Annotated in this window: 46 protein-coding genes (1 of these 46 running past the window's edge); 25 read left to right on the forward strand and 21 right to left on the reverse strand. The window is 37.7% G+C overall.

The genetic code is table 11. The annotated features are described in order from the left end of the window. Positions 1-235, reverse strand: a protein-coding gene (gene prfB, locus MUB18_RS05420; RefSeq protein WP_248755182.1) for a peptide chain release factor 2 whose coding sequence is annotated in 2 segments (ribosomal slippage) — positions 1-174 and positions 176-235 — 1083 coding nt in all (it extends 849 nt beyond the left edge of the window). Because the reading frame shifts where the segments join, the coding sequence is not laid out codon by codon here. 197 nt (positions 236-432) lie between these two features. On the opposite strand from prfB, the gene pgi reads away from it, so the two are divergent. After that, positions 433-2085, forward strand: a complete 1653-nt coding sequence (gene pgi / locus MUB18_RS05425; RefSeq protein ID WP_248755183.1) for a glucose-6-phosphate isomerase — start codon at positions 433-435, stop codon at positions 2083-2085. Positions 2086-2174: 89 nt separating this feature from the next. Here pgi and pfkA read toward each other — a convergent pair whose 3' ends face one another. The 4 genes from pfkA to MUB18_RS05445 form a co-directional block, all read right to left on the reverse strand. Then, a complete protein-coding gene (gene pfkA / locus MUB18_RS05430) occupies positions 2175-3149 on the reverse strand; it encodes a 6-phosphofructokinase (RefSeq protein WP_045755144.1) in 975 nt (324 codons plus the stop codon). Positions 3150-3314: 165 nt separating this feature from the next. Continuing rightward, entirely contained in the window at positions 3315-5009 is a 1695-nt protein-coding gene (locus MUB18_RS05435; protein ID WP_248755184.1) for a protein-disulfide reductase DsbD family protein, read from the reverse strand. A gap of 296 nt (positions 5010-5305) precedes the next feature. Continuing rightward, positions 5306-5755 (reverse strand): protein-disulfide reductase DsbD N-terminal domain-containing protein, encoded by a 450-nt coding sequence (locus MUB18_RS05440; protein ID WP_045755146.1) that lies wholly within the window; start codon positions 5753-5755, stop codon positions 5306-5308. A gap of 222 nt (positions 5756-5977) precedes the next feature. After that, on the reverse strand, positions 5978-6748 hold the full coding sequence (locus MUB18_RS05445; RefSeq protein ID WP_248755185.1) for a biotin--[acetyl-CoA-carboxylase] ligase: 771 nt from the start codon (positions 6746-6748) through the stop codon (positions 5978-5980). Positions 6749-6797: 49 nt separating this feature from the next. Between MUB18_RS05445 and rsfS the strand changes: the two genes are divergently transcribed. The 4 genes from rsfS to MUB18_RS05465 are packed head-to-tail and all read left to right on the forward strand — an operon-like array spanning position 6798 to position 10623. After that, a complete protein-coding gene (rsfS, locus tag MUB18_RS05450) occupies positions 6798-7172 on the forward strand; it encodes a ribosome silencing factor (RefSeq protein WP_045755147.1) in 375 nt (124 codons plus the stop codon). Positions 7173-7214: 42 nt separating this feature from the next. Beyond that, on the forward strand, positions 7215-9287 hold the full coding sequence (gene ftsH / locus MUB18_RS05455) for an ATP-dependent zinc metalloprotease FtsH (RefSeq protein ID WP_248755186.1): 2073 nt from the start codon (positions 7215-7217) through the stop codon (positions 9285-9287). Between the two features lie 60 nt (positions 9288-9347). After that, a complete protein-coding gene (locus MUB18_RS05460) occupies positions 9348-9995 on the forward strand; it encodes a lactate utilization protein C (protein ID WP_045755149.1) in 648 nt (215 codons plus the stop codon). A gap of 4 nt (positions 9996-9999) precedes the next feature. Then, a complete protein-coding gene (locus MUB18_RS05465; RefSeq protein WP_248755187.1) occupies positions 10000-10623 on the forward strand; it encodes a rhomboid family intramembrane serine protease in 624 nt (207 codons plus the stop codon). A gap of 1 nt (position 10624) precedes the next feature. Here MUB18_RS05465 and MUB18_RS05470 read toward each other — a convergent pair whose 3' ends face one another. Beyond that, entirely contained in the window at positions 10625-12163 is a 1539-nt protein-coding gene (locus tag MUB18_RS05470; protein WP_248755188.1) for a YifB family Mg chelatase-like AAA ATPase, read from the reverse strand. Between the two features lie 236 nt (positions 12164-12399). Between MUB18_RS05470 and MUB18_RS05475 the strand changes: the two genes are divergently transcribed. The 7 genes from MUB18_RS05475 (at position 12400) to MUB18_RS05505 (ending at position 21120) form a co-directional block, all read left to right on the forward strand. Further along, complete coding sequence (locus tag MUB18_RS05475; protein ID WP_094771691.1) at positions 12400-12669, forward strand: YtxH domain-containing protein; 270 nt, start codon at positions 12400-12402, stop codon at positions 12667-12669. A gap of 81 nt (positions 12670-12750) precedes the next feature. Further along, positions 12751-13170: a hypothetical protein gene (locus MUB18_RS05480; RefSeq protein ID WP_045755153.1), complete on the forward strand. Its 420-nt coding sequence runs from the start codon at positions 12751-12753 to the stop codon at positions 13168-13170. Further along, entirely contained in the window at positions 13145-13654 is a 510-nt protein-coding gene (locus tag MUB18_RS05485; RefSeq protein ID WP_094771689.1) for a hypothetical protein, read from the forward strand. Before MUB18_RS05480 ends, MUB18_RS05485 begins: the two co-directional genes overlap by 26 nt. A 286-nt stretch (positions 13655-13940) precedes the next feature. Continuing rightward, on the forward strand, positions 13941-14597 hold the full coding sequence (gene trmB, locus MUB18_RS05490; protein WP_248755189.1) for a tRNA (guanosine(46)-N7)-methyltransferase TrmB: 657 nt from the start codon (positions 13941-13943) through the stop codon (positions 14595-14597). 186 nt (positions 14598-14783) lie between these two features. After that, a complete protein-coding gene (locus MUB18_RS05495; protein ID WP_248755190.1) occupies positions 14784-18032 on the forward strand; it encodes a SusC/RagA family TonB-linked outer membrane protein in 3249 nt (1082 codons plus the stop codon). 11 nt (positions 18033-18043) lie between these two features. After that, positions 18044-19576, forward strand: coding sequence for a SusD/RagB family nutrient-binding outer membrane lipoprotein (locus MUB18_RS05500; RefSeq protein WP_248755191.1), 1533 nt, complete (start codon positions 18044-18046; stop codon positions 19574-19576). Positions 19577-19596: 20 nt separating this feature from the next. Beyond that, positions 19597-21120 carry a DUF5689 domain-containing protein gene (locus tag MUB18_RS05505; protein WP_248755192.1) on the forward strand — a complete coding sequence of 508 codons (1524 nt, stop codon included), beginning with the start codon at positions 19597-19599 and terminating at the stop codon, positions 21118-21120. A 59-nt stretch (positions 21121-21179) separates the two neighbouring features. On the opposite strand, the gene MUB18_RS05510 is transcribed toward MUB18_RS05505, so the two are convergent. The 10 genes from MUB18_RS05510 to MUB18_RS05555 form a co-directional block, all read right to left on the reverse strand. Next, on the reverse strand, positions 21180-22172 hold the full coding sequence (locus MUB18_RS05510; protein WP_248755193.1) for a rhodanese-related sulfurtransferase: 993 nt from the start codon (positions 22170-22172) through the stop codon (positions 21180-21182). Positions 22173-22336: 164 nt separating this feature from the next. Continuing rightward, positions 22337-22552 carry a DUF3820 family protein gene (locus MUB18_RS05515; RefSeq protein WP_045755159.1) on the reverse strand — a complete coding sequence of 72 codons (216 nt, stop codon included), beginning with the start codon at positions 22550-22552 and terminating at the stop codon, positions 22337-22339. Continuing rightward, on the reverse strand, positions 22552-23307 hold the full coding sequence (locus MUB18_RS05520; protein WP_248755194.1) for a glycosyltransferase family 2 protein: 756 nt from the start codon (positions 23305-23307) through the stop codon (positions 22552-22554). The genes MUB18_RS05515 and MUB18_RS05520 overlap by 1 nt, the downstream gene beginning before the upstream one ends. Position 23308: 1 nt before the next feature. Continuing rightward, on the reverse strand, positions 23309-24220 hold the full coding sequence (locus MUB18_RS05525; protein WP_248755195.1) for a glycosyltransferase family 2 protein: 912 nt from the start codon (positions 24218-24220) through the stop codon (positions 23309-23311). Between the two features lie 2 nt (positions 24221-24222). Continuing rightward, positions 24223-24864, reverse strand: coding sequence for an FkbM family methyltransferase (locus MUB18_RS05530; protein WP_045755162.1), 642 nt, complete (start codon positions 24862-24864; stop codon positions 24223-24225). Positions 24865-24891: 27 nt separating this feature from the next. Continuing rightward, a complete protein-coding gene (locus tag MUB18_RS05535; RefSeq protein ID WP_045755163.1) occupies positions 24892-26247 on the reverse strand; it encodes a flippase in 1356 nt (451 codons plus the stop codon). A gap of 59 nt (positions 26248-26306) precedes the next feature. Further along, entirely contained in the window at positions 26307-27050 is a 744-nt protein-coding gene (locus tag MUB18_RS05540; protein ID WP_045755164.1) for a DeoR/GlpR family DNA-binding transcription regulator, read from the reverse strand. 75 nt (positions 27051-27125) lie between these two features. After that, positions 27126-28613 carry a hypothetical protein gene (locus tag MUB18_RS05545; protein WP_248755196.1) on the reverse strand — a complete coding sequence of 496 codons (1488 nt, stop codon included), beginning with the start codon at positions 28611-28613 and terminating at the stop codon, positions 27126-27128. A gap of 132 nt (positions 28614-28745) precedes the next feature. Next, entirely contained in the window at positions 28746-29471 is a 726-nt protein-coding gene (locus MUB18_RS05550; RefSeq protein WP_045755492.1) for a YebC/PmpR family DNA-binding transcriptional regulator, read from the reverse strand. Position 29472: 1 nt separating this feature from the next. Then, positions 29473-30423 carry an NAD-dependent epimerase/dehydratase family protein gene (locus MUB18_RS05555; RefSeq protein ID WP_045754060.1) on the reverse strand — a complete coding sequence of 317 codons (951 nt, stop codon included), beginning with the start codon at positions 30421-30423 and terminating at the stop codon, positions 29473-29475. Positions 30424-31110: 687 nt separating this feature from the next. On the opposite strand from MUB18_RS05555, the gene MUB18_RS05560 reads away from it, so the two are divergent. Continuing rightward, the gene (locus MUB18_RS05560; protein ID WP_094772760.1) at positions 31111-32103 is read left to right on the forward strand and encodes an aspartate-semialdehyde dehydrogenase; all 993 of its coding nucleotides are present in this window, start codon (positions 31111-31113) and stop codon (positions 32101-32103) included. Positions 32104-33047: 944 nt separating this feature from the next. Here the strand turns inward: MUB18_RS05560 and MUB18_RS05565 are convergent. Together MUB18_RS05565 and MUB18_RS05570 are read right to left on the reverse strand one after the other, a co-directional pair. Then, positions 33048-34052, reverse strand: a complete 1005-nt coding sequence (locus tag MUB18_RS05565) for a Kelch repeat-containing protein (protein WP_248755197.1) — start codon at positions 34050-34052, stop codon at positions 33048-33050. 6 nt (positions 34053-34058) lie between these two features. Beyond that, positions 34059-35426, reverse strand: a complete 1368-nt coding sequence (locus MUB18_RS05570) for a DUF4270 family protein (protein WP_248755198.1) — start codon at positions 35424-35426, stop codon at positions 34059-34061. Between the two features lie 121 nt (positions 35427-35547). On the opposite strand from MUB18_RS05570, the gene MUB18_RS05575 reads away from it, so the two are divergent. From MUB18_RS05575 to MUB18_RS05590, 4 genes are all read left to right on the forward strand, one after another. Continuing rightward, a complete protein-coding gene (locus MUB18_RS05575) occupies positions 35548-36966 on the forward strand; it encodes a sensor histidine kinase (protein ID WP_248755199.1) in 1419 nt (472 codons plus the stop codon). Between the two features lie 7 nt (positions 36967-36973). Then, positions 36974-37648: a response regulator transcription factor gene (locus tag MUB18_RS05580; RefSeq protein ID WP_248755200.1), complete on the forward strand. Its 675-nt coding sequence runs from the start codon at positions 36974-36976 to the stop codon at positions 37646-37648. Between the two features lie 133 nt (positions 37649-37781). After that, positions 37782-38324 (forward strand): TetR/AcrR family transcriptional regulator, encoded by a 543-nt coding sequence (locus MUB18_RS05585; RefSeq protein WP_045754054.1) that lies wholly within the window; start codon positions 37782-37784, stop codon positions 38322-38324. A 126-nt stretch (positions 38325-38450) separates the two neighbouring features. After that, positions 38451-40157 (forward strand): glycoside hydrolase family 3 protein, encoded by a 1707-nt coding sequence (locus tag MUB18_RS05590; RefSeq protein WP_248755201.1) that lies wholly within the window; start codon positions 38451-38453, stop codon positions 40155-40157. 78 nt (positions 40158-40235) lie between these two features. Here the strand turns inward: MUB18_RS05590 and MUB18_RS05595 are convergent, their stop codons facing one another. Then, the gene (locus MUB18_RS05595) at positions 40236-42356 is read right to left on the reverse strand and encodes a carboxy terminal-processing peptidase (protein WP_094772755.1); all 2121 of its coding nucleotides are present in this window, start codon (positions 42354-42356) and stop codon (positions 40236-40238) included. A 475-nt stretch (positions 42357-42831) separates the two neighbouring features. Here MUB18_RS05595 and MUB18_RS05600 point away from each other — a divergent pair, with 475 nt between their 5' ends. Then, on the forward strand, positions 42832-43569 hold the full coding sequence (locus MUB18_RS05600) for a dienelactone hydrolase family protein (RefSeq protein ID WP_248755202.1): 738 nt from the start codon (positions 42832-42834) through the stop codon (positions 43567-43569). A 26-nt stretch (positions 43570-43595) separates the two neighbouring features. Here MUB18_RS05600 and MUB18_RS05605 read toward each other — a convergent pair whose 3' ends face one another. Beyond that, positions 43596-44714 (reverse strand): tetratricopeptide repeat protein, encoded by a 1119-nt coding sequence (locus MUB18_RS05605; protein WP_248755203.1) that lies wholly within the window; start codon positions 44712-44714, stop codon positions 43596-43598. 209 nt (positions 44715-44923) lie between these two features. On the opposite strand from MUB18_RS05605, the gene MUB18_RS05610 reads away from it, so the two are divergent. The 5 genes from MUB18_RS05610 to MUB18_RS05630 all read left to right on the forward strand — a co-directional run bounded on the left by MUB18_RS05610 (position 44924) and on the right by MUB18_RS05630 (position 53809). Further along, complete coding sequence (locus MUB18_RS05610; RefSeq protein WP_248755204.1) at positions 44924-45499, forward strand: sigma-70 family RNA polymerase sigma factor; 576 nt, start codon at positions 44924-44926, stop codon at positions 45497-45499. A 73-nt stretch (positions 45500-45572) separates the two neighbouring features. Continuing rightward, positions 45573-46670 carry a FecR family protein gene (locus MUB18_RS05615; RefSeq protein ID WP_248755205.1) on the forward strand — a complete coding sequence of 366 codons (1098 nt, stop codon included), beginning with the start codon at positions 45573-45575 and terminating at the stop codon, positions 46668-46670. 150 nt (positions 46671-46820) lie between these two features. Beyond that, complete coding sequence (locus tag MUB18_RS05620; protein WP_052627592.1) at positions 46821-50282, forward strand: SusC/RagA family TonB-linked outer membrane protein; 3462 nt, start codon at positions 46821-46823, stop codon at positions 50280-50282. A gap of 30 nt (positions 50283-50312) precedes the next feature. After that, positions 50313-52094 (forward strand): RagB/SusD family nutrient uptake outer membrane protein, encoded by a 1782-nt coding sequence (locus tag MUB18_RS05625; protein ID WP_248755206.1) that lies wholly within the window; start codon positions 50313-50315, stop codon positions 52092-52094. 293 nt (positions 52095-52387) lie between these two features. Next, positions 52388-53809: an arylsulfatase gene (locus tag MUB18_RS05630; RefSeq protein ID WP_248755207.1), complete on the forward strand. Its 1422-nt coding sequence runs from the start codon at positions 52388-52390 to the stop codon at positions 53807-53809. A gap of 85 nt (positions 53810-53894) precedes the next feature. Here MUB18_RS05630 and MUB18_RS05635 read toward each other — a convergent pair whose 3' ends face one another. Beyond that, complete coding sequence (locus MUB18_RS05635; RefSeq protein WP_248755208.1) at positions 53895-55472, reverse strand: DUF3843 family protein; 1578 nt, start codon at positions 55470-55472, stop codon at positions 53895-53897. A gap of 241 nt (positions 55473-55713) precedes the next feature. On the opposite strand from MUB18_RS05635, the gene MUB18_RS05640 reads away from it, so the two are divergent. Then, the gene (locus MUB18_RS05640) at positions 55714-57021 is read left to right on the forward strand and encodes a replication-associated recombination protein A (protein ID WP_248755209.1); all 1308 of its coding nucleotides are present in this window, start codon (positions 55714-55716) and stop codon (positions 57019-57021) included. A gap of 55 nt (positions 57022-57076) precedes the next feature. Then, positions 57077-57613, forward strand: coding sequence for a 3'-5' exonuclease (locus tag MUB18_RS05645; RefSeq protein ID WP_045754045.1), 537 nt, complete (start codon positions 57077-57079; stop codon positions 57611-57613). Positions 57614-57671: the final 58 nt, after the last annotated feature.

Raw genomic sequence — 57671 nt, forward strand, 5'->3', positions numbered from 1 at the left:
CAATACTCCCGTATCATCGACAGAGGCGGCGACTGCATCGAAATGATCTGTCCATACCTTCTGTACTTTGATCGATTGCAATATTTTTTCTGCTGCTTTTGAATCGTTCCAAAAATCAGGTTCTAAAGTAATTGCTTGGTCTTTTTCTAATGCTTCTTTTTTGACATCAATGTCAAAGATGCCTCCTCAGGGAAGTTACACGATCCCTCAAATCTTGAATTTGTTCTTTGGTCATAATAACAAAGATACAGCTTTCTGCACTAAATGCCCAAAACCTCCTTGATCAAGTGTGATGATCGTGATCAATTTTTATATTTCCTCTAATCGTATAGTTAGATAGCAGGGAAGAAATCATCAAATTTCTTTTATATATGCTACAATTAACATGGTAAATAAAACAAATTTATCTAAGTTTGATTAAAATAGAAATATATGTTACCAAAAATAGATTTTACACAGACTGCTGCTTACCGTTATTTAGCAGATCATTACATCAGTATCAATGCGCATAGCTTAAAAGATTTGTTTCAAGAGGATTCATTTCGATTTGAAAAATACAGTATTGAATTTAATGATCTGCTGTTAGATTATTCAAAGAATAGAGTGAACGATGAGACTTTAGCGTTGTTACGTCAATTGGCTAAAGAATGTCATCTAAGTGAAGCTATTGATGCGATGTTTGCCGGAGAGAAGATCAATGAAACAGAAGGAAGACAGGTGTTACATACGGCTTTACGTAATCAATCCGGAAAAGCAGTCTTAGTTGATGGTAAAGATATCATGGAAGACATCAATGCGGTGTTGGCGCAGATGGAGTCCTTTACGCAGCGTATACTTTCTGGAGAATGGAAAGGCTACACCGGTAAAACGATTACTGATGTGGTCAATATTGGTATCGGAGGGTCGGATTTAGGTCCTGTGATGGTGACTGAAGCTTTAAAAGCTTACCGTACACATCTCCATATGCATTTTGTATCAAATGTAGATGGAACGCATATTGCAGAAGCGATTAAAGGTCTTGATCCCGAAACTACTTTATTTTTAATCGCTTCAAAGACTTTTACAACTCAGGAGACAATGGCTAATGCCAACACAGCTAGGGATTGGTTTATAAAAAGTGGTGCCAATAAAGCTGATGTTGCGAAGCACTTTGCCGCTTTAAGTACGAATACGGCTGCGGTTGCTGAATTTGGTATTGATACAAAAAATATGTTCCAATTTTGGGATTGGGTTGGCGGTCGTTACTCTTTGTGGTCAGCGATCGGTCTATCGATCAGTTTGGCTATCGGTTTTGATCATTTTAAAGAGTTACTAACAGGAGCTTACGAGGCAGATGAGCACTTTAGAACTGCGCCATTTGAACAGAATATTCCGGTTACGTTAGGTTTATTAGGAATCTGGTATAATAATTTTTTCGAAGCAGAGAGCCATGCCATCTTACCTTACGATCAATATTTACATCGTTTTGCTGCTTATTTTCAGCAAGGTGATATGGAAAGTAATGGTAAGAGCGTAGATCGCAACGGTAATGCGATTGATTATCAGACAGGACCCATTATTTGGGGAGAGCCAGGTACAAATGGCCAACATGCCTTCTATCAATTGATACATCAAGGAACCAAATTGATTCCTTGTGATTTCATTGCACCTGCGATTAGTTTAAATCCGATTGGCAAACACCATCAGATGTTATTGTCCAATTTCTTTGCGCAGACAGAAGCATTGATGAACGGTAAATCTGAAGAAGTCGTTGTTGCAGAATTAAAAGCATCTGGTAAATCAGAAGAAGAAATTGAACGGTTGAAAAACTTTAAAGTATTTGAAGGAAATAGACCGAGCAACTCCTTTTTACTTAAAAAAGTAACACCACGTTCTTTAGGATCTCTAATAGCATTATATGAGCATAAAATTTTTGTGCAAGGAATCATCTGGAATGTATTTAGTTTTGATCAGTGGGGAGTTGAATTAGGAAAACAACTCGCTGGACAGATTCTTCCTGAATTGGAGTCCGAAGATATTATTACGACACATGATTCATCAACCAATGGATTGATCAATCAGTATAAAGCTTGGCGATCAGCATAGCTAGACAAAAAAAGCGAGGTTAAGTGTACTTAACCTCGCTTTTTTATACGTTATTTATTATAAAAACTTATCGATATATCGCTTTCTTTTTATAAAGAAAGAATCTCCACGATTCTCAATAAATTTTGATTGATCGAGTCTATATGTTTAATTGCTTTTTTGAAAGATATGAATTCAACCTCACCATGGACTAATCCAGCCATTTCACCTTTGCGACCTTCTAATAAAGCCTCTACAGCAGCAACTCCCAATCGACTAGCCAACACCCTATCCATACAAGTAGGGCTTCCACCACGCTGTATATGGCCTAGTATAGAAAGGCGAACATCATATTTAGGGAAGTTTGCTTTAATTTTTTCAGAAACCACCATTCCTCCTTCAGCATCGCCTTCGGCAACGATGACAATGCGAGATGCTTTGCTTTTACGCGTTTTATCTAAGCGTTTCATAATGGCATCATAATCGACGTTAAATTCGGGTATCAATACCGCTTCAGCACCCGTACTGATGCCAGATCTGAGTGCAATCAATCCCGAATCTCTGCCCATCACTTCTATGACAAAAAGTCGATCGTGTGATTCTGCTGTATCTCTAATTTTATCAACAGCTTGTACAACCGTATTAATCGCTGTATCGTATCCTATCGTAAAATCCGTCCCTGCAAGGTCGTTATCAATTGTTCCTGGGAGACCAATAATTGGAATATCAAACTCTTCAAGAAATTTAGAGGCACCAGTGAACGTTCCATCACCACCAATGACAACTAGGGCATCGATCTGATGTTGCTTGATGTTTTCATAAGCTTTTTGGCGGCCTTCTACCGTTCTAAATTCGTCGCTTCTCGCTGTTTTTAAGATCGTGCCACCGCGCTGAATGATATTAGCGACAGATTTTACATCCATGGCAAACATATCGCCATTGACCAAACCATCATAGCCTCTCCTTACCCCAAAAACATTCAAATCATTATATATACCTGCTCTAACTACCGCGCGAATGGCAGCATTCATCCCCGGAGCATCTCCTCCAGATGTTAATACTGCTATATTTTTAATATTACTCATATTTCAAACTTAAATAAATTGTCTCTTATATGCAATATAAATCAGTTGAATATAAAAAACAATAGTGGTGATATGATTTGTTGTAGGTGTAGTTGAGTACATATCCATGCTCTACTACATTTTTTCTTTTCCTAATTACAGACCTATTCTGTTCTTAAGAATAGCTTATTTTTTAGCGTTGAAGGCATCAATGCCACTTTGTAAATACTTAGCATATTCAACAGGATCATAGTTTGCTCCTGAAGGTGGGACTAAAACATTTCCTTCCGTATCAACGATAACATAGAGTGGTTGCGAATTGCTATTGAATTTAGAAGCTTGGAAATCGGAGTTTTTATTTCCGATATTTTTTATCTTTTTACCAGAATAAGCAGATATAATCTGTTCTTCAACGGGCAATTCCGTACGATCATCTACAAAAAGTTCCGCCATTACAAAACCTTCTTTTAATAATTTCGCGACATTTGGATCTGTCCAAACGTTTGCTTCCATCTTTCTACAATTAACACAGTTCCAGCCTGTAAAATCAATTAAGACAGGTTTTTTTAATTCTTTGGCTGTTTCTAAAGCTTGGTCATAATCATAGTAAGGATCAAATCCTTTAGGTGTGCCACGCTCGTGAAATATCTCGGCATATTTTTTTACCTTACCATCTGAGTGTGCTGGTGAAGCATTTGCTATTCCTGCCGATAAATCAAAATCTTGAGTGGCGGATGGTGGTAGGAAAGCGGAGATTGACTTTAATGGTGCTCCCCATAATCCGGGAATCATGTACATCACAAATGAAAAAACGACAATTGCTAAAAATGTACGAGGAACCGATAAAAATTTTAAATCACTGTCATGTGAAAACTTAATTTTCCCAATTAAATAAAGACCCATTAAACCGAATATGACGATCCAAAGCGATAGAAAAACTTCACGATCTAACCAGTTCCAATGATAAGCTAGATCCACATTGGATAAGAATTTTAGTGCTAGTGCTAACTCTAGAAATCCTAATACAACCTTTACACTATTTAACCAACCACCAGATTTTGGAAGAGATTTTAAAAGAGAAGGAAACATGGCAAATAAACCAAAAGGGATAGCGAGTGCAATTGAAAAACCAAGCATACCGATTGCTGGTCCTAATCGTTCACCCTTTGATGCGGCTTCTACCAATAAAGTTCCTATAATAGGTCCAGTACAGGAGAATGAAACTAGGGAAAGACTAAAAGCCATAAAGAAAAGACCTACTAAACCACCTTTATCCGATTTGGCATCCATTTTATTAACAAATGAACTTGGGAGTGTAATTTCGAAAGCCCCAAAGAAAGACGCTGCGAAAGCCACCAATAATAGGAAGAATATAAAATTGAACACCCCATTTGTTGACAAAGCATTGAGCGCATCCGAACCAAAAAGAATCGTGATGATCATTCCTAAAGCTACATAGATGATAATGATAAAAAGACCATATAATAAAGCTTTACTGATACCATTGGCTCTCGATCCAGACTGTTTTGTGAAAAAACTAACCGTTAGCGGCAACATCGGGAAGATACAAGGCATTAATAGCGCTGCAAAACCCCCGATCAGGCCCGCAAGAAAGATTCCCCATAGTGATTTTTTTACTTCAGGAGTTGCTGTAATGGCTATATTTTGTGTGTTTTTAGCCGTATCTTGAGTTATTGTGTCGGGACTTTCAGAAAAAACCAAATCTGTAGGCACTTCTGATAGTGTTGAGGTATCGGCAGATTCGGAAAATTCGATTCCTTCTACACTAAGCAATGAGTCTTGCGTCGATGCGAAAGAGAAAACAGGAATGAATAAACTGAAAATAACGAAGTAGAGTAAAAATAGTTTCTTTTTAGCCATTTTTTGTAGAGTTCATATGTAATTTGTAAAATTAGAAAAAGGTGATGAGAATCCTCTTATCTTTTAGTAGTTGTAAAGTCAATTTTACTTCATGAAGACCAATTTCTGGACTCTTCTTATTTGAAAGCTATCTTATTAGGGGCTATTTTTATAAAATTAACATCTTATTAAAAATCAAAGTGATCTTAAACAAAATAGTCGACGATCTCAACCGAACCTTGGTCAAAAGAAAAACGCTATTTAGATCGTTTTTTACATGATCTAAATAGCGTTATATGTGTTGTAATTAGTTTTTACTATTTAATAGTAACTGTAAATGCATAATCGGTTGGAGGCAGACATTGTGTTTTATCACATGCTTGGTATTCAACAGAACCCTTTACCGTTGTAGTTCCCTTATTCAGTTTTACTTTTTGTTGGAAAACAACTTCCTTATTAAAATAACCTACATTCATTTTAAATACTTCTTCATACTTCATTGCTGGTTTTGGTTCCGCAGTTTTACCGTTTAAAGTATAATCTTTAGAAGCTGTATATGTAAATGAAGTTGGAATAGGACCATTTTCACCTATGTTCTGAGAATAGATATGCCAACCATCCTGAATGGTAGCTTTAATAAAAATAACAGCTTCCTTACTGTTTAATTTTTTCGAAGCAACAGTCCATTTCACTGGATTATGGATCTGAGCTACGGCACCTGAAATAGCAAAAAATAATACTGCTATTATTAATGTTAATTTTTTCATGGGTATATATTTGTTTTTTAATTTATAAAGCTATCATAAGCATCTGTTTCACTGTTTGTTATTGCTTATGATGGTTTCATCAGAATAATTTGTTATTATAGTTATTTAAATCGTTATACTGTTTTAGTATGACATCAAAACATAGCTAAAGTTTAATTTAGTTTAGCAAATTTAGTGCTTTGATGAGATATATTTATCTGAGGATCGTAAATATTTTTTTACTTACAACACATACTTGATCTCATGAAGATTGAACGTCATTATTTCCCGATCTATTTCTGCTTGTAATTGACCATTAGGCAATACGTGAATGATTTTTCCCTCAATTTCTACATCAGCAATTTTATAGGTCTTTATTTCATTTTTTCTAAAAAGATATTGATTGAACTCTTGCAGTTGCTGCACTTGATTTCCTTGTTTCAAGCGTTTATACTCCTGGTCTAAAAATAAATATAGTTCATTTGCTAAACTGGCTATATCATAATCCTCGTGGCTATCATTAATAGATTTTAGTGATGTAATATGTGGATTGTCTATAAATGTGGTCTGATTTATATTGACACCTATTCCGATAATACTCGTTCCAATCAAATCTCCTTTGATGCTGTTTTCAATTAGTAGCCCAGATATCTTTTTTTGGTTTACATAAATGTCATTCGGCCATTTAATTTGCACGACCTCCTTCGTATTGGTCTTTAACCATTTCATTATTCCAAGACAGATTGCACATGATAAGGCAAATTGCTGATCGATTTTTAGAAAATGGGGGTATAGTAAAATTGATGTAATAATATTTTTACCCGGTTCTGTGATCCACATATTGCCCCTTTGACCTTTACCAGCATATTGTTCAACTGCTAAAATGGCAGAACCCTCATCCTGTGGCGTGAATTTTGACAAGTTATCCTTGAAATAATCATTTGTGGAAGACACTCGGTCGATAGTAATTACATTTTGACCAATGATAAGTCCTGAAAATGTGTTATTTTGCAAAGTGAAAAAAATTTAATTGTATATAATAGCAAAACTATAATATTTTTTAATGGATAAAAATAAAAGTTCGGAATTGTCAACGCGTCTGTCAGAGGTTGTTGTTTATGGTATGCAAGAGAAGAAAGCAAGTGAAATAGTGCGATTGGATTTGAGAAATATTAACAGTTCTGTTTCTGATTATTTTGTCATTTGCCATGCCGACTCACATATTCAAGCCAATGCAATAGCAAAAAGTGTGGAGGATGAAGTTTACAAAACATTTGGTCAAGATCCTCAATATAAAGAGGGTCATAGTATCGGAGAGTGGTTGATATTAGATTTTGTAGATGTGGTCGTTCATATTTTCAAAAAGGAAAAAAGAGCCCTTTATGCGATAGAAGATTTATGGGGTGATGCTCAAATTCAAAATTTTCAAAGTGCTTAGATTAGTAGAAAAATAGATTTAAAACGATATAAATAAGATAGAATGAAGAAAATACCAACTGGTAAAATAACCCCAAAACCGCCCAAGTTTAATATCTTGTGGTTAAGTTTTGCTTTGATAGTGGTCTTTTTTGCCTTACAATACGTTTTTAGCGATACAACGGCTAAAAAGATTACTTACAGTGAGTTTGAATCTACAATCTTACCAACAGGAGATGTAGAGCGGTTAGAAGGAACTAAGAAAAATGACCTCGTACAGATTGACGTTTATATTAAGAAAGATCGTTTAAAAGATGAAAAATATAAAGATGTTGCTCCTGGACCTAATGCGTTAGCTTTAACGCCAGTTACGGGACCACAATACTTTTTCACAGAAGCTTCTGCAGAGATTTTAGCTGCTAATTTAAAGGCCGCACAAGAAAATCTGCCTGCAGGTACACCTCGATTAAGTGTCAGTTATGAAGATCGTTCCAATCCTTGGGCTAATTATTTTGTAACCTTTATTTTACCATTAGTCGTGATGGTATTATTGTGGTTATTCTTAATGCGTCGCATGAATGGTGGTGGTGCTGGAGGTGGTGGCCAAATATTTAATATTGGTAAATCTAAAGCGCAACTTTTTGACAAAGAATCATCCATTAATATTACATTCAATGATGTCGCTGGTCTAGAAGAAGCAAAACAAGAAGTCATGGAGATTGTGGATTTCTTGAAAAATCCGCGTAAGTATACCAATTTAGGTGGTAAGATTCCGAAGGGAGCTCTGTTAGTCGGCCCTCCAGGGACAGGAAAGACATTACTTGCCAAAGCAGTTGCTGGTGAAGCGCAAGTTCCTTTTTTCTCTTTATCAGGTTCTGATTTCGTTGAAATGTTTGTCGGTGTAGGTGCTTCTCGTGTACGTGATTTATTTAAACAAGCGAAAGAAAAGGCACCATGTATTATTTTTATTGATGAAATTGATGCTATTGGTCGTGCTCGTGGTAAAAACTCGATGATGGGTGGTAACGATGAACGTGAGAATACTTTAAACCAATTATTGGTGGAGATGGATGGTTTCGGTACAGATTCAGGTGTTATCATCTTGGCCGCAACAAACCGTATTGATGTATTGGATAGTGCTTTACTTCGTCCAGGACGTTTTGATAGACAAATTTCGATAGATAAGCCAGATTTAATTGGACGTGAGCATATTTTTAAAGTACACTTAAAGCCTTTAAAATTGTCTCAGGAAGTTGATGCTAAAAAATTATCGGCACAAACTCCTGGATTTGCAGGCGCTGAAATTGCCAACGTTTGTAATGAGGCTGCTTTAATCGCTGCACGTAAAAATAAGACAGAAATCGATATGCAAGATTTCCAAGATGCAGTAGATCGTGTCATTGGAGGGTTGGAAAAGAAAAATAAAATTATCTCTCCAGAAGAGAAAAAGATTGTTGCTTATCATGAAGCAGGCCATGCTATTGCTGGTTGGTTTTTAGAGCATGCTGATCCATTGGTCAAGGTGTCTATCGTACCGCGTGGTGTTGCGGCATTGGGTTATGCCCAATACTTACCGCGTGAGCAGTTCTTATATACAACAGAGCAGTTAGTCGATAGTTTGTGTATGACTATGGGTGGCCGTGTTGCCGAAGATATTACTTTCGGACGTATATCAACTGGAGCTCAAAATGATTTGGAACGTATCACAAAATTGGCATATGCTATGGTTGCGATCTATGGTATGAATGAAAAAGTAGGAAATGTTTCTTTCCGTGATGGATCCGAACAATTTCACAAACCTTATTCTGACAAAACGGCAGAGTTGATTGATTCTGAAGTTCGTAACTTGATCACTGATGTTTATACGAGAACAAAACAATTGTTACTTGAAAAACAAGATGGCTTAATCGCTATCGCAGAGAAATTATTAGAAAAGGAAATCTTGTTCCAAAGCGATTTAGAAGAAATATTAGGAAAACGTCCATTTGATACGAAGACCACTTATGATGAATTTGTGAATAGTGGAGATGGAGGTGGTGTTCCACAAACGGATTTACCTTTAGATGTTTTACCAGAAGAAGCTAGTGTCGCAGACCCTAAAATTGGGATCAAAGAAGAAGATAATCCAAACACATAAATTTAATTATACAGCGCTTCTTTTATAAAGAGGCGCTGTATTTTTTATTTCCTCCGCCACATGAATGTTAAAAATAGCAGTAGCAAAGAGCAGATGTTAGGCAAGATCAGACAGGCTCTAATTCAAAAAAGTGAAAATCCACATCCTAAATTCAAGAAATCTCCTTTATATCAGAATGAAGATGAGCTAGTTGATGTTACGTTTGCGCGAGAACTGACAGCTGTTGGAGGAAAGTTTTTGTATTGTGATGGTGAGATCAATCTCATCGAAAATTTGATTCATTTGACCGAAGAAAATAATATTAAAAAAATATTTACATGGGAAAAAGGTGTTCAAGATCTTTTAAATCCTTACGGGTTTCCTATACACACCAATGAAATTGAATTCGATGCTGCAGATGCTGGTATTACGTCTTGTGAAGTTCTGATTGCACGCAATGGAAGTGTTATGGTCAGCAATGCGAATGCTTCTGGACGTAGACTGGGGATTTATCCGCCTATTCATATTGTAATTGCAAAAGCTTCCCAAATGGTTTGGGATATAAAAGATGCTTTATCTTATATGCAGCGTCGCTATGGTAGTCAGATGCCCACGATGGTTTCTACCGTCACGGGACCATCACGCACAGCAGATATCGAAAAACGCTTAGTTTTGGGAGCGCACGGTCCAAAAGAATTATATGTTTTATTATTAGAGGATCGTTTTTAATTATATGATACAAGAATATCTGTTTTTAACTCCCGTAGCGAGTATTATTTTTGCTTTAACCATAGCTTCAAGTATTTATAGTTTTTCAAATCCTCAAGTACTGAGTGAAATGATGTTGCACCCTTATAGTATCTATCGAAAGAAAAGAGTCTATACGATCTTAACGAGTGGGCTGATTCATAAAGATTGGGGTCACCTTTTATTCAATATGATCACGTTTTATTATTTTGGATTTGGTCTAGAAAAGATACTCATTCAAATTAGTGATTGGGGTCATTTGCAATTTGCCATTATCTATGTATCAAGTTTGATTCTGAGTGATATTCCCACCATTTTTCAGCATAAAAATAATTCTGGTTATTACAGTTTAGGAGCCTCAGGAGCTATCTGTGCCGTATTGTTTAGTTATATTATGTTTGATCCAAAAATGATGCTCGGCATCTTCATGATTATTCCTATGCCTGCGTATATATTTGCAGTGCTCTTTTTAGGTTATTGTGTGTGGGCATCTAGAAATTCAAGAGACGGTATCAACCATGATGCACATCTATTTGGGGCATTATCTGGTGTGATTCTCACGTTGATACTTTACCCCTGGATTTTTAAACATTTTCTAAGCAAGTTTTAATTTATCCTGTCCAACTTTGGCGGTCAAGGCTTCTAAATTGGATAGCCTCCGCTAAATGATGGTTTTTAATATTCGCTTCTTTTTCCATATCGGCGATTGTTCTAGCGACCTTTAAGATACGATCATAGGCCCGCGCAGACAAGCCTAATTTTTCCATGGCAGTTTTAAGTAATTTCCTTCCCTCGGCATCAATTTGACATCTTTCCCGAACTTGTGTACTGCTCATTTGAGCATTATTATGGATATGTTGAAGGGTCTTAAAGCGTTCATTTTGGATTTTTCTGGCAGCCATCACCCGTTCTCTGATGTGCATGCTTTTTTCGGATTTTTGATCAGATGCTAGTTCTTTAAAAGCTACTGGGGTGACCTCTACATGCAGATCGATACGGTCTAGTAGAGGGCCCGATATCTTACTTAAGTAGCGTTGCACGGTACTCGTGCCACAGGTACAATCTTTTTCGGGATGATTATAATAGCCACATGGACAGGGATTCATAGCTGCTATAAGCATAAAACTAGCGGGATAATCAACCGAAAATTTAGCTCTTGATATGGTAATACTACGTGATTCCAAAGGTTGTCTCATCACTTCTAATACCGTTCTTTTAAATTCAGGGAGCTCATCCAAAAATAATACACCATTGTGGGATAAGGAAATTTCGCCTGGCTGAGGGCTGGTGCCGCCACCAACCAGTGCCACGTCCGAAATGGTATGGTGTGGAGCTCGAAAAGGTCTTCTCGTCATTAGGGAATCTTTTGCCGATAATTGACCTGCCACAGAGTGTATTTTAGTTGTTTCCAAAGATTCCTCTATGGTTAGTGGTGGCAATATCGTGGGCATGCGTTTGGCAAGCATTGTTTTGCCCGCGCCCGGAGGTCCTATCAAAATCACATTATGACCGCCAGCGGCTGCTATTTCCAAGGCTCGTTTAATATTTTCTTGTCCTTTGACATCTCCGAAATCGTCTTCATTTTGATCGGTCTGATTTGTAAATTCATCCTCAATAGCAACAGTTGTAGCTTTTAAATTAGTCTTGTCATTAAAAAAATGAATCACTTGCAATAAATTATCCACACCTAAGACAGTTAAGTTTGAAACTATAGCTGCTTCTCTGGCATTTGCCTCAGGTAGGATAATACCCTTAAATTTGTCTTTTACAGCTTGAATAGCTATCGGTAAAATTCCCTTTATAGGTTGAATACGGCCATCTAATGATAGCTCTCCAAGGATCAGGTAATCTGCTAGCCGATCCGCTTCAATTTGATTTGAAGAAGCTAATATGGCAGTTGCAATCGCCAGATCATATGCGGAACCTTCTTTTCGAATATCTGCAGGGGCAAGATTGATGACTATTTTTTGCCTTGGCATACGATATCCACAAGACACAATGGCACTTTCTATTCTTTGTAGACTTTCTTTAATTGCATTATCTGGCAAACCAACTATATAGTACCGCGTCCCTGCAGTTATATTTACCTCTACAGCTACAGAGGTTGCCTCAATACCATATACAGCACTACTATAGGTTTTTGTTAACATAAAAATGGTCTAAATGGTATTTAAAGTTAATAAAATTTATTTAATAATTCTGAGAATTATTTTTTTACCTTGAAAAATAACTCCAATTGTATTTTTTGTTCAAATTTGTTATATTGTAGCTGATGGTATTTATCATATATCAAAAAATATTGGCTTTTGGCAAACGATTTGCTTAGCTAATTGTATTATTACTGAATAAAACAATTACAAAGGATTAACATTTAAAGTTTAATAATATGAACGATAATAGTAAAGTAGTATTGGCATTATTAGCAGGTTTGGCAGCAGGAACCGCTTTAGGAATTTTATTCGCACCTGATAAAGGAACAGAGACAAGAGACAAGCTTAATGAATCCTTAGCTGATTTGGGAGATGCTATTCGTGAGCGTGCCGAAGAGCAATTTGATCAATTAAACGATTTTAAAGAAAAAGTTGTTGCTACTCTCAAAACAAAAATCAATAAAGGAGAAGAAATTTTCGAAGATGAAATTACAGAGCATGCTTAGATCGCAGTAATTTTTACCTAAAGAAATTATTATCAATACTATAATCAGAGGCCTAGCCTCTGATTCTTAAAATAGAAATAAATGGAAGAAGAAAAATTCTCGCTAAGTGGTACATTCCAAAAGACAAAGGAATATTTAGATTCGCAATTAAATTTAATTCGGCTAAAGACAGTGGAGCGATCTTCTCGTTTAATTGCAAGTTTGATTGTTGATGGTGCAAAAATAATTTTAAGTTTATTTATTGTATTCTTTCTATGTCTTGCTTTGGGATTTTATTTAGGAGAAGTATTAGGAAGCAATTCTTTAGGTTTTTTAGCTACGGCAGTTATATTTTTGCTTATACTCGTTTTGATTCGGGTATTTGAGCCGACGTTGGAGTCTAGATTTATGGATTTGTCAATTCGTCGATTTTCTGCCAAATGGACAGATGAATTAGAGGAAGAAGAAAATAGTGTGAAACAAGAAAATGTAGAAGATGACGAAACAAAGCAAAATTCATAACCTCGCAGAGCTTAAGGCGGAAATCACTCGTCTTAAAGTTTTAAAAAGTGAACAAGAAGCGTATTTGAAGTCGCAGATGACCTTGTTAAATCATAAAATTGAAACTCCCATGCGTATTTTTAATGTCGTGAAAGCCAATGTTCCGGGATTAAATTTGATTACGGGACTTTTCTCTCCAGCTAAAAATAGTGGAGGTACAGATTCTGATTGGTTAACCAAAGTATTGCGCATTGGTGTTCCTTTTGTCATGAATCGATTTTTCTTTAAAAAAGCTGGTGTTTTGAAAAAAGCACTGTTGTTATTAGCTTCAGAAAAAGCTCTTGGTCAAGTCAATCAGGATAGTATTTCTGGTATTATAGGAAAAGTTACCAATTTTATCAAACCTAAAAAAAATAAGAAAAGAAAAGGTACCATTCAGAATCCTCCTGTCATTGAAGATCAGGTCAATGAATATGGTATTCCATCTTATAGTGAAACCTATTAGACTATATGTTTTTCTTAACTTGAGATCATTTTGGCCTTTTATTCTTAAAATTGAATCTATTTACATTCGATGATTTTGATCTGGTTAGTAGAGTAACGCCAGATCAATCAATAGATGATCGCAATTTCTATTCAAGTACAACTTGTCATTTTTGTTAAAAGTTACCAATGCTTGAAAATACCAATCACATCGATTGAAGTCAGTAATACGGGTATCAACTAAAATTACCACATAAACTATTGATTAGTGCAATAATAAGGTTATTTTTGCAGGATATTTTATTGTAATGGGTAAAGACAAACTTAGAAAATTTGCGGAGATTGGTACTTTTGACAATGTGGTAGAACTGGATGCAGGTAAAGCACTTAAAGGTCAGTGGGCAAAATCTCACTTTAAAAATGATCATCCAATCGTTGTAGAATTGGCTTGTGGAAAGGGTGAATATACGGTCAATCTGGCAAAGCTTTTTCCCGAGAAAAACTTTATTGGTGTGGACTATAAAGGAAATCGTATCTGGAGAGGTGCTAAAACAGCTATTGAAGAAGGGATTCATAATGTTGGTTTTCTGCGGATTCAGATCGAGACTATATTGGAGCACTTTGATGAAAATGAGATTTCTGAAATTTGGATTACATTTCCAGACCCGCAACCACAAGAAAGCCGTGAGAAAAAACGTTTAACAAACCCTACCTTCTTAGGTCGTTATAAGTTTGTATTAAAAGAAGGTGGATTGATGAATCTTAAAACGGACAATGATGGATTCTACAATTATACTTTGGAACAGATTGAAATTTTGGGATTGCATAAACACGCAGAAACTGCTGATTTATATCATTCTGATTTAGTCAATGAAGTATTATCGATTAAGACATATTATGAAAAAAAATATTTGGCCGTCGATAAGAACATAAATTATGTAAAATGGTCTTTTGATCAGATTTAATTCATAAAGATTATGATATAAGAGGAGTAAATTTTAAGTTTACTCCTTTTTTTGTGCATTTTAATTAACATCATCTTTATATAGCCCATCATTTAGTAAAATAATGTTAACATAAAACTAGGGCTATCTTAATATAGTGATTGCATTTTTGTGCGGAAGTAAAACCCGTTGACAAAACAATTTTGCATGAATCATTATTACCTATCACATTTAAAAAATGCACTGCTTGTATGTAGTATACTCAAATGCAGTTCTCATTCTCTTTTTGCGTCAGATCTCGCGTTCAACACTCAAGTATTACCAACAATTTTGGAACAAGAAAGTGTTTCCTTTCAAGGAAAAGTAGTGGGTGGAAATGGGCGACCACTTGTTGATGTTTCTATTCTAAATGGCAATAAGAGCGTTGGAAAGACGGATAAAGATGGGGCATTTTCATTGCATGTTGCTAAGGGAACTGTTTTGACTTTTAAGTCATTGGGGCACCGGAGTCATGAGGAACATGTGATTAAACCATCTTCCCATATTGAGATCAAATTACACACCACCGAGCGCGCATTAGAAGAAGTGGTTGTCACGGCATTAGGTATCAAGCGTGAAGAAAAGTCTCTCGGTTATTCAGTTAGTACTGTAAAAGGTGAGGAGCTTACCAATGCCGTTTCGAGTAACTGGATGGATGCGCTCTCTGGTAAAGTTGCTGGACTCAATCTGATGCGTTCAGGAGCAGGACCAGTTGGATCAACTAAGATTATCTTACGTGGAGAGAATAATCTAACTGGAGAAAACCAAGCATTGATTGTTGTTGATGGTGTGATTATCAATAGTGGGTCAGGCAGACGATCAGGTAATGTTTCGGATGCTATTTATGGCACTGGAGGTGATAATATGCCCGCAGATTATGGTTCAGGGATGGATGACTTAAATCCGGAAGATATCGAAAGTGTTTCGGTATTAAAGGGACCGGGAGCAGCAGCTCTTTATGGACAAAAAGCAGCCAATGGTGCAGTGATCATCACGACTAAATCAGGTGCTAAAAGAAATGGAAAGTCATTAGGGATAACATTAAATTCAAATACTTCATTTGAAAGCGTCAATCGTTGGCCAGATCTGCAATATGAGTATGGCCAGGGTACAGGAGGCTCAGATTATTACTCATATGGAACTTCGATTGATGGAGGGAGTACAAGTGGTACTAGTTCTGCTTATGGTCCTAAGTTTGATGGTCAGTACTTTTTTCAGTATGATCCCAATCTTCAAGCAGTAGGAACAGAGCGGACACTTTGGAAACCTTATAAAAATATCAATAGTTTTTTTGACGTTGGCAAAACGTATATGAATACCATTTCGATCGATGGTGGAACAGAAAAAACCAATGCACGTTTCTCTGCAACGAATGTTCGTAATACATGGATTGTTCCCAATACAGGTTATGATCGCAATACCGTCGCTTTATCGGTCAATTCTAGAGTTAGTGATAAATTGAGTATCACTTCTAAGGTCAGTTATAATAACCGTCATAGTGATAATCTTCCTGGAGCAGGTTATGGTAATCAATCGTTGATGTATTGGTATATCTTTTGGCAACCTAGTGCGGATGTGAACTGGTTACAAGATTATTGGGTAAAAGGCAAAGAGGACCGGAAAATCATGTATCCATTCAGCAGTTACCCTGAAAATCCGTATGCGATCTCTTATGAATTTATCAACCGTAATAACCGTAATACATTTACCGGAAATGCACAAGCCTCTTATCAGTTTTCAAAAGAATTTAGTGCACAGATCAGAGCATCTATAGATTTTTCCAGTGAAGACCGAGGACAGTTAAGACCTTATGATGCTGGTTCTAAATTGGCCGAAGGAAGTTATCGTACACAAGAAATCTTTTCTAAAGAAACCAATCTCGATTTCTTATTGAAATATGATAAAAAAATACATGAAGATTGGCAAATAACTGCTACAGGAGGTGGTGGTACACTGCGTAATAATTACCGAATGACATCCCTGGCCTCGGATGGCTTGACTTTTCCAGGAGTATATAACCATACCAATAATAAGTACGGTATCAAAAGTGTTCAGGATATTAGAAATTTTGAAATTAATAGTTTTTATGGTTTAATTACCGCAGGGTTCAAAGATTATTTATTTTTTGATGCAACGGGGCGTATGGACTGGTCAAGTACCTTAGCAACATCCATCGTTCCTGATAAAAATGTTGGGTTCTTCTATAATTCTTTCAATAGTAGTTTGGTACTATCAGAAGTATTTTCATTACCCAAAACTATTAATTTCGCAAAATTGCGTGCCTCTGTTGCTTGGGTAGGGTCGGGTGTTGATGCTCCCTATATGACACAATTTGGATATGTCGGTGGTAACCCACTGATTGGAGGCTCCTTGCAGAACCCATCTACACTCGTCAATCCGTATATCGAACCGCTTTCAACACGATCAATAGAATTTGGAACAGATGTTCGCATGTTTAAGAATCGTTTAAATATTGATGTCGCAGTTTATCAGGGGAATACAAGTAAACAACATCTTTACCGTACAATAGATCCATCATCAGGTTACTCCAGATACCTGATGAATATGGGAGAAGTTCGTAATAGAGGATTGGAAATCGCTGTCAATACCAATCAGTTAGTCAATAAACACGGATTTAATTGGTCATCGAGTATCACCTATAGTGCTAATACCAATAAAATTATGTCCATTCCCGACTCTTCGATTGTGCTTCAGTATCGCTCAGTTGGAAGTGGTCAAATTGTAGGCTTACAAGAGGGAAGTATGGGTGATATGTACGGTATAGGATATCAACGTGCTCCAGATGGCCAGGTGATATACGATGAAAAAACAGGTGTAGCGTTATTAACAGAGCAAGTTGTCTATTTAGGTAACACAATTCCTACAGGTAAATTAAGCTTAGGAAATACATTTAGTTACAAAAATTTTAGATTAAATGTCTTATTCGACACGCAGTGGGGAGCAGTTGGTCATTCTTTGACACATTATAAACTCGCTGAACAAGGAAAAACAAAAAATACACTTCCAGGTCGTTATAATGGTATTATTGGAAATGGAGTTGTTTCCAATGGTGATGGTACATATCGCAAAAATGATGTAGTAGCAACCAATATTGACGAATATTATCGTTCACATTATGGTCAAGACAATGCCGAAGGAAGTACATTCCCAACCGATTTTATCAAATTTCGAGAAGCAAGATTAGATTATTCTTTCAAAAAAGATGTTTTAAAACGATGGGGTCTAGATAGGGCGACAATCGGTCTTTATGGAAGAAACCTATTTATTTGGTCTAAATGGCCAGCCTTTGATCCTGAGTTTGGAACATTAGATGGTGGAGATATTGTGAAAGGTTTTGAAATCGCTCAATTTCCTTCAACACGCACAATAGGGTTTAATTTAGTCTTGGGTTTTTAAGCTGAAATACAATGAATAATACGATAAAAAAAATATCTTTTGCTTTCTTGGCATTATCGATCAGTCTTCAGGCCTGTGATAAGGGTTTCATAGACTTAAATACAGATCCTGTAAAAACAACACATGCTTACCCTTCGCAATTTATGGCCAATGCATTTTTAAATGCAATCACAGCCAATATGAGTCGAAATAGAAGTTTTACCAATGAATTGATGCAAGTAACGGTTTCTATTGGTGAAGGAGATGGTAAAGTGTTTCGTTATGACTTTAGACCAAGTTGGTCAAGCTATCTGTGGGATCAACATTACAAGCAGCTTATGAACTTTAACGACATGTATCTGGCAGCCTCAGAAGGAATAGGTCTTAATAGATCCTATCAAGGAGTTGCACTACTTGGTCAATCATGGTTATTCTCCATATTGACAGATACCTACGGTGATGTCCCGTATTCAAAGGCATTAATCGGGAGAGATTCCCTTATTTTGGAACCACAGTTTGATAAACAACGGGATATCTACACCGGTATGTTTGAAAAATTTGAAGAGGCAAATCAATTATTCAAAGCAGGTGATGCTCTTGAAGCATCTAGTGATCCCATTTTTTCAGGAGATGTTCTGAAATGGCGCAAATTTTCAAATTCCATGTACCTGCGGTTATTGCTTCGTATTGCACACAAAACAGAGGTCGGTCCCAATGCAATTAATAAGATAAAAGAGATTCTAGAAGATAATCCAAATGAGTATCCGATCATGAGCAGTAATGCTGATGTTGCCGTTTTAAGATGGACTGGGCAAGGAGCTTATGTATCACCATTTATGGGAACTAGGGCACAGGATTTCCGTGCTACTTCTCTTGCATCTTTCTTTATTGATCATCTACGAGATTGGAACGATCCACGTCTCAACATTCCGGAATATGGGATTAGTAGTGTCAACAGATTGGGTATTGCACCTGTATCTGGAAACTATATTGGCGTAGAGAGCGGCTATGCTGCTGGAAACGCAGAAGATTACACAAAGTTGAGTTATTTCTATTCTTACGATCAAAATGCAGGGGTGAATAGTTTACAAACCGAACCATTGACTGGTATGTTGATGAATTATGCTGAAGTCGAGTTTATCAAAGCAGAAGCAATCATCAGAGGTTGGATTTCCGGATCTGCCGAAATTCACTATAAGAGTGGAGTAGAAAACAACATTAAGCTGTGGATTCCCAATTGGGCACTTCCGGTGCAAGATTACCTAACGAATGCGGACATACAGTGGGACGATAGTAAAACTGTCGCCCAAAAAATGCAAAGTCTGCATTTGCAGAAATATTATGCACTTTTTATGGTGGATATGCAGCAATGGTTTGAACATCGCAGAACCGGTTATCCAATTTTACCAAAAGGTCCAGGTTTGAAAAATAATGGTGAAATGCCAGCAAGAATGGTGTATCCAGTTATCGTACAGTCCTCAAATCCGAATAGCTATAAAGAAGCGGTTGCTAATCAAGGAGCTGATCTGATTAATACCAAAGTCTGGTGGCAAAAACCTGAATAGCTGATTCAATAGAAATTAAGATGAAAAAAATATTATTTAATATTATTAAAGTGATGGTGGTTCTGGTGGCCATGACATCATGTCAAGACACCAATTATCCAGGAGCAACAATTAGTTCATACATTGGTATCTTTGATCTTCGGGCTCTATTTAAAGGAGAAGTAGTAACACTAGATGCAGAAAAACTAGGTGGTTCCAGTAAGTTAGCAGCACTAGTCGTATCCGATCATAAAGGCGGCAATCTGCCTGATGGATTATTAGTCGTACAAGATACAAGACGTTTAGGAAAGTTGCGTGGTATTTCAATCGATCTTGGCGATGCTGCAATGAATTATCAACCTGGAGATTCGGTCATTATTGATATTATAGGCAGTCAACTTTTGAGGGAGGATGGTCTATTGAAACTTAAAAATATCAGAGAAAATCAAATTTTAAAGGTAGCTTCTGGACGACCGATTAAAAACAATGTGGTGACCTCAAAGGCCATATTGGAAAATCCCGAGGCCTATGAAAGTACTTTGGTTATTATTTTAAAGGGAGGGTTTAATCCAATTCCGAAAGCTGGAGATGTACTATCTGGAACTAAAGTCTTGAATGACGGTTTTGCAAACATAAAGTTAGTAACCAATGAAAAGGCTGAATTTTCCCAACAATCACCATATATTCTCGGGAATTATTATGGGATTGTTTTTAGTCAGGAAGGTGGTACAGGTCTACGTACTCCTTATCTGAGATGTCGCGCAAAAGAAGATATTTTGATGCTAAGTTCTGAAATTGAACTCGCATCCATTGTGATCACAGGTTTTGCTAGTGATGTTAAAGGTTCAGATACTAACTATGAATATATGCAATTCATGGCTACAGAAGATATCGATTTCTCGAAAACACCTTATGCCGTGGTTGTGAGCAATAATGCCAATGCTTCAACGCCTACGGGTGCACCAGCGAATGGGTGGGCAACTGGAGGTATGAGAACGTACAAGTTTAATTTAACAACAGGTATCGCTCGTAAAGGTACGTTCTTTTATGTCGGAGGAAAATATCAGATGATCAATGGAAGCGCTTCCACAAGTTTGGAAACTTCCAATTGGGTGTTAAATTATGATTACAATGAAAATAATGGATTTGATTTTGGAAATAAAACTTCAGGATTGTTAGCCAACAGTGGCAATGCCTTTGGTATTGCTGTTTTCAAAGGAACCACCGTGACAAAAGATTCCAAGCCCGTCGATGTGCTATATAATTCTGGTGGAGGAGCCCTTTGGGAAGGAAATAAAGGTTATCGTATTACAAATAATGATTTTTATGATGTCATCAATCCTTTAACGATGGAATCTCAACCCTTCTTCAAACAAGGAACAAATCAATTATTTCTAAAGTACAATACGGCAGATGTGGGTTATTTCGTAAGTTTGGGAGGTGAATATAATCTAACTTTAGGACGCTGGACAGTAGCTCGTAATCAAAATAATGTAGAGATGAGCAAGACCTCGACCATTACGGAAATAGAGCATGAAAAAGCGACAAAACTGGTGGAGCAATAGCTGATTATAGAATATTAAATAACAAAAGGCTTGAACAGATTGTTCAAGCCTTTTGTTATTTATAAGGAATTTTCTAAACTAACTTTAGGTGGAAAGTTTTTATGTTTTCTTTTGCTTATTTTTTCGATATTAACAGGTTGAGGTATTTTCACATAATAACCTGTACCATCATACGGACGCTTTAGTGGATCTTCTTGACAAGCTGTTGAACAACAGCCTTCTAGTTTTTCTCCGCATTCGTCGCATTGTGTAAAGTGCTCATTACAACTTGGACTAGCACAATTGATCATCTTGGGAGTTTGTTTACCGCAATTTTTGCAAGTAGATACAACCACTGGATTTATCGAGTTAACATCAACGGTCACTCTATTATCAAATACATAGCACTTCCCATCAAAATCTTTACCACCCGCTTCTTTACCATATTTGATAATTCCGCCATGTAGTTGGTAAACATCTTCAAAACCTTCGGCTAATAATAGCGCTGAAGCTTTTTCACATTTAATACCACCAGTGCAATAGGTTAAGATTTTTTTTCCTTTGTATTGTTCCAGTTCTTTTACTTTTTCTGGAAATTCTCTGAAATTTTCAATATCCAATGTCACCGCATTTTTAAAGCGACCCACATTGTGTTCGTAATTCGAGCGAACATCGAGCACAACAACATCATCACGATCTTTCATTTCCATGAAGTCTTTCGGTTCAAGATGAATCCCTGTTTTCAGTGTTGGATCGATTATTTTTGGATCACGTAAACCCGAGTGTACAATTTCAGTTTTGTAACGGCAGTGCATCTTGATAAAAGACGGTTCTGTTACATCATCAATCTTGAATTCGGTATGATTAAATCTACCATCGGCATAGATAGCATCCATGTAGGCTTGACAAGACTCAGGTGAGCCCGAAACCGTACCATTTAGACCTTCGTCAGCAACAATAATACGTCCAACTAGGTTTAATGATTTACAAAATTCTAAGTGATCCGTCGCAAATTTTTCTGCGTCAGCAATGGGACTGTAGCAATAGTACAGTAATGTTTGATAGTGTGCCATAGTTTTCATTGATACCGCTGCAAACGGCGTTTAATGTAAATGAATTATAGCGCAAACTTAGTTAAAAATTGGAAATTATGCAATTTTTAACATTTTCTCATCAGTCCATGAAGAACAAATACCATGATAAAATAAAAAAATATGATTGAAATAAATGATATTCATTACCTTTTCTTCAAAGGATCCAATAGATATTCCAATCCATTTAATTTTATCTCATAAAGAGTGCCCAATTGAATTCCCAACTTTCCTGCTGGAAAACCCTTTTGGTGAAACCACACTAGATAAGGTTCGGGAAGATTACATAACGTATAGCCTTGGTATTTTCCAAAAGGCATTTTTACTGTTACGAGTTCTGTTAATATTTCAGGATTCATCATTAGTCTGCGGGATTACCATTTTTGATACGATATACAATCATTTTGAAAGCAATGACAAGGTGATTAAATAGATTGGGAATCGTACCATAATATTTTTGAAAGATTTCAAAACGTTCCTTTAAAGATTCTCGATGCCTTTGTTTGGACATGCCTCCGACCAGATAGCGAGCGACATGCTGATTGGCATTAACACATATATTAGCTTTCTTAGCAGCTTTTATTACCCAATCAATATCTGCACATAAGGTATACCGGAGATCATAGGGTTCGGCAATGGTACGCTTGACATAAATTGCTTGATGACAGATGTTCATGCCGTAACGAAAACTTTTCCAATTAAAATGTGCAGGAACTTGATGTCTACGTTCACCAATGATTTCACGTTGATCGTTTATCAAAAAGGTTTCACCGTATAAGATATCAGCACCTTCACTTACTTCAGCGATATTAGCCAATGTTTCTTTGCTGTACAGTTCGTCCCCCGAATTTAAAAAAAGAACATAATCCCCAGTTGCACGTGCTAGACCCTTATTCATCGCATCATAAATTCCTTTATCTTTTTCGGACACAAGAATAGCGATATTTGATTTGTATTTTTCGATCACATCCAAGGTACCATCGGTAGAGACGCCATCAATGACAATGTATTCGATATGTTTATACGTTTGGTTAACAACGGATTTGATGGTATGTTCGATATCCCGTACATTGTTATAAACGACTGTAATGATGGAAAACTTAGGATTGTTATACATACTATTTTTTTAGTTCGTTGATTTTCTTTTTGGCAAAACGGATTCCTCTTTGCAAGAGTGAACCTTTTCTATGGGCATAAAAATACTTAATTGATTCATAAGCTTGTGTATGCTCTTGTATTTCTAGTGGAAATTCCGTTATTTTTTTATCAGCAAGTACCACCCTGTAGGTATTTTCGGCTGCGGTATGTGTACCAGAACCATCATTGCCAATATTTTGGGTTAATGAATTTCTGGGATAGAGTACCAAACCATTCTTTTTAAAAACAGAGGCATACCAGCGGATTGCCCAAGAATTAATCTTTCCCGCTTTAAATTCCTGCACCTGTTTCCAGAAATTCTCCTTTCCTTCTATACTGAATTGATGAATTTGTTCTATCGTAAAGTCATCGGTCAACTGATGAATATCGGCGTTGAAATGTTTCCAAGCACGATCCCATGTGGCCCATCCCCAACTATTTGCCACCCTGAAGAAAAATGTTTCAGGTAGATTCTCTAAATCTTTCAAGGGGTAGCCGTATCCTGATATTTGCATCACACGATCTTTATCCTGATAACGATCCAGAGCATCGTTAAAATAGCTGAGCGCGAATGGGGAAGTGGTGAGATCATCCTCTAGAACGATAATCCGACCATACTGCTTGACAATGTTGGATACGCCATCAATTACATTGGCTGCCAGCCCGCAATTTGTATCGCGGAAAATGAGGTGTATTTTTTTAAACTTCCAATCGCTCTTGATAATCTCCCTCACCTGATCTACGGCAGGTTTTGATTTTTCATTCTTTGGAGCATCCGAATAGATAAACAGTTCGGAAGAAGAAGCTAAATCATTCTTCTCTAGAGCCTCTAAGGTACGTAATGTGTGATCCGGTCGATTGTATACAAATAAGATAATAGGTGCTGTTGACATTCTTATATTCCTAAGCAGTTATTTTCTTTATAAAATAGAGAGGTTACCTTTCTATGGATTGCACCTATTGCAATTCCTGAGAAGGGGATGTGTTTAAATCCTTGTTGTAGCAGATAGTCTATAGCGGGCTGATAGTGTTTTCTTTCCGCATCGTCTAATATGAGGACACCGGTATCATTTAATCTCTTAATAGCGTTTCTGCAACAAGATATTCGTTTCCTGCCATCAACAATAACGATGTCAAAAAGCTGATCTTGTTGTAGGATTGCATGCACATAATCATCTGCCTCTAAGTCAATATTTTTTATTGTTACATTTGCAGGCATTTGATTTTTAATACGTTCAAACCAATTTTTATCATGTTCGACAGCGGTCACATTTTTGACATGCTTTGCATAAAATAAGGTGGAATTACCTGCACCATATTCAAAAAGTAATAATTCTTTATTTAATCTACCATCGATAAAGTCTAAGAAAGAATAGGTTAACCAAGGAATAGGATTACCGTTGGGATCTAATGATTCTTTTTTTAAATAGGAGTTTGTCCAGCCTGTTTCTACGAAATATCCTTTAAAAGCCAAAGAGAGCAGGCCTTTTATGAGTTTGCTATTCAGTAAGGATCGATAACTACCTGTTTTTTCCATATTTTTAAGTTTATAGTAGAAATAAACTTAACGATTTATTTTTAAAAATTTATCTTTTACAGTAGATAATAATCCTAGTAAAAAAAGTGATCTGATCATCAGAATCGCATTTGGCCGAGTTCTCTTAATGAATAGTAAGAAAAAAGTAGAAGCAAAATAAGCGATTAAAGTAGCATAAGCCGCGCCAATAATTCCAAATTTAGGAATTAAGAAGTAGTTCAATACAACATTGATAAGCGCTCCGAATGCCGTGCGGTAGAGGGTGATTTTGGTAAGCCCTTCAGCAATGAGAAACTGTGCGCTCGCTGTGCCTAAGAATGTAAATACACCTGCCCAAATATGCACTTGGAGCGTATGTAATCCTTCTCCATACTCTGGAGCATAATAATATTTAAAAAGAAAAGGTGCGAGTAATGTAACTACCAAAGCAACTGATAAACTGATAAATACCATGAGCTCGTATAAGTTACCCAATCTTTTCTGGTATAATTCAGGGCTTCCTTTCCTGGCGTTCATAATAGCAGGAAATAAGGATGTAGAAATTGCTACAGGCATGAAATACCAACTTTCACTGAGACTTACTACAATAGAATAAACCCCTAATGCCGATTTCCCCAATAGAGCGTCGATCATGAGTTGATCTATCTTCATATAAAAGGTGATAAACAAGGAGGAAAATGCTAGTGGCCAACCTAGTTTGATCAGCTCTCTAGCAGTCGCTTTATCATATTTCCAGGATGAAATACGATGACCAAGTTTACGGTAAAGCGCTAGATAGCCAATCTGTAAAATAATGACATCAAAAACTAGTGTCCAGATGAAAGCATCTAAAGGAGCTTTTACGAGGATGAGTATCAATTTTATTGCAGCAGAAAGTACATTACCTCCAACTTGTACCATCATAATCATTTTTCCCTTTACCTGTGCCTGAAAAAAGCTATCGATGATCTGTACGGCTTGAATAATACAGATTAATGATACAAGTGCAACCTGTTTGAAAGAGGCCGCAGGAGCTTCTGGTGCAAAATGAGCGATGAGGAAATAGGTGAGGTAAACAAGTGGCAAAACTAAAAAACCAGTTATGATCCGAATGCGTAGGGCAGAGCCCAAGAGTACATCTTCTCTTTCTGGATGCTGTAATAGTTGCCTCGTGATCAATCCATCGGTACCCATGGTGGCGATTCCAGTAAAAAAGGCCAATAAGACCAGAGGATAATTGTAAGTACCAAAGTTTGCACTTCCAAGATAGGAAGGCAAGGCAAATGAGGTCACCAACATTTTAACAAAAAGAGATCCAACACGGGCTAACAAAAGCCAACCTGTGTTTTTGAAATATTTTTCGAATGCTTCTGGATTAAATCCTGGTAATGCTGGTATTTTCATTATGATGCAAACCTACTGATTTTTTTTAGAGGTTTGCATGAGAATATAGTCGTAAATGATTAGAGTACATTAATAGCACTCTTGAATTCAGATAGACTAGGATGTTCTGGATCTAGATCTGTGACAAGATAATTGACATCATGAAGGGGTACCACTTTCATCTTTTGAACCGAGTTCAATTTTTCTGCAATACTGAGGATCACTAATTTACTGGAACATTTAATCATTGCTTTTTTGATCTGTACAACTTCCCAATCCGAATCTGTTACGCCATCCTGCGTGGAAAGGCTATTTGTTCCTAATAAACAAATGTCAACTTTAATATCAGACAATTCGTTTGTTACTTGGGATCCTGATACAATATTCGTATTTCTGGATAATTTGCCACCAATTAAAATAACCTCTAAATTTGGCTTTTCTGCTAGCTCTAAGGCCACTAAGGGGCTGATGGTGAAAATAGTACATTGAAGACTATCTGGAACAAGTCGAGCCAACTCGATCATAGTTGTTCCACCCCCAGCAAGAATTGTCATTCCATTTTGAAGTAGAGAAATGGCTTTTCTTGCAATTTCTTTTTTAGCTTCTTTTGCATATACATTTCCATCTTGAAATGGAAATTGAAAAGACTTTGATAATGCACCTCCATATACCTTTAGTACTTTTCCATTTTCTGCCAATTCATTTAAATCACGACGGATTGTATCTTCAGAAACATTGAGCTGAATGCTTAAGTCTGACGATAATACTTTATTATGTAAATTGATTTGGTGTATAATGAAAGCTTGTCTTTCCTCTTTTAACATGACAGATAGTTTATATAGTCGAAATTATTTATATACAAATGTAATTAAATGAAGGTATAAAAAATAAATGTTTTTTTAATCCGTATCCTTATTTTTTAATTTCGTCACCCCAGCTTTAAAACGAGGCTTAAATCCGGCAGGTTTGCTGCTTGGTTCTGTCGGAAGATCAGCTGCTGTTTCTTGTGCTGCGGTATTGGATGCATCAGTTGGATCAGGTTGTGCTTCGGCCTGTTGACCAACAGGTGTTGTATCCTGTGCTGCTGTCGCAGGTTTCGTTACTCCAGCTTTAAAACGAGGCTTAAATCCGGCAGGTTTGCTGCTTGGTTCTGTCGGAAGATCAGCTGCTGTTTCTTGTCCTGCGGTATTGGATGCATCAGTTGGATCAGCTTGTGCTTCGGCCTGTTGACCAACAGGTGTTGTATCCTGTGCTGCTGTCGCCGGTTTCGTTACTCCAGCTTTAAAACGAGGCTTAAATCCGGCAGGTTTGCTGCTTGGTTCTGTCGGAAGATCAGCTGCTGTTTCTTGTGCTGCGGTATTGGATGCATCAGTTGGATCAGCTTGTGCTTCGGCCTGTTGACCAACAGGTGTTGTATCCTGTGCTGCTGTGGCCGGTTTCGTTACTCCAGCTTTAAAACGAGGCTTAAATCCGGCAGGTTTGCTGCTTGGTTCTGTCGAAAGATCAGCTGCTGTTTCTTGTGCTGCGGTATTGGATGCATCAGTTGGATCAGCTTGTGCTTCGGCCTGTTGACCAACAGGTGTTGTATCCTGTGCTGCTGTGGCCGGTTTCGTTACTCCAGCTTTAAAACGAGGCTTAAATCCGGCAGGTTTGCTGCTTGGTTCTGTCGGAAGATCAGTTGCTGTTTCTTGTGCTGCATTATTGGATGCAGCAGTTGGATCAGCTTGTGCTTCGGCCTGTTGACCAACAGGTGTTGTATCCTGTGCTGCTGTGGCCGGTTTCGTTACTCCAGCTTTAAAACGAGGCTTAAATCCGGCAGGTTTGCTGCTTGGTTCTGTCGGAAGATCAGTTGCTGTTTCTTGTGCTGCATTATTGGATGCAGCAGTTGGATCAGCTTGTGCTTCGGCCTGTTGACCAACAGGTGTTGTATCCTGTGCTACTGTGGCCGGTTTAGTCACCCCAGCTTTAAAACGGGGCTTAAATCCAGCAGGTTTAGCTATGTCCTCTTTAGTGGTTGTCGATTCATTAGCTTTTTCAAGAGTACGTTCTGGATTTTCAAGTTCTTGAGGTATGCTATCCTTTGCTATTACTGGAGCTTTAAAACGAGGTTTAAAGCCTGTAGCTGTAGTAGTTGCAGGACTGGCTTCTGCTTTCACAGACTGCTGTTCTTTCTCACTAGCTGGTTGCACTTCTTTTTTGTCGACAATCGTTTCTGCTACATGATAACTTTTACGGAGCCTATTAAACCAAAATTTCTTTGTATGATCAAAACTTTTGGGCCCCATAGCAACATAATGTTTTTTAAATTCTTCATATAGTGATTGATCTGCTTTTTGTAAAGCAGCTAAGTCAATCTTTTTTTTAGCGAAAAATTCTTCAAAAGTCATCCTGAAAACATTTAGTCTACTACAAATGTATAGTATTTTATTAATCTTTAATAGCCTCAAAAGGATTAAAGCTAAATTTTTGGCATAAAAAAAGAGCTTTACGCTCTTCTTTGTATTATAATAAGTTTGTACTTATGCCATGTTGTGGTAGACCGCTTGAACATCATCATCCTCTTCGATTTTGTCTATCAATTTTAACACATCAGCCGCATCTTCTTCCGAAATATCAGTGTGTGATAAAGCGATGCGTTCTAACTTGGCAGAAGAAACCGCAATACCTTTCTCTTCCAATAAGCGTTGCATATTTCCAAAATCTTCAAATGAAGTTTGAACAACTACAACATCATTTCCTTCCTCATCGGCCTCTAAATATAATTCTTCAAGACCACCATCGATAAGTTCCAGTTCCAGCTCTTCAATATCCACATCCTCAGTTGCGGGGAATCTGAACAAAGATTTACGGTTAAAAATAAAATCCAAAGATCCAGTTTTACCCAAGGTGCCACCAGCTTTGGTGAAGTAGCTGCGTATATTGGCAACAGTTCTATTGGTATTGTCAGTTGCTGTTTCAATTAAGATCGGTACACCGTGTGGACCGTATCCCTCATATACATATTCTTCATAGCCTTTAGAATCTTTTTCAGAAGCTCTTTTGATAGCCGCTTCTACGCGATCTTTAGGCATATTTACAGCTTTCGCATTGTTTATCGCTGTACGTAATCTAGAATTTGACTCTGGATGAGGACCACCTTCCTTCACCGAAATTGCAATTTCTTTACCTAAACGCGTAAATTGGATGGCCATTTTGGCCCAGCGTTTAAATTTACGTTCTTTTCTAAATTCGAAAGCTCTTCCCATGTTATAGTTTGTTTGTTTTAAGATTCTCAATCATATCGGCAGTAAGCTTTGCTAAATCAAAAGCAGGCTTCCAATTCCAATCCGCTCTCGCTGGAGAATCTTCAATACTAGCAGGCCATGAATCTGCAATCGCCTGTCTAGGATCATTCTCCGAGTAAGTGATTGCAAAATTAGGAAGAATTTTTTTAATTTCTTCAGCAAGTTCTTTTGGAGTGAAACTTACCCCCGTAAGATTGTAACTTGAACGAATCGTTAAACTTTCCTTTGGAGCATCCATTAGTTGCAAAGTGCCACGAATCGCGTCATCCATATACAGCATCGGTAAAGCGGTATCTTCCGATAGAAAACATTCATAACTACCTTTTTTCAATGCATCATAAAAAATATGTACAGCATAATCGGTCGTTCCACCTCCTGGTTCCGCTTTCCATGAAATAATACCTGGATAGCGAATACTGCGGATATCCAATCCACGGTGCTCTTGATACCATTCGACAAGTCTTTCGCCTGCCAATTTACTAATACCGTAGATCGTGTTTGGATCCATGATACAATATTGATCTGTATCTGTTTTCGGAGAATGTGGTCCGAATACAGCGATTGAACTTGGCCAAAAGATTTTTTCGATCTTATATTCAACAGCTAGGTCTAACACGTTCAAAAGACCGTTCATATTGAGATCCCAAGCTTTTTTGGGATATATTTCACCAGTTGCCGATAGCATTGCGGCCAATAGATATACTTGTGTGGGTTTATATTTTTGAAATAAGGATTCTATCGCACTTTTATCAAGTACATTTAGGGGTTCGAAAATTTCCCCGTCCTTTAAATTTTGAGGTTCCCTAATGTCGGAAGTAACGACACTTTCAGTACCAAATTTTTCTCTTAAAGCTGTAGCCAATTCAGTTCCGATTTGGCCATTTGCACCGATTATAATAATGCTTTCTTTCATCGATGCAAATATAGTATTTTTATTATCCTAATCAATGTTTCAAAAGTAGCTTATAATCTTCTTTTTCCAATACTAATTGTTTGGTAAAGTATTTATTATCAAACTGTTCTTGTGCTGTTGTTTGATGTTTTACACCCGTTTTCCGGACCTTTTTTTAATCGAATTTATTGATATTTTTTTCATTTTCTTTCTTGACATTACAAAGCAATCGATTGCTTTTTTTTCATTAAACTTGACCAGATTTATCAAATCAATTTATTTCGTTTTTAAATCTCCGATTTTACCGTATTGTTATACAACTTTAATAGTGTGTTGGATGCATTTTTTATGAATTTTTTTTGGACCTCTTATTTGTGATCATAATTCTCATACCATTACTACCCCGGGTCAAAAGATGATATCCGTTAAGAAGCTCTTTGGAGTGTTGCTCCTCTTGATGAGCGCGATGCCTATATATCCGCCCTTAAAGGAGCTTTGTTGATTACTAGTTTGACTTTTAAATACCGCATTGTTTTAAGATATTTTATTAAAATCGTTTTAACTTATTGATATTAATATCTATTTCCCTATTTTTTTGCAATAATCATCAAATATTTAGCTCGAATTTCGTAAGTTTGAGAAATAACAATATTCTATTTAGAATATTTATAGAAAAATTTCATAACAAATTAAAGAAAAAGTAACAAGATGAAAGTCGCAGTAGTCGGCGCAACAGGCCTTGTAGGTACTGAGATGCTAACAGTGTTAGCAGCGCGCAATTTCCCAGTTTCAGAATTAATTCCAGTAGCTTCAGAGCGTAGTAAGGGTAAGGAAATTGATTTTAAGGGAAAGAAGTATAAGGTGGTTACACCATCTGAAGCTATTGCTTTAAAACCTGATGTTGCTTTATTCTCGGCAGGAGGTGGTACATCTCTTGAGTATGCGCCATTATTTGCCGCTGCTGGAATAACAGTTATTGATAATTCATCTGCTTGGCGTATGGATCCGACTAAGAAATTAGTCGTTCCCGAAGTGAATGCACATGTCTTAACAGCCGAAGATAAAATTATTGCAAATCCTAATTGCTCTACAATCCAGATGGTCGTTGCATTAAAACCGCTACATGATAAATATAAAATTAAACGTGTTGTTGTTTCTACATACCAATCTGTAACCGGTACGGGTGTAAAAGCAGTTGATCAATTGATGAACGAGCGTGCTGGTATAAAGGATGGCGAGAAAGCATATGCATATGAGATCGATTTAAATGTCATTCCTCAAATTGATGTATTTCAAGAAAATGGATATACCAAAGAAGAAATGAAGATGATTTTGGAAACAAACAAAATCATGGGAGATGATTCGATAAAAGTAACAGCAACCACAGTGCGTATTCCAGTAATTGGAGGACATTCAGAATCTTTAAACATTGAGTTTGAAAATGATTTTGATCTAGCAGATGTTCGTGCAGCTTTATCCGCGCAAAGCGGTGTCATTGTAGTAGATGATCCATCTAATTTGCAATATCCAATGCCAAAGGATGCACATGGAAAAGACGAAGTTTTTGTCGGACGTATACGTCGTGACGAATCACAGGCAAATACATTAAACATGTGGGTGGTTGCGGATAATCTTCGTAAAGGTGCTGCTACGAATACCATTCAAATTGCAGAAACACTGATAGAAAAAGGATTAATTTAATTCTTAATGGATATAAGAAAAGGAGCTGTAACACCTGTTATAGCTCCTTTTTGTTTTCTCATCTTCCAGTCGATCGGATGCTGAACGGTGCCCAGCCTCAATATCCACTGCTGCTACATTTTAGCCAATTAGCTCACTTATTATGGTAACATTGATCTCCACCAATGGAGTCATTTGCCAGTTTATACCCTAGTAGGCTTAATCGTTCAAATTGACGATATAATCTCCACCCCTTTGACCTACAAAAGTTATGCTTTTCCCTATACCTGTTTTAACAATAGAAAACTTCAACTCAATGGGCATGATTCAACCAAAGACCTCATTATTCAATAGGGTGCAGTTATTGGGAGATGACAGTCATCATGATCCTCTAGTAACGTATGAGCATATTTCACCGATATGCGTTATCAACGGTCGTACTTTGCACGCGGTATGATAGATATACCCAATTTTAGTGCTATTTCTAGTTAGAGATCTGGGGTAAAGATTTGGGTCCACTGTGCAAAAGTGATACTTGCCTGTACAGTCGAAGTATTCTGTTTATACCTTAGCAGCACTAAATACACGGACTTAACACGGATTTAACATGGACTTATAGTGCATACGTTGTGTTCGCATATAGAAGTTGCTTTCCATTGGGCCATAAGGGAGTGCTAATGATTTCTTTGTTATTCATACGATCAGGCAGTATACTTTTTAAGTCTAATGGCTGTTTTGTGAGGTGATTTTGGTCGCCTTAATAGAGCTTATATCGATTGCTTATCAGGGTTTCTCGTTACTCAAGCTGTTGCGAATCTGATGACGACTTAGAGCTGCGTTCTCAGTTGTTATGATGACGAGTGTATACTGGTAGACCATGATTGCGGGTTACCATAATTTGTACGTAAAAAAGGGTTTGTAGCACACGATACAAACCCTTTTCTGTTTAATAATCTTGTATTATACTATTTTACTGGAACAAATTTCCAAGTATCATAGAATTTGTTTGATCCGTTTTGACCTGTAGTTACATAGCCAACATTGTCAATCGCAAATGAAACAGCATCTTGTCTTGCTGAACCTTGGAAAACTTGATTGTCAGCATTCCATACGTCAGTAGAAGGATTATATTCCCAAATGGTGTTGATAACAGAAGTTTTCTTACCACCTACTACATAAGCTAAGTTGTTTAATACAAAAGCAGAAGTATTAGAACGTGTTAAGTTATATGTATAAGAGTTATCGTCACGATTTAAATCATTCAATTTTGTCCATTTAGTACCATCAAACTTAAAGAAGTCTTCTGGGTATGAGCTATTATCAAGACCACCACCTACATAAGCAATGTTATTGATGACAAAAGAAAATCCATATCTTCTATTTGATTCTAATGGGCTATCCACTAAAGTCCAAGTGTTAGCAGTAGGATCATATTTGTAGAAAGATTTAACGTTAGTATCGTTGTCATTACCTCTAGAACCTGTACCTACGTATCCAAATCCACCTATTGAGAAAGCAACAGCGCCATAGCGAGCAGCATCAGCAGGAAGATCTGCTATTTTCGTCCATGTGTTAGCCGAAACGTCATATTTGTAAAAATCTGATAATGCATTTGTTCCATCAAAACCAGTACCTACATACCCATTATTACCAATTGCAAAAGCAACGGCATTGTTACGAGCAATACCAGGGAAGTCAGCTTTTTTAGACCAAGTTCCTGCGGAAGCACTATACGCCCAAGTATCTGTTTTGCGAACAGCAACGCTACTTTCCGTTGCTATACCAGTAGTTACATAAGCAATATTGTTAATTAAGAAAGATACTGCCCCACTTCTTGCGCCACCATCGAAAGCAGAGCCTTTAGTCCACTCCACTACCTCATCTGTATTATCATCCTTTGATTTACAAGAGTAAGTAGAGAAAGTTACGACGCACGCTAATAATATTAGTAGCCAATTTTTCTTGTTCATAAACTGTTAAAATTTAGTATATAAGATGTTTAATTTTATTTTTGGTTTGTTATTTGCGTCTTTTGCTACTATAAGTTGATCTGTATTTGAGAATAATCCTGTTGTAGGTACACTTAAGAATAAAGATGTATTATAATAGCTTTGTTTTTTGATATTATTTAAATATTCAATCAAATTGAACGTATATTTTGCATTTGCTCCAAAGTCACTAGCTCCTATATAAGCAGCTTGTTGCACTGTTGTAGTAAATGGTGAATTGATCATACTAATCGGATTTCCACCTGAATTAGCTACCATCAAAATCAAACTTGATGGCGAGTTAAAAAATGAGTTATGATATTTACTGTCTGTCTCTATAACGAGTTCTGCCTTATTGATCGCTACAGTTGGATCGTTAACTAAAGCCAAAAGTGTGGGAAAAGTTATTTTTACTACAGCTCCTGTGCTACCTTCCAAAAATACATCGCCATCAGTCACACTACTATTGAGTTCTGGATTAGTGATACTTAAGGTACTGAAGGCTGTCCCTTCACGATTTGCTTCGACATTATTAAATTGATGTGTCTTATCTGCTAAGTTAAATTTAGCGACCGAATTTACTTTAAATCCTTCTTCATTGATAAAGTTATAATGGATCTGCATGACAACAGTATCGGAATAACCAATGATGGCCGTGTTATTATTTCCTGGTACAAGTGCTATACCTTTAAAAAACTCAACAAAATTTTCATTTGAGGATATAGCCGAATTACCTGCTTTAATATAAGAAAATAATTTGTTGCCTAATGTATTGTCTAATTTAATAGAAACCGAATCCAATCTGTGAACAAAAGGTTTGAACGATAAGGTTCCTAATGCATTAGGATCATAGGCAAACTTTTGATTATTGTAAATAGCTGCACCACTTACAAACACAGGTCTTTCATTGATATCAGAACCTGAGTTGACCTCTTTCAACGTAATTTGCTCTTTCACTTCGTGAACAGCAATTGTCTGCGTTTTCGTGGTATCTCCGTAAAAATATTTATTGGGTTTTAAAACAAACGTGATGGAGTCATATTGCGCTGCAGTTGGAATAGAAGCAGTCGTAATATTTCCAATTCCAAGACGCATATAAGAAGATGCACGAACTGATCCCGTAGTTGTATTGCTGTTTTTTCCAACGAGGATCACTCCAGTTCCTGATGTGGGTACATCATCGAGTTGATAAGTAGATGCATTCACTTGAATCGAATCAACAGGAACGATGCCCATGGATTCATCTCTTGAATTGTCTAAAGAGAGCGAAATATCTTTATTACAAGCTGAAATGCCTATCAGTAATAACGCTGAGAATAAAAATTGAACACTACGTCTCTTAAAGTTTCTTATCATGCTTAAAAATTGAATAATGCAAATGTAATCAATGCGCATTGTTAATCAGTGTTATATTTTGTTAAATATGGTTAATTACCAAGGCGAATGCAAATCTAGTAATTTAAATTTGTTTTTAATTATGGCAAATAAGTTTAAATTATTGATAACACTTTCGGTATTAACCGGTATCGGAATGATTAGTATTCTGGCGATCTGGTTATACGGAAGCTATAATAATCGCCTTGAGCTCTTTCTTTCTTCAGCGGAAAGAAGCATGTTTAATGTAGTTCAAGATGTCTATCAAGCGCACAGCAACGATATCAAAAGGGAGCAAGGAGGGGCATTAGGTACTTTGCGCAAAAATCTGAGATCAAAATATACGGATGCTGAAATTGATACCCTTTTTAAAGATCTGGTTTCTAGTTATAAAGGTCGTCCATTGCGCGGAGATGCTGGCATGCACCAGGATTATAAGCAAAAGCACCTCAATGGTAAATCTGGCGGCGAACTTATGGCTCCTTATTTATTTTTACAAATTAAGATCTCTGATGCTTTGATTGCTGAGATAAAAGAAAAATTTCATACGGCACTTGAAGCGAAGGGGGTGCGTGCTGATTATGAAATTACGACTGAGTTATTTCCCCGTGATAGCCTTTTCGCTATTCGGAAGGAATATAGAGCCAAAAAATTATCTTGGACACGGCCCATTATGATCGACGCGGTCGAAAGTAAATTTTTGATCGTCAAATTCAAGCACGTTTGGAAAAATCTCTTGTTTGATCTTAGCTGGCAATTGGGTATTGCTATTCTTTTGGTCAGTATTTTTATAGGTTCTTTTATCTATCTTTTTAAGACCATCTTTCGGCAGAATAGACTTGCAGAGATGCAAAAAGCATTTGTTAACAATATGACACACGAATTAAAGACACCTGTTTCTACCGTGATGACCGCTATTGAGGCAATACAACTGTACGGCGTAAGGCATGATCATGAAAAGATGGACCGCTATTTGGCGATTTCCAGAAATGAGCTTGATCACCTCTCTGATATGATTGATCGTGTTTTACAGTTGGATGTAGACGAACATACTGGGCTGAAATTGGATAAAAGTCAAGTGGATCTGATTCAAGTTTTGAAAGATGCGGCAAACACTTTTGGAATTAATGTCAATAAACAAGTGCTCATATCTTTGGATCTGGATATTCCGTTTTTATCGATCAATGCCGATATCTCCCACTTGAGAAATGTCATTAATAATTTATTAGAGAATGCCGTTAAGTATTCTGGAGATCCTGTCGATATTAAAATTGCCGTGCAAGAATATGCTGATCAGGTTGAATTTACAGTTTCTGATCAGGGTAAAGGCATCGCTCCAGAATATCAGAAAGAGATTTTTGAGATGTTTTTTCGAGTACCCGAAGGAAATTTACATCAGGTAAAGGGGTTTGGTATAGGCTTGGCCTATGTGCGTCAGGTTATTGTGCAACATGGTGGAAAAATATCCGTGAAAAGCAGTTTAAATAAAGGTAGTACCTTTATCATTAAATTACCAAAATAATAGCATTATGATTGATATCTTATATGTAGAAGATGAACCTAGTTTAGCTCTTATTGTTACAGATAGTTTGGAAATGAATGGCTTTTCTGTCAGACATTGTCAGGAAGGGCAGACTGCTTTACGATCATTCGAAAAGGAAAAGCCTGATATTTTGTTGATTGATGTGATGATGCCAGTTATGGACGGTTTTACACTGGCTACTCATATTCGAGAGCGCGATAGTAAAATTCCGATTATTTTTCTAACTGCTCGCGTACAAACGGATGATGTGGTAAAAGGCTTTCATCTAGGAGCAAATGATTATGTGAAAAAACCTTTTCGCATCGAAGAGCTTGTTGTGCGTATTCAATCGTTATTAAAAAATAGTCCAAAAATGCAGTTTAGCCAAAATTTGATGATTGGCGATTATGTGCTGGACAGTCTCAAGCAGACATTGAGTTACCATGGAGAAGCGATTAAATTGTCTTACCGGGAAAGTGAATTATTGCGAAGCTTATATGAAAATAGAAATCAAGTCGTACCAAGAGAAGATATCATGAAAACGTATTGGAGTTATGATAAATATTTTTCGGGTAGAAGTTTGGATGTTTTTATCAGTAGGATCCGTAAATATCTAAATAAAGATGCCCGCATCAAGATTACGAATATAAGAGGTATCGGTTATATGCTATCTGTCGATTAGGAAAGATTTATAACTTATTTTTTTAAATAAATTGCTCGTTTATAGTGGTTTAAAATGTTTTTATATTCAACTTAGATAAATTGGATATAAAATACAATTTATCTAAGTTTGTATGCAGTAAAAGAATTGTAAAATGAAAGATAGTGTATTGAGTAGAAAAGAGAAAATTATTCGTGAGGCTTTGAATTTATTTTCTGAGCAAGGATATGCAGATACCTCTACCAAAGCTATCGCTCAAAATGCTGGTGTGTCTGAAGCCTTGATTTTTAAACATTTTGGCAATAAAGATGCCCTATTGGTGCACCTGATTAAGGCTGGTTATCGCAAAGTGCTTACTCATCACAAAGGGATGATGACTTATGTCGATTCTAAAGATTTTTTGCGTAAGATGATCAATCTCCCTAGTAAATTGGTTGCGGATGAACCTATTTTTTGGAAACTTCAGGAACGCCTTTCTCATCATCCTTTTTCGAAACAGCAACATGAGCAGTTCATGAAGCCTGTTCAGGCCATTATTGTACGCGCTTTTAAAGAACTGGGGTATAAAAACCCAGATTTAGAAACGGAACTCCTATTAATAGTCATCGATACCCTTTGGAAAAAAGAAGCTAATGGGGAACTTGATCATGCCATGGAGCTGGCTATTCTCCTCGAAGAAAAATACGATTTGATCTAATTTTCGATCTGTTTTTTTGAACGATCATTGCAAGTTTGTGCATGTTTTATCAAATTTGTTGCACAAACTGTTTTTTATTGTGTAAAAAATGTCCGTTCTTAGTACTCTATTTTATACAAACTAATTATGTTAAAAAAACTAGCTCTAGTTGTCGTCGCATTGACATCATCTATCTCTTTTTCACAAGCACAGGACAAAAAAGACTTTGTCAAGTATATCAATTCACCCCACAGTTGGGTAGATTCTGTATTTAACACATTGACTCCCAAAGAGCGTATAGCACAATTATTTTTAGTACGTGCACATACCAATCTTGGGCAGCGTTACATAGACTCTGTTGCTCAGGTGGTTAAAAATGAGCAATTGGGAGGTCTTGTTGTTTTTCAAGGAGGACCCGTTCGTCACGTCGATATGTTTAACCAATATCAAAAACTTTCTAAAGTACCGTTATTGATTACATTTGATGGTGAGTGGGGGCTAGGGATGCGTTTACCGGATTCGACCTTATCTTATCCTTACCAAATGACATTAGGAGCCGTTCAAAATGATCAGTTGATTTATCAAATGGGGCAAGAAGTTGCAAAAGATTTTCACCGCATAGGTATGCATTTTAATTTTGCTCCGGTAGTGGATATTAATAATAATCCCAAAAATCCAGTGATCGGTTTTCGTTCCTTTGGTGACAATAAAGAGAATGTAACCCGAAAAGCGAAAGCGTATATGGATGGAATGATGAATGGCGGTATTATTTCGTCCTTGAAGCATTTTCCTGGTCATGGCGATACCGATGTGGATTCTCACCATGATTTGCCTCAGCTTACTTTTAGCAAAGATCGATTAGAAGCTCTTGAAATGTTTCCATTCAAAGAATTGATCAAAGCGGGCGCACCTGCGATCATGGTCGCGCACATGAATATTCCGAGTTTAGATCCAGCACCAAATATTCCTTCTTCTATATCAAAACCTATTGTGACCGGTATATTGCGTGAAGAATTAGGTTTTCGTGGTCTTACAGTCACAGATGCTATGGACATGAACGGTGTCAAGAAATTTTTCCCTAATGGTGAAGCTGATGTTATGGCTATAATAGCTGGACATGATTTATTGGAAGTATCTGAAAATAGTAATCGTGCTATCGATCTCATCCTAAAAGCTATTCAAGAAGGTCGGATTAATCAAGCAGATGTAGATGCACGCGTTAAAAAAGTACTTGCCTCTAAATTATGGTTAGGTTTAGATCAATATCAAGCTGTCCATCCGACCAACCTTTATGGTGATCTGAATAGAACTTCTGCAAAGCAATTGATCGATCAGTTGGCTGAAGCCTCGGTTACTGTATTAAAATCAACAGATAAAATAAGAGCATTTAAAAAATCAGGAAAAACAGCAATTGTTAATATTGGATTAAAATCTCCAGCTGCTTTTCAACAGATTATGGCAGATGCTCTATCGGATGAGACAACGTATTATGTGACCGATGAAACAAGTCAGGATGAATTGAAAAAGATCATCAAAGAAGTTAAGAAAAATAAGCAAATCATTTTGGCAATTCATGATATACGTTCGCGCCCTCGTCCCCAATTGCCTGTCAATAAGGAAGTGGAAAATCTCGTTAAAAAGTTAGCTAAAAAATCGATTGTGACGTTCTTTACCAATCCATATGCGATCGATGGTTTTAAAGGTGTACACAAGAGTAAAACCATACTAGTGGCTTATCAGAATGATGAGTTTATGCAAAGAGCTGTTGCCAAAGCAATACTTGGGCAGTATGTGACAACAGGTAAATTACCAGTCACTATCAACAAATATTTCAAGTACGCTGCCGGAAAATAAGTCCTTAATCTACCTTTAATATATAAGAAAGGGGCTGATCAGTATTGATCAGCCCCTTCTTTTTCTTTATTCGATTTCTTACTTCTTCTCTTGGATGATGAAGTCTGTCATCACTTTAGCACTTTCCTCCTGTACAAAGTCAAACTCCATCTTAGGTTGAGGTTTTCCTTCTTCCCATAGCGGTAAGCCTCTTTGTTTCAATAATGCATTTACACGATCTCTATTTTTCTTTTGATTATCGTCACGTTCTTTTTTAAATTTATCAAGTTGCAATGGTATTTTGGTTTCTTCGTCACGTTTTTCAAACGTAGCAATATCTTCCAATAAAAACTTGTACTCGGTTGAGTTTTTCATTCTTGCTTCATGCTCTTGCTCCAATTTTTTATTGATCTGCGTTAAATCGGCTACTTTTTTATAGGTACTTGATTTAATTTGATCCCATGGTAAAGCGGATGGTTCCGAACTTTCGCCAAATTTCTCTGCAGAATATTGTGTTGGAAAAGTCACATCAGGACTTACTCCTTTATGTTGCGTGCTGCTACCATTTACACGGTAAAATTTACCTAATGTAATATTGATCTGACCGTATTCAGGTGCTCCATTTGGGGTGTCCGGATCTTTCTCTTGTTGTGCTTTCAATAATAATTTACTTGTAGGGCTGATCACGCGCGACATATCGACCGCAGACTGTACGGTACCTTTACCGTATGATTGCGAACCTAAGATGACTCCACGGCCATAATCCTGTATAGCACCTGCAAAAATTTCGGAAGCAGAAGCTGAAAAACGATTGATCATAACACCTAATGGACCATCCCATGATACACCTGCATTGCGATCCTCTTCAACATCAATTGAATTGCGGACATCACGTACTTGTACGACTGGTCCTTTGTCAATGAATAAACCGGTCAGATCGATCGCCTCTGGTAGAGATCCACCCCCGTTAAATCGCAAGTCGATCAATACTGCATCTACTTTTTCTTGTTTCAGCGTATCCAATAATAACCGCACATCACGCGTTGTACTTTTGTAGTTTGGATCACGTTTGCGGTATGCCTCAAAATCCATATAGAACTTTGGAATATTGATGACACCAACACGGTAAGTTTTACCATCTACTCCTTTTACATTTAAGATCTCTTTTTTAGCAGACTCCTCAGCCACGACGATGCGTTCCCTGGTTAGCGATACTATTTTAGGATGTGCGCCTATAGGTTGGCCAGCAGGTATAATTTTCAATCGTACAAGAGTTCCTGCAGGACCTTTGATTTTTGCTACAGCAGCATCCAATCTCCACCCAATGATATCTTCAAATTCACCGTCTTTTCCCTGTGCTACACCTACGATCTTATCATCTATGGCTAAGCTTTTATCTTTAAAGATAGGACCTCCAGGGATAATTTCACTGATAGTCACCATTTCATTGTCAATCGTCAATCGTGCACCAATTCCTTCAAACGTATTGGCCATGCCTTCATTAAAAGCTTGTGCAAAAGAAGGGTTGAAGTATGAGGTGTGCGGATCTACAGCATCTGTCAATGCAGTCATGATTAACTGAAATGCATCATTTGAATTTGTTTTTTTACCCTGAGAGATCAAATTGTTATAACGTTTACGCAAGGTCTCTCTTTGTTTGGTTTCCGTGCTATCTGTTTTTTTAGCAGTGGTCATTTCCAGATTCAACAAATCATATTTCACACGATGCTTCCATTGCGTGTCAGCTTCCGCCGTGTTTTTGAACCAGCCTAATTTCTCTCTGCTCGGAAGGAAATATTCATCCAATGTAAAATCTTGTTTAACATCCACTTGTTTGAGCGCATACTGCATGCGTTCCAAATAGCGCTTAGAGTACACATTGAAAATATGAAACGGAGCAGATAGATCACCATTTCTAAAATCTTGGGCGATCGTATTGCGATATTGTTGAAATTCATCGATATCGGATTGTAATAGGTAGTTTTTTCCTTGATCCAATGTCTTTATTAAATTGTCAAAAACAATCTTTGAAATGGAATCATTCAGTTGTACTTTTTTATAACTGGTAGATTCTAAGAGTCCTGCAACTTCTTTTGCGATGACTTCGTGTTGTGCGCTAGGCTTTAAACCTCCTTCTACTTCGGTTAGATTAACTCTCGGCTTCGAGCCACAGGAGACGATCGAAATAACAAAAAGGGTGAATATTAGCTTTTTAAACATATTTTCTATAATTTTAATAGTCATTTTTAATATATGAGATAGCGCTTTAAATCCAAAGAGCTAAATTTAAAGAATTTCAGTTCATAATTTTAACAAATCAACAAATTTATTTGATACTTTATCTGAAAAATCTCCACTATTTATATTTCTTGTAATAATAACTCATTTTAGTGAATTTAAGTATCTTTATCCAGTAAGCAATTTATGCTGTAATAATAATGTTATAAGAGGATCACAAGCTTCAGCTGGCTTATAATTCAATCGTATATGTTCCCAAAGCATCTTCTGCTTACGACCAAAAAATGAATCAGAGTGATCTCCGTAGTCGTTATTTATGGGTCATAGCAGCAGTAAGGAATAGCTAATAGCAACACATGATCGGTTTAGAATCAAGATCGATACATGAACTAAACAAAATTGGATGTAAGATGTTCATTTCATACCACGATAAGGAATTCATACCTAATATAATCATATGAAAAATTTAATAATGACAATTCTATGTTTTTGCGTCACAGAGGCGAGTTTCGGACAGCTTAAAAACGTTCGATATCAAGATGGAGATCAAGTCTTAACCGGATTGCTCAATACCGATGCGGGCGAAGGTGCTCCTGGTGTCTTAATTCTTCCAGCTTGGATGGGTATCGATGACGAAGCTACTCAAGCTGCCGTTCAATTGAGCAAGGAGGGGTACATGACCTTTGTTGCTGATATCTATGGAGAAGGTAATAAACCGACTAATGCAGCTGAAGCAGGGCAGCAGGCAGGTAAATATAAGCTGGACTATCAAGCCTATCAAAGAAGGATTCGTCTCGCTTTGGAGCAGCTGTTGAAGGCTGGAGCAAGTCCACGTCGTCTAGCTGTTATGGGCTACTGTTTTGGTGGAACGGGAGCCTTAGAGGCTGCAAGAGCGGGCTTAGAAGTGCAGGGTGTTATTTCTGTTCATGGCAACCTGGGCAAAGGTAGCCGTCCAGATGGAGCACTTAACACTAAAATATTAGTACTTCATGGTGCAGCAGATCCCCATGTTTCCGATCAAGAAATTTCAAATTTTAGAAAGGAAGTGGAAACAGCTCATGCAGATTGGCAAATGATTTATTATGCCGATGCTAAACATGCTTTTACTAATCCTGCCAGTGCTGATTTTCATCCCTTAGCAGCACAGCGCTCATGGAAACATCTAATCGTTTTCTTGGAAGAAGTTTTGAAGTAAAGAGCTCTTCATCAAGCTGTAGTTCACTAATCTATAGCTTGATGAAAAGATGTCTTCAGTTTTGTAAAATCTTGATACGTATTTTCTGCTTCTTTATAGTCTTTTAGACGAATGTAAACCTCCCCAAGTTTATCTAAAACGGCAAGTTCAAGATGTATATCCTTTCTTTCCCGTGCCATTAAAAGTGCTGACAAGAATTCTTTTTTTGCAATTTTGATATTGTTGTCTAAAAGTTTGGACGAAGCCAATACATATTCTATTGCAGCTAATTCATTGGTGAATTTTTTACTTTCTGCGAGTTGTTGCGCCTGCAGTAAAAACCATTGCGCTTCGGTAAATTTATTTTGATCAAAGTATACTTGTGCGAGTTGCTGCCAAGCCACGATCTTACCTTCATAAGCCTTTGATTTATTGTAAAGGGGTATGGCTTTTCTAATGATATCCTGTTCTGCGCCATCATAGTTTTTCATCCCACCTTTGGCCAAAGCAATTTGCATCCACGCATTTGCTTGATCATGATAATTTTTTGATAGGACAGCAGACTTCAGATTTTCCTGTGCAGCACGTTCCGCTTTTTCAAATTTTCCTGCATAAAGTAAGACAACAGCTAAATTCTGATTCAGTATCGTTTTATCTTGTTTATTGTTTGCTTTTGCTGCGATTTGGATCGCATTTTCAAAATAAGCGATTGCTTGATCAGTTAAATTGTTATTCACCGCAAATAAGCCAGCCTCATTGAGCAGTGTATAGTTTGCGATATCATCATATTGCACTTTGATCCGCGCCAATAGTTCATTCCATTTGTCTATATCTGCAGGGACTGGATGAATTAAGTACTGAAATTGTGCTTGATCTGTCACACTTTTGATTTGTGTGAGCAATGTTTTATACCGCAGTTCCTGAGCTATTTTTTTTGCAAAATCTTTTCTGGTACTACTGTCAAATAGCTCTATTAATTGTTCTGTTTTGCTCTTAGGAGGAGGGAGAATATAGACCTTCGGGCCTATACCTTTAAAATCACGATTATACTTGATGATGGCATTCGTATTATCTGCGATTGATTCCTGAGCATACGACATGAAGCAACCTATCAAAAGGTAGGTACTGGTAAGAAAAGTAATTTTCCAATATTTCTTTTTAATCATGTATATCCCTGCTGTTAGTGAGGTTATTGCAAATATGGAGAAAAAATGTGTAAAATATCGTTAAAGGGATAACTAGAACGCTGAGTGTACCTGTTTTTTACGAAAAAATTAAATTTTCAAGATTGGAAACGGATTTATGGCTATTTCCTCCTTCCAATAAAAATTTATAACTTTAAAATCGCGAATAAAAATCTGAATTAAAAAACCTCATGCAAAGCCATTATTCATCAATATTTCCTTGGAAAGAATTGCGTTATGCAATCGCTATGGAGCGTGATACAAAGGCTTTCAAAAAACTCTTTTTATATTTTTATAACGATCTCAAAATGTTTGGACGGGGGATGGTTAAATCCGAACCCGCAGTGGAGGATATTATCGCTGATATTTTCTTGAAAGTGTGGACATTAGAAGCAGATTTAATGGCTATTGACCAGATTAATACCTACCTGTACAAGGCTGTTCGCAACAATGCAATTAAATATCTGGAAAGATTACCGCAACAGGTTGATATTTCAGAAATTATCAATTTCGAATATCATATGCTTACCCCCGAGCAGGTACTTATCTCCCAAGAACATCTTGCATTAATAGAATCAGCAATAGCTCACTTACCTTCTAAATGCAGAATGGCTTTTACCTTAGTCAAAGACTTAGATTGTAGTTACAAAGACGCTGCAGAGATTATGGAGATCAGCGTTCATACTGTTGACCGCCATATGCAACTTGCATTAAGAAGATTACGAGAAGTATTGGGTAATGAAAATATTGCTCTGAATTACAGTTGATTATAAAAAAAACTAAAAAGCTGTTGGTGGTTTCTTGTTGGATTTGGATCATTATGGTAGAATCAACGAGTTTATGGAGCAAGACCAATTTATTACCTTACTAAATAAGTACCTTCAAGGACAATTGTCCATTGAAGAAAATCGACAGTTTCAGCAATTACTCCAATCTGATTCGAAAAATCAAGTTCTTTTTGACTATGTCCATATTAAATCTAATCCTTCTACAGAAAAAGAAAATGAGGAGGAGGTGTTTCAATCCATTTTAACCAAAATTGATCATACGGATCAAATGAGGATGTGGGGAGATCACAAAAAAACTATACAGCATTCTGAGGACAGTAAGATTATGGTATCTGATTTAATGCCTCAAAAACCGCAATCATGGTATCAGGTCCGGTATGTGGCAGCAGCCGTGATCGTTCCCTTGTTGATGGTACTTTCCTTCTATCTTTATCAGATGCAGCCCCAGACAAAATATGCGCAACAATACGTTAGTAAAAGAGGGGAGAAAAAGATTATTAATTTGTCCGATGGTACGACAGTTTGGTTAAACGGTGATAGTAAATTATATCTTGAAGATTCATTTGGTAAGGTCGAGCGCCGTGTTAAATTAGAGGGTGAAGGTTTTTTTACTGTTGCTCATGATCGCGAACATCCTTTTATTGTAGAATTTAAAGATTCAGAGGTAAAGGTCCTTGGAACAAAATTTAATATCCGTGCTTATCCCGATGAAGACAACACTGCTACCTCGCTGGTTGAGGGAGCAATAACAATGAAAGTCGATCATCAAGCCCAATCTTTAACCCTTAAACCGGGGGATAAAGTCACTTTCCGTTCTGCGGCATTGTCAAAAGCAAATGCCATTCAAGCAAGGCCAGCGCGGGAAGTTCAACATTCCAAATTAACGATTCAAGAAGGAGAAGTGATGCCCTCAGAGACGTTATGGCTGCAAAATAAACTTTCTTTCCATGCTGATCCACTCTCTTTGGTCATTTCCAAATTGAGCAAGTGGTATAATGTTTCCATTGCAATTGAAAATCCTGATCTAGAACAATTTATTTTCAGTGGTAACATGGAAGGTTATCGTCTTGATCAGATTCTGCTTATCCTTCAGCAAGCGAATCCTAATATCCAAGTTAAGAAACAACATGATTCAATTATTATACATTAAAACCTGAGCAATTATGATATACAACAATACTTAAAAGTCTTTATTAAAGCCAAAGGATACACCCTAAGGTGTATCCTGAGTAAGCATGAAAAGCGTACCCTGTCCCTGAGAAAGATAAGTACGCTATGGTTCCATACTAAAGTTAAAACTATGAAAAAAAATTTACATGGTCAGGGATTTTGTGTACCAAAATCTAGCACCATTAAATATGCATTAATGACTAAGCTAACAGTTGCGCTCACTTTTGCTTTTGCAGTAAAGGTTTTCGGAATAAGTACAAGTGCGCAAGAGAAAGTTTCTTTGAAAATTAGAAATACAGATTTAAAGACCGTTTTGAAAACCATCGAAAAACAGACAAACGTCAAGTTTGTATATTTTGATAATCTGGTTTCAAATAAGAATCTTTCCTCTGTTGCTGTAGAAAATCAAGCCTGGAATAATGCACTTATTCCACTTTTAAATCAATTTAACCTGACCCTAAGCAGTTATGATGGTGTTACTTATGTGATTACACCTGTGAAAAATCCTGTGCAGGGAATCACCATAAAAGGCAAGATCTTGAATAGTCAGGGAATGCCATTGGCAGGAGTTACGATCGTTGAAAAGAATAAAGATCGGGGCACGAGTACAGATGATAAGGGTGAATTTTCATTAAAGGTCAATGAGGCCACATCCATTTTATTGATTAGCAATGTAGGCTTCATCAGTCAGGAAATAAAAGTTAGTCAATCTTTTATGACCATTACGCTACAAGAAGATCTCACTTCGTTAGCTGAGGTTGTTGTTGTGGGTTATGGTACACAAAAAAAAGCAAACCTAACCGGTGCTGTTTCTTCCGTAGAAATGGATAAAGTTTTGGGTGATAGACCTGTGAGCAGTAGCTCTCAAGCATTGCAGGGTGCTCTGCCCGGTTTGCAGGTCACTTTTGGTGGAGGAAGACCAGGAACGGGGACCGATTTGAATATTCGGGGTGTGACATCCATCAATGGTGGTTCTCCACTAATTCTGGTTGATAATGTGCCTATGAATATGGATGATGTCAACCCCAAAGACATTTTAAACGTTACCGTGTTAAAAGATGCTGCTGCGGCATCTATTTATGGTGCTCGAGCTGCCTTTGGGGTCATATTGGTTACAACCAAAAAAGGCGCTAGAAATCAACCAACCAAAATTAATTACTCCAGCAATTTGACTTGGAGCAGTCCTTCTACCTTACCCGAAAAGGCCAGTCCTTTGCAGTTTGTACAAGCGCTAAAAGATTTTGGTAATACCTCCAATTGGGCTGGACAAAATGTAGACACATGGTTAGAAAAGCTCAAAGACTATCAAGTCAATCCCAATAGCTATCCAGATGGAATAACGGAAGTCAATGGAACGAAATATCCTTTGCGCGAATATGATCTTTACAAAGAGGTATTTCAAACAGGCTTCGAGCATCTGCATAATCTTTCTATTCAAGGAGGTTCCGAGAAAATAGCGTATCGTCTTTCAGGTATGTACAGTGATGAAGATGGTATCATGACGACCCGAAAAGATAGTTACAAGCGCTACAATCTCAATGCTTATGTCGGTGCAGAGTTAAAGAAAAATCTGAATATCAGTGCCAATATCTTATATAAAAACGATGAGCGCTATACACCTGCAAATTTTGGGGAGATGTTTTATCGTGCTTTAAGTTTTGGGTCTTATCTCAACCCTGGGGAGACGACAGATAGCGACGGCAATAGCATACCCTTTGGGACTCCCAATAACTATCTCAAATATGAAGATCCAACCCGAAATTACAATGATAATTTGAGGTTATTCGGAAAATTGGACTATAACCCTTTGCCAGGGTGGAATATTGCTTTAGAATATACTTTTAGCAAGACCAACAATAACAGCAAGTATGCGCAAAATAAGCATCGTTATATGAACCCCAATAATTTTAATCCCGAATATTTATTTAATAACGATTTTTACGAGCGTAGCAATACACTCATCAATTACAATGCGTTAAATATTTATTCCAGTTATAGCCACGCGATTGCGGAACATCATTTTAAAGTATTAGCGGGAGCCAATTATGAAAAAAGCTATTCAGAAAATTTTTCGGCTAGGCGATTCGGTGTTCTCAGTCCAGACTCTCCATCACTAGGTACGAGTACTGGTACACAGACCACAGCGGACTCCTTTGGTCAATATGCTGTTTTAGGTTACTTCGGGCGTATTAATTATGATTATCAGAATAAATATCTATTAGAGGTCAATGGCCGATTGGATGGTTCCTCACGATTCCAAAAAGGAAGTCAATTTGGTTTCTTTCCTTCTGTATCAGCAGGCTGGAATGTGACAGAAGAGGGATTTATGTCCGATTTGAAAAATAGCATTCCATTGCTCAAATTTAGAGGTTCTTACGGTTCCATCGGTAATCAAGTTGTTCTCAACAATGTGGGCGGGCAGGTTTATTTCCCTGTTATTCCGCAGATGACAACGAGCAATACGAATTGGATAGATCCCACTACGGGAGTCCGTTATTTAACCATCAATGCTCCCAATCTGATTAGCTCGACCTTTACTTGGGAACAGGTACGGACGTTAAATGTGGGGGTTGATATTGCGCTTTTAAATAATCGTTTGACCACGAGTTTTGACTGGTTTCGCCGTCAAACAATCGGCATGTTATATCAAGGAGCAGATTTGCCAGCAGTTTTAGGTTCAGCTCCTCCGTTTCAAAATACCACCGATCTGGAGTCCAAAGGCTGGGAGTGGGAACTTTCTTGGAAAGACCAAATTAAAGATTTTAGATATGGTTTCACGTTCAATCTTTCAGACAACAGGGGCTACATCACGCGTATTGAAAATAGTGCGGGACTGATCGATGGCTATTACGAAGGAAAAGAAATAGGGGAAATCTGGGGCTATGTCTCCGATCGTTTTTATACCACACAAGATTTTGAAGACAATTCATTAAATCCGCAGCTGATCAATGGTACATTAAAATCAGGTATTCCTGCTTTTAAAGGCGTGAAACAAAACCCTGGAGACATGCTGTATACCGATTTAAATGGTGATGGTATCCTCTTTTCGGGTACAGGTACCGTGACGGATCCCGGGGATATGAAAGTGATCGGCAATAACAATCGAAGATATCAATTTGGAGTCAATGCTTTCTTTAATTATAAAAACTTTGATCTATCGGTCTTTTTGCAGGGCGTAGGCAAGCGCGATCTATGGCTTAGTAATTTTTTGATGTGGCCTTATAATAATGAGTTTGGGACTTTATACCAACATAATCTCGATTATTGGACGCCAGAAAATACAGATGCAGAATACGGACGTGTGTATGCCAATGCAGGTCTAAATACAGGAGCTAATCGACGGGTACAAACAAAATATTTATCAAATGGAGCCTATTTACGCGTACGTAATATCACCCTAGCATATACCTTGGCGAAAAATGTATTGCGTTCAAAAGCAGTTGACAATATCAAGTTTTTTGTTTCAGGAGAGAATCTCTTTAAGGCAGATCACATGCCAAAAGGAATGGAGGCCGATGGGCAAGATCTGGGATCAGGAGGTATTTATCCTTTCTTGAAGAAATATAGCTTTGGCGTAAATGTCACGTTTTAATGGACCACTCAATTTAAATCGTATCGAACAATGAAAAATCGGATTATATTATATACCCTAGGACTATGCCTTAGCGGTTCCTTGCTAAGCTGTTCTAATCTATTGGACTTAGAGCCTGAGGGCACACTGACCGAAAATAGTACTTTTACCAATTACAACAATTTTATTTCTTACGCTTGGCAGTTTTATGGGACTTTTCCAGGTTATAGTAACGCTGTTCCCAATTCCGAATTCCATGGCGATCTATTTGCCAATGCGAATGCAAATGGGACATCAGATTGGATCTGGCAGCGGATCGTAGTTCCTTCCAAATCGGATGATTATAGCCTCCCGTTTGTTCAGATCAGAAGTATCAATATTTTGTTGGACAACATCGATTTGGCCAGTAATTTAACCGATATTGAAAAGAAACATATTCGGAGCATCGGTTATTTTTTCAAAGCCTATCAGTATATGGATCTTTTAAATAAATATGGTACTGCCATTTGGGTTGAAAATGCGATCAGCGATGGGGATAAAGAAGTTTTATATGGTACCCCGCTTACACGAGATGAATTGGCTGCCAAAATCGAGGCATTACTTAGCTATGCTGCAGAAAATATCAAGGTAAACGGTGATGGACCAAATACCATTAATAAGCATGTGGTGCTGGCTCTGACGACTCGCTTTGGGCTTCGTGAAGGTACTTGGCGTAAATATCATCAGCTTGGTCAAGCAGAAAAATATCTGCGTCTGTCGGCAGATGCGGCTTCGAAACTGATCGCTGCCAATCTTCCATTAATGGCCGATTATGATCAGTTATTTAATAGCGAGTCTTTGGCAAATGTTTCAGAAGTGTTACTCTATAAACAGTATGAACAAAATCAGATCACCCATTCGCTAGCTTCTTTAGCAAGAAATTCTTCTGGAAGATGGGATTTGACCAAGACTGCGGTAGATCTTTACTTAATGAAAGACGGGCAGAGCCGCTGGTCAAGCCCGCAATTTGCTGGAGATAAAAATCCTTACGATGAGTTTCGTAATCGAGACAGTAGACTCTACTTCACAGTGCCACCACCTTATAAAGTTGATGCTAGCCATCCAACATATACGTGGAAATATACCAATGATGTCAAGGATCGGGAATATATTGACCTGATGGCTCGATTGTCTGTTGACAAACGCAAAACGCTTCCGTGGATGAATTGGGAAGGATTAATCCTAAAACAAGAACCTCATTTTTTTGACAACAACTTAGGACAGCCTTTTAGCGTAAGTTTTACGGGTTATCGCTTTTATAAATTCAGCAACAAGATTCAACGTATTCAGAATCAAGACATCAATGATGCTCCTATTTTCAGGATGGGTGAGATACTGGTATCTTATGCCGAGGCTAAATTTGAATTGGGCGAGTTTGATCAATCTATTGCCAATCAAACGATCAATCCTTTGCGGGCTCGAGGTGGAGTTGCAGCTTTACAGTTGACCAATATACAGAGCGATCCGACACGTGATGCTACAGTAGCGCCACAATTGTGGGAGATTCGTCGGGAGAGGGCGGTTGAATTGATGGGTGAAGGATTCCGTTTTGATGATTTACGTCGTTGGAAAAAAATGGATTATGCAGTAGCTTTAAAACGTGGACGTTATATTACAAAAGGTGTAGATGTTCCTGCAAATGCTCCTATACCCATTGAAAATAATCAGACCCAAGGATATATTTCGTACGAAGGAAAGGCTCCAAGTCCATTTTTGACGTATTATTATTTATACCCTATCCCATCTGCAGAGTTGGTTCAAAATACAAATTTGAAACAAAATCCAGAATGGTAGCCGAATATTCCCTTTCTAGCATCGCTATCTTAAGGAAAATATATTTTGATTGACAAAGGTGTTTAATAGGATGATTGTAACTTTTTGCTATTACACAATTACTTTTTATCATCATATTTTTAAGCTATGATGCTAGTTTTTTACTTTCGGATCGGGGCAATACTTCATCTGCTATAGCGGATGAAGTATTGATTTCAATATAAGCAGCATGCCTATTGCATGACACGTTATTTTATCTTTGAACGTTACTTTACTTTTTGAAGGAAAGAACATATATTATAAAAACCATTAAAATGAAAAAACCAGCACTATTTGCGTTGTTTTTTGCGTTGAGCAGCATCGCAATAGCACAAAAGAAAAGCGATCGACCCAACATTGTCTTTATCATGGCCGATGATTTGGGGTATGGTGATCTAGGGGCTTATGGGCAAAAGATCATAGAAACAAAACATCTGGATGCTTTAGCAAAAGAGGGCATGCGTTTTGACAATTTTTATGCCGGCACCTCTGTTTGTGCTCCATCCCGATCCGCTCTGATGACGGGTCAACATACTGGACATACGCCAGTCCGCGGCAATAAAGAATTAGAACCCGAGGGACAGCAACCTTTAGCAGACTCGGTGCAGACGATCGCGATGCTCTTGCAAAAGGCGGGGTACGCGACAGGTGCATTTGGCAAATGGGGATTAGGGATGGTGGATACTTACGGGTCTCCAAGCCGCAAGGGATTCGACGAATTCTATGGTTATAACTGTCAGCGACAATCTCATCGTTATTATCCTACTCATCTGTGGCACAATCAAGAGCGTATCGAGCTACAGGGAAATCATGGTCTGATGGCCAAAGGGCAGTATGCCCCAGAGCTAATCCAAGAAAAAACATTAGAATTTATTGAAAACAATAAGGATCGCCCTTTTTTCCTATATGTTCCGACAGTATTGCCTCATGCCGAATTATCAGGTCCTGATGATCAGTTTTATGCCCAATATGCCGATAAATTTGAAGAAAAAGCGCACAAGGGCAATGATTATGGTCCTGCAGCAACCATTCCGGGATATGCCTCTGTAGCTAAGCCACGTGCTACTTATGCCAGTATGGTCAGCCGCATGGATGCACAGGTGGGACAAATTGTTGCTAAGCTCAAAGCGTTGGATTTATTGGACAATACCATTATTGTTTTTACCAGTGACAACGGAGCACATCGTGAAGGAGGTGCTGATCCAGATTTCTTCAATAGTTCAGCTGGATTGCGCGGATACAAAAGAGACCTCTATGAAGGAGGTGTAAAAACTCCTTTTATCGTCTATTGGTCCGGAAAGGTGACTCCCGGATCTACTTCCAATTACTTAGGCGCATTTTGGGATGTGATGCCCACTCTAGCAGAAGTTGCGCAGGCAGGAAAACCGCAATATACAGACGGTATTTCGTTTGTTCCGACATTACTTGGAAAACCTAAAAAGCAAAAGCAGCATGATTACTTATATTGGGAGTTTCATGAAGATGGCGGCCGTCAAGCGGTGCGTCAAGGTGATTGGAAATTGATTTTGCAAAAAGTCAGAAGTGGAAATCCTGTTGCTGAACTGTATAATCTAAAGCAAGACCCTAAGGAACAAAATAATGTGGCAGCTAGTCATCCTCAAAAAGTGATAGCGTTGCGCAAAATTATAGTAAAAGCACATGTAGAAACGAGTGATTTTCCTTTGCTTAATAAGTAACGGAGTAAAAATAGTGACGGAGTAACGAAGTAGATCATTACTTCGTTACTTTTTACTAGTCACTACGTAACTGGTTACTATTTTACTATCTAATCATCACATGTGGCTGATTGTGATAGGTATCGCTCTTGTAAAAGCGAATGAGAAAATCCAATGTTTCTCGCGTTAATGAATAGAAAAACTGCTCATTGATTTCCTTTTCGTACAATTCATAATAATGCTGTACCAATCCAACTGAGAAAAACTTCTGCACCAAGAGCTGCAGTAAGTTTTGCGCATAATTTGTTGGTTCATTTGGCTCTTCCACAAAAAATGGATTATTTTTCAAGGGAAAGAGGTTTTCGATGCCACCAAAAAATTCTAGACCTATTTTCGGATTATAGAATGCGGTCACCGGAGTATCTTTTGATGCATTTGGATTCGTTACCTCTTCGATTAGCGGTAGCCCTACTTGCTCGCGGTATGCTGTGGTGAGTTCATGGATGTAACCCGCAATTTCAGCTTCCGTCATAAATGCCAGAAGACCGTCATGCTTTTCATTAAACAATGCTTTTACATCCTCCACTTGTTGTTCTGCCTTTTCGATATGCGTCCTTTTGCCCTTTAGTGCTTCCACCAAATACGCTTGATCTATTTCTTGGTCAGCCGTCAGATCGATCTGATCAGCTTCAACAGCAGACATCATTCCTGATAGGTTCCAGGCATCTTGCCAAGGTACGATCTCCATATAGAACAATTGAGCAGCTTGGGGCTCTTGAAAGTTTTGAATCGAATTTTGATTGACAAAAAAGATTTCACCTGTTGTCAAGTGCTTCAATTGTAGACGCTCTTTCTCCAATTTTTCAAATTCAAAAAAGCTATCGATCCGTTTTCCAATATCGCGCACCTGCTCATATCGCGGATGTGCAGGTGATAGAGTCGAGGCAACAAATTCGCAAGATTTTAAGCCCAATAGATGTAAGCGGAAGAAAACAAAGTGATTGTCCCGCACACGGAAAGTCATTTGATTTAAGTACGCAGGATCATGTTGATAGCGACCCAAGTCGGCTATATCCATATGTTGCATCAAACTGTTGTAGTAATAGCCTCCCGTGATATAATTGGTTGCGATCACCTTTTCGGCAAAATTGCGAACTTCCAGATAATTAGCATCCGCTGCCAGAGCATATTCCTTTTGTAGTAAGGAGTTTTCCGGAGCGACCTCATAATGTTCCTCCAATACCGCATAAGCAAGATCTGTAACTAGGGCAAGTAAACGCCCTTCTTTATCTAAGAAAAGATGCGGATTACGTTCGCTGAAAAATAACCATGAAAGCACCAGTACATCCTGTGGATTGATATCTTCTGGATAATAATCTGTTAATTCCTGATCCTCAAAAAATGGAAGCATCTTGCCATATAGCGCTTTGTGCTCTGTCCTAAAGGCATCAAAAAGCTTTGTTCCAGATACGACATCCTCGAGGTAGCAGGTCAAATAAACGCTGAGCGTTTTTATAATTTCAGGTCTGATCAGAGCATCCGTTTCTTCTTCGTCAAACCATAATGTGCTTAGCGCATCGTGTATGTCATTGGCTACTTGTAAATAATAACGATCGGCATCCGATCTCCCTTGATAAGGATGTTGTCCTAGCCAATCTTGTATATAAATTCGTTTTTTGTTCATCAAAATAAATCGTTAATGAGTTTAAGTTCTTATTTCTATCCATGAGCTCTTTTTAGTCGGTTTTTATGAGTAAGGCGATGATACCGCCAGCAGGAATGCTGCTCATCTGGTTTCAAAGAGTAAGGTTACTGTTGAAGGTCTCCTATATAAAATGCTCATCCAAAAATAGCCAAATTTTTGAATTCCATAAATTGATTGTGAAGTAAATGAACAATTGCTAATATCTTCTTACTTTTGATGTATGGCTACACGAATTCCACTGGCAGAGCGCATGCGTCCCAAGAAATTGGAAGATTATGTTGGACAGCAACATATTATCGGTCACGATGCGGTTTTATATCATGCCATTCAACAAAAAAATATTCCTTCTATGTTACTCTGGGGCCCTCCCGGGGTTGGAAAAACGAGTTTGGCACTTTTGATGGCCAAAGAGCTGGGGCGCCCATTTTTTTCTTTAAGTGCGATTCAGTCTGGAGTCAAAGATATTCGTGACGTCATTGAAAAAGCGGAAAAGCTGATGAATATCAATCAGGAGCAACCTTTGATGGATTTTAATCAAGAACAGCCCATTTTGTTTATTGATGAGATTCATCGTTTTTCCAAATCACAGCAGGACTCGTTGTTGGGGGCTGTGGAAAGGGGACTGGTTACCCTTATCGGAGCGACCACAGAAAATCCATCATTCGAAGTGATATCGGCTCTATTGTCTCGCTGTCAAGTCTACGTGCTTGAACATTTAAGCAGCGAAGATCTGATCGGCCTGATCGAAAAAGCATTAAATGAAGACGAATACCTCAAAACATTAAACATTGAGATTGAAGAATACGAGGCCATTTTAAGATTATCTGGGGGAGATGCACGTAAGCTTCTCAATGTACTCGAATTGGTCAGTAATGCCGCAGTCCTGCATCATGAACCCATTACCAATGCGTTCGTATTGAAACAGGTGCAGCAGAATATGGCTATTTACGATAAGACAGGCGAGCAGCATTACGATATCATATCTGCTTTTATCAAATCGATCCGCGGATCAGATCCCAATGCCGCTATTTATTGGCTGGCACGTATGATCGAAGGGGGGGAAGATCCTTCTTTTATTGCTAGGCGATTGCTGATTCTAGCATCTGAAGACATCGGCAATGCCAATCCCAACGCCTTGTTATTGGCCAATACTTGCTTTCAGGCCGTAAATGTCATCGGCTGGCCCGAGTCGCGGATTATCCTGGCGCAAGCAGTAACGTATTTGGCAAGTTCACCTAAAAGCAATGCCTCTTACGAAGCCATTAATAAAGCTCAGGGAGTGGTGAAGCAAACGGGCGATCTTTCTGTACCTCTTCATTTGCGCAATGCACCTACAAAATTGATGAAACAGCTGAATTATGGTGCGGAATACAAGTATGCACATGCATACCCAGGTAATTTTGTGATCCAAGAATTTTTACCGGATGAACTGAGCGGTATGACCTTGTACGAGCCCGGTAAAAATCCGCAGGAAGAAAAGTTAAGGCAGGGCTTACGCGACAAGTGGAAGGAGAAGTACAGGTATTGATTTCATTTTAAATCTCAAGGGATATTGTTTACCTTTGCTGGGATAGGAGTAAGGCATGACATCAGATTTAACATTTACAGCGATAGATTTTGAAACAGCAACAGGGCATCAAAATAGTGCCTGTGCAGTTGGTATCGTGACCGTTGAATCGGGTATCATTACCAATGAATTTTATTCCTTGATCCAGCCTCCACGCAATGAGTATATGTGGCAGACGACACGTGTGCATGGTATCAAACCTCGAGATACGCAACATGCACCAACATTTAAGGAACTGTTTCCATCCATCAAAGCTTTATTGGCAAATAAATTAATGATTGCGCACAATGAGCTGTTCGACCGCAATGTCCTGCGTAAGACGATGCTTTATTATGGGCTATCTTATGAAGAACTCCAATTGGCCGAAATGTGGGAGTGTACCTACAAGATCTATCGTAATAAAGGTTTTAAACCTGCCCGTCTAAACGCCTGCTGTGAAGTGTTGGGCATCACGCTCAATCATCATGAGGCATTATCCGATGCCAAAGCTTGTGCCGAACTTTATCTGCGCCACCCCCATGTGGCAACGCTGGTAGAGAAATTGGGGGAATAAAAAATTAACCAACGAAGAGATCTGCCTATTACTCGATTACTGAGTCATTGACCAGTCC

This window comes from Sphingobacterium sp. PCS056 (genome assembly GCF_023273895.1).
Lineage (GTDB): Bacteria > Bacteroidota > Bacteroidia > Sphingobacteriales > Sphingobacteriaceae > Sphingobacterium.

Coding starts and splice junctions, on each gene's coding strand:
- pgi (WP_248755183.1), top strand. CDS start 433: ATGTTACCAAAAATAGATTTTACACAGACTGCTGCTTACCGTTATTTA.
- pfkA (WP_045755144.1), bottom strand. CDS start 3,149: ATGAGTAATATTAAAAATATAGCAGTATTAACATCTGGAGGAGATGCT.
- MUB18_RS05435 (WP_248755184.1), bottom strand. CDS start 5,009: ATGGCTAAAAAGAAACTATTTTTACTCTACTTCGTTATTTTCAGTTTA.
- MUB18_RS05440 (WP_045755146.1), bottom strand. CDS start 5,755: ATGAAAAAATTAACATTAATAATAGCAGTATTATTTTTTGCTATTTCA.
- rsfS (WP_045755147.1), top strand. CDS start 6,798: ATGGATAAAAATAAAAGTTCGGAATTGTCAACGCGTCTGTCAGAGGTT.
- ftsH (WP_248755186.1), top strand. CDS start 7,215: ATGAAGAAAATACCAACTGGTAAAATAACCCCAAAACCGCCCAAGTTT.
- MUB18_RS05460 (WP_045755149.1), top strand. CDS start 9,348: ATGAATGTTAAAAATAGCAGTAGCAAAGAGCAGATGTTAGGCAAGATC.
- MUB18_RS05465 (WP_248755187.1), top strand. CDS start 10,000: ATGATACAAGAATATCTGTTTTTAACTCCCGTAGCGAGTATTATTTTT.
- MUB18_RS05470 (WP_248755188.1), bottom strand. CDS start 12,163: ATGTTAACAAAAACCTATAGTAGTGCTGTATATGGTATTGAGGCAACC.
- MUB18_RS05475 (WP_094771691.1), top strand. CDS start 12,400: ATGAACGATAATAGTAAAGTAGTATTGGCATTATTAGCAGGTTTGGCA.
- MUB18_RS05480 (WP_045755153.1), top strand. CDS start 12,751: ATGGAAGAAGAAAAATTCTCGCTAAGTGGTACATTCCAAAAGACAAAG.
- MUB18_RS05485 (WP_094771689.1), top strand. CDS start 13,145: ATGACGAAACAAAGCAAAATTCATAACCTCGCAGAGCTTAAGGCGGAA.
- trmB (WP_248755189.1), top strand. CDS start 13,941: ATGGGTAAAGACAAACTTAGAAAATTTGCGGAGATTGGTACTTTTGAC.
- MUB18_RS05495 (WP_248755190.1), top strand. CDS start 14,784: ATGAATCATTATTACCTATCACATTTAAAAAATGCACTGCTTGTATGT.
- MUB18_RS05500 (WP_248755191.1), top strand. CDS start 18,044: ATGAATAATACGATAAAAAAAATATCTTTTGCTTTCTTGGCATTATCG.
- MUB18_RS05505 (WP_248755192.1), top strand. CDS start 19,597: ATGAAAAAAATATTATTTAATATTATTAAAGTGATGGTGGTTCTGGTG.
- MUB18_RS05510 (WP_248755193.1), bottom strand. CDS start 22,172: ATGGCACACTATCAAACATTACTGTACTATTGCTACAGTCCCATTGCT.
- MUB18_RS05515 (WP_045755159.1), bottom strand. CDS start 22,552: ATGATGAATCCTGAAATATTAACAGAACTCGTAACAGTAAAAATGCCT.
- MUB18_RS05520 (WP_248755194.1), bottom strand. CDS start 23,307: ATGTATAACAATCCTAAGTTTTCCATCATTACAGTCGTTTATAACAAT.
- MUB18_RS05525 (WP_248755195.1), bottom strand. CDS start 24,220: ATGTCAACAGCACCTATTATCTTATTTGTATACAATCGACCGGATCAC.
- MUB18_RS05530 (WP_045755162.1), bottom strand. CDS start 24,864: ATGGAAAAAACAGGTAGTTATCGATCCTTACTGAATAGCAAACTCATA.
- MUB18_RS05535 (WP_045755163.1), bottom strand. CDS start 26,247: ATGAAAATACCAGCATTACCAGGATTTAATCCAGAAGCATTCGAAAAA.
- MUB18_RS05540 (WP_045755164.1), bottom strand. CDS start 27,050: ATGTTAAAAGAGGAAAGACAAGCTTTCATTATACACCAAATCAATTTA.
- MUB18_RS05545 (WP_248755196.1), bottom strand. CDS start 28,613: ATGACTTTTGAAGAATTTTTCGCTAAAAAAAAGATTGACTTAGCTGCT.
- MUB18_RS05550 (WP_045755492.1), bottom strand. CDS start 29,471: ATGGGAAGAGCTTTCGAATTTAGAAAAGAACGTAAATTTAAACGCTGG.
- MUB18_RS05555 (WP_045754060.1), bottom strand. CDS start 30,423: ATGAAAGAAAGCATTATTATAATCGGTGCAAATGGCCAAATCGGAACT.
- MUB18_RS05560 (WP_094772760.1), top strand. CDS start 31,111: ATGAAAGTCGCAGTAGTCGGCGCAACAGGCCTTGTAGGTACTGAGATG.
- MUB18_RS05565 (WP_248755197.1), bottom strand. CDS start 34,052: ATGAACAAGAAAAATTGGCTACTAATATTATTAGCGTGCGTCGTAACT.
- MUB18_RS05570 (WP_248755198.1), bottom strand. CDS start 35,426: ATGATAAGAAACTTTAAGAGACGTAGTGTTCAATTTTTATTCTCAGCG.
- MUB18_RS05575 (WP_248755199.1), top strand. CDS start 35,548: ATGGCAAATAAGTTTAAATTATTGATAACACTTTCGGTATTAACCGGT.
- MUB18_RS05580 (WP_248755200.1), top strand. CDS start 36,974: ATGATTGATATCTTATATGTAGAAGATGAACCTAGTTTAGCTCTTATT.
- MUB18_RS05585 (WP_045754054.1), top strand. CDS start 37,782: ATGAAAGATAGTGTATTGAGTAGAAAAGAGAAAATTATTCGTGAGGCT.
- MUB18_RS05590 (WP_248755201.1), top strand. CDS start 38,451: ATGTTAAAAAAACTAGCTCTAGTTGTCGTCGCATTGACATCATCTATC.
- MUB18_RS05595 (WP_094772755.1), bottom strand. CDS start 42,356: ATGTTTAAAAAGCTAATATTCACCCTTTTTGTTATTTCGATCGTCTCC.
- MUB18_RS05600 (WP_248755202.1), top strand. CDS start 42,832: ATGAAAAATTTAATAATGACAATTCTATGTTTTTGCGTCACAGAGGCG.
- MUB18_RS05605 (WP_248755203.1), bottom strand. CDS start 44,714: ATGATTAAAAAGAAATATTGGAAAATTACTTTTCTTACCAGTACCTAC.
- MUB18_RS05610 (WP_248755204.1), top strand. CDS start 44,924: ATGCAAAGCCATTATTCATCAATATTTCCTTGGAAAGAATTGCGTTAT.
- MUB18_RS05615 (WP_248755205.1), top strand. CDS start 45,573: ATGGAGCAAGACCAATTTATTACCTTACTAAATAAGTACCTTCAAGGA.
- MUB18_RS05620 (WP_052627592.1), top strand. CDS start 46,821: ATGAAAAAAAATTTACATGGTCAGGGATTTTGTGTACCAAAATCTAGC.
- MUB18_RS05625 (WP_248755206.1), top strand. CDS start 50,313: ATGAAAAATCGGATTATATTATATACCCTAGGACTATGCCTTAGCGGT.
- MUB18_RS05630 (WP_248755207.1), top strand. CDS start 52,388: ATGAAAAAACCAGCACTATTTGCGTTGTTTTTTGCGTTGAGCAGCATC.
- MUB18_RS05635 (WP_248755208.1), bottom strand. CDS start 55,472: ATGAACAAAAAACGAATTTATATACAAGATTGGCTAGGACAACATCCT.
- MUB18_RS05640 (WP_248755209.1), top strand. CDS start 55,714: ATGGCTACACGAATTCCACTGGCAGAGCGCATGCGTCCCAAGAAATTG.
- MUB18_RS05645 (WP_045754045.1), top strand. CDS start 57,077: ATGACATCAGATTTAACATTTACAGCGATAGATTTTGAAACAGCAACA.